Origin of the sequence: Mesorhizobium sp. BR1-1-6, assembly GCF_020165355.1 — a bacterium.
GTDB lineage: Bacteria > Pseudomonadota > Alphaproteobacteria > Rhizobiales > Rhizobiaceae > Mesorhizobium.
Window position 1 is genome coordinate 1 of the sequence record NZ_JAIUHZ010000009.1, and the last position, 55,332, is coordinate 55,332.

Consider the following 55,332-nt stretch of genomic DNA (forward strand, 5'->3'; position numbering starts at 1 on the left):
CGCGCTCGGAAATATAGCGCTGCAGGAGGCGCACGTCCTTGTAATCGATCTTGGGCGCGTTGGCGCCCGAGAACGGGCAGGTCTTGCGGCGGCGATGGAACGGGCGCCGGGTCGGGATCTGGTTGATGTCGACCATTATTCTGCACCCCCTTCAAAGCCTTCGCGCGGACGGCGCGGACCACGATCGCCACCGGCGTCGCCGCCGAAGCTGCGTGGCGGACGATCGCCGCGATCACGGTCGCCGAACGAGCGCGGACCGCGGTCGCCGCGGTCACGGTCGCCGAAGCCGCCGCGTTCCGAGCGCTCTTCGCGCTTCTGCATCATGGCGGAGGGACCTTCTTCGTGCGCATCGACCTTGATGGTCAGGAAACGCAGCACGTCCTCGGACAGGCCCATCTGGCGCTCCATTTCGTTGAGCGCTGCGGGCGGGCAGTCAAGATCCATCAGCGTGTAGTATGCCTTCCGGTTCTTGTTGACCCGGTAGGTGAGGGACTTCAGTCCCCAGTTCTCGACCCGGCCGACGGACCCGCCATTGGCGGAGATGACGCCCTTGTACTGTTCGACAAGCGCATCGACCTGCTGCTGCGAGAGGTCCTGCCGGGCAAGAAACACATGTTCGTAAAGAGCCATTATGTCTTTTCGCCTTTCTTCGTTTCTCTCCCGGTTCCCGGCGGCAAAAGCCTCTGCAACTTCTCTGACCCGCCAGGAGCGGGGAAGAAAGGAGCATGACGAGACGGTCGAGAGCGGAGACACGGGAGGCGGAAGCGCTTCTGGCTTCACGCGAAGGTTTTCGAAAACCTCCGGCCCTCCGTTCAGCCCCCAGCTGGGACCGGCAGATTGGCGGCGTCTATATAGCAATCCACGTGGAAGGCAAGAGCAGGCGGCAATCCCGGATGTCGCAGGGCCGGAAAAACCGGCATGTGCGGCAACAGGACTCCGTGGTTCCCGGAAACCAGGCCTTAACCACCATGACAGGTTGTATGGGGTTGCGGCCCCGGCATCAACCGCCGATTCATCATGTCTGGCGCAAAAAGCGGCATCCCGCTGTCAGCAACGGGCTAGGCATTTCCGGGGGTAAGGATGCTTCTCAAGAAATTCTGGCGCTCGAAAAGCGGCAACTTCGCGCTTTTGCTCGGGATCGGCTTGCCGGCCATCCTGTCGGCGGTGGCCTTCGCAGCCGATGTCTCCACCATCATGCGGGCCAAGAGCAACCTGCAGAATGCGCTCGACGCGGCAAATCTCGCCTCCTCGCATCTCGGCGATCTGGACATCACCCGCACCGACGCCTTCAACCGCTATTTCCAGGCCAACATAGCCGGACATGGCGAACTCACAAATGCGCGGGCCACGTTGACGGTCGACAGGGGCGTCAACTTCGTCAAGACGAAGGCCGTCGCCTCGGCTGACGTCGATTTGAACTTCGCCTTCCTGCTCGGTGAGAGCAGGCACATCGTGGTCGATGCCTCGGCGGTCGAATCGAACAACCAGCTCGAAGTCGTGCTGGTTCTGGACAACACCGGCTCGATGGCCGGCGCCAAAATTGCTGCCCTCAAGACAGCGACGGACAATCTGCTCAAATATCTGGAAGCGGCGCAATCACCGACGCGCAAGGTCCGCGTGGCGCTGGTACCCTTCGTCACGGCTGTCAATGTCAACGGCGACGGGTTCGACCCGTCCTGGATCGACATGGACGGCAAGTCATCCACCAATGGAATCAATTTCCCCGTCATCAACGACAAGCGTCCCAATCATATGGCGCTGTTCAGGCAGTTGATGAAAGATCCGGCCTCTGCCGCCAAATTGACGGGGTGGAAGGACGGCAAGGGGGAGGATACGGGTTGGAAAGGCTGCGTCGAGGCGCGGCCTGGTGTCCTTAATATCGCCGATACGCCGCCTGATCCACGTTACCCTGACACTCTGTTCGTGCCTTATTTCGCGCCGGACAGTCCGGGAAAGGGGACGAGACCTTCCAGCGGTTATTCAAACGATGCCTATCACTACAACAATTCCTTTATCGACGACGCCCCTGATGAGGCCAAACTTGCTCGGAATGGCGGACTGAATATTCTCGGAATAGACCTGAGCGGCTTGCTTGGAAGTGCTGCCGGGCTCCTGCAGGGTGATCTTGAAACAGTCGCCAAATATGTGGCGCCGCAGAACACCGCCATTGCCACCGCGGTCACAAACGATCCAAACGCCTTGCAATTGACGGTGGGCCCAAACCGGTCCTGTCCGTCGCCAATCGTCCCCTTGACCGAAGACTTTACAAAACTTCGCAACGAGGCCGCCAAGATGCTTGCATGGGCGGGGTCCGGCACCAATGTTTCCGAGGGCCTGGCCTGGGGCCAGCGAGTGTTGTCGCCGAGTGCGCCATATGCCGAGGGGACGCCTTGGAAGACGCCTGGGGTGAGCAAGATCGTCATGTTGCTCACCGACGGCGAGAATGTCGTCTACGGCGCCAGCAACGAGACGACCAAGTCCGACTATACGTCCTATGGTTTTCTCGCGGGCTCAGCCTATGGCGCTGCCGGTCGGCTTGGATCGGACAATCAGACGACCGCCGCGCGCAATGTCGACGGATGGACCAAAAGCGTCTGCACGCAGCTGAAGAAGCAGGGCGCCGAAATCTACACGATGGTGCTGCAATCCGATACCGCCGCCAACCGCACGCTTTATAGCGCCTGCGCCTCGGATCCCAGCGACTACTACGCCGTCAACGATCCAAACAAATTGCCGAACGTGTTCCAGCAGATCGCCAACAAATTCTCGAAATTGCAACTGACGAATTGAACGCTCGACCCCGCTGGGCGGCATCCTGGAAGGATGCCGCGAATTTCAGCTCATATGGGCGACGACCTTGTCCACCGTTTCGGGGAAGAAGTCGGGCGCCGCGTGGCGTTTGCCGAACATCATGTCGTATTGCAGCAGCCGGAAGTCGCGGATCGCCGGGTCGATCTGCTTTTGCCGCGCCCAATCGGGCGTGGCTTCTCCCGCCGGCGTCAGCAGCAGATTGCGGTCGACCACGCGGTAGCGTTCGCGCATCTCGCCCAGGAAGCCGGTATAGTAGGGGTGGGTGATGCCGGCCGTTTTCAGGATGTGATAGGGCAGGAAGGCGGGGCTGACGGCGCCCATGTCCTTGGCAGGGCCTGTGCGGTTCGACCAGATGACCAGTGGCGTCTGATGATGCTCCAGCGCCGCCTCGGCGGAAGCCTCCTTGCGCGGCGCGACATTGTCCTTCATGAACCCGGTCTCTACATAGACCGGCCCAAGCGGCGGCAGATGGTCGCCGAAGAAGGCGATGACGGTGGGGCGAGAGCGTTTCTTTGCCCATTCGATCAGGCGTTCGAGACCGCGGTCCGCGTCGGCCGAGCCCTCGGTGTAACTCAGCAGCGATTCACGCGCCCATTGGCTGATCGGCGCCTGCACGGTGTGGGTCGGGTTGTAGTAGCGGTTCGGCTCGTAAGGGCCGTGGTTCTGCAGGCTGACGGCAAAGAAGAACACCGGGGCATCGCTGGCATCGGCCTCGCTGATGATCTCGTCCGTCATCGCCGCGTCGGATGCCAGCGGCCCGCGCTTTTGCATCGGCGGCAACGTCTCTTCCGATCTGAAGTCGTCGAAGCCGAAATCTGCATAGACCGCGCCGCGGTTCCAGAACCAGTTGGTGCCCGGATGGATGGCGCGCGCCCTGTAGCCCTCCCTCTTCAGGAAGGTCGCCAGCGACGGCGTCGGCGTGCGCACATATTGCTGGTAGGGGATGCTGCCGGCCGGCAGGAAGGCGTTGGAGAAGCCGGTCAGTGCCTCGAACTCGATATTGGCGGTCATGCCGCCGAATTCGGGTGAGAACATGGAGCCCGAACGCAGCGCCCGCACGTTGGGGATCGGATCGGGCGTGATGGTGACCCCGGGCAGCTTGGTCGGATCCCAGAAGGATTCGCTCATGACGACGATGATGTCGGGCTTTTCCTGGGGCACCGAGGCGGTCACCTGCGGCCTGTCGATGGCCGCGATCGCCTTTTCCGAATAGCCTGGCGGCGCCGAGACATGCGCCATCGGCACGTTCAGCGCGAAGGCGAGCGCAAAGCCGTTGGAGGCGTAATTTTCCTTCTGGTCCCACATGATCGGGATGATCTGCAGCCGGTCCCGGGTCCAGGAGAAGGTGGCATAGTCCATGATCGAGACGAAGAAGGCGAGCAGCGGCACGGCCAGCGTCAGCCGGGCGAGACGGCCCTTGCGGCTGAGTATGGGCACCTTTCGACGCCAGACCCGCCAGCCATAGATGAGCAGCGACAGGCCGGCGACAATGCCGACAATCATGGCAAGGGCAGTCATCGGGCGGTCACGCACCAGAAGCGGCAGAAGCGCCACGATCTGGCGGGAGTAGAGGAAATCGGTCGGGTAGAGGGGATCGCCCAGGTAATGCGATTTCTGGTGACCGATGAAAGCCAGCGAGAGCGTCAGCGGCGCGACGATCATCAGGCTTTGATAGCTGCGGCCGAAAACGGCATCGAGGCCGACCAGAACCAGTGCGAACACCACGATCGTGGTCCAGCCCGGCTTGAGCGGCTGCAGGAAGAAGGAAACCGTGCCGGCGAAGTCGCCGCGCACGATCAATTCGATGGCGAACACCAGGACGGCCGCGATCAGCAGGCTGGTCAGCCCATAGCGTATGGTCGGCCACTTCCGTCCCGGCAGGTAGCCGGTGGAAGGATCGTCTTCCAGAAACTGTGGCGCGGCTTTGCCTGCGCCTTTCGAAATCCTAGCCACTTTAACTTCCCCACCCAGCGACAGACCCGTCACTCGATTGTCATGGAATTGTCACGCAAAGCTAGCGCCTGTGGCGGAAATAAGAAGAGCCAGCAAACGATTCGTGAGCGGTTTTCATCAGGAGTGATCGCCAAAAAGCCTTTTGGAACAGGCACTCGGCCGGCAAAGCTGCCAAGGGGCCGGGTCGAACCGGGCTTGACTTGGCAGGCCGCGTTGCGTCACAGGCAGGAAAATTCGTGTATCAGGCAAGCAGAACCGAGCTTTGGGAGCCCACACATGGCCGTTGCATTCACCTTTCCGGGACAAGGCAGCCAGGCTGTCGGCATGGGCAAGGACCTCGCCGATGCCTTCCCCGAGGCGCGTAGGGTTTTTAGCGAAGTCGACGACGCGCTCGGCGAAAACCTGTCGAAGCTGATCTGGGAAGGGCCGGAAGAGACGCTGACGCTCACCGCCAACGCGCAGCCGGCGCTGATGGCCGTATCGCTGGCCGCGATCAGGGCCTTGGAAGCGCGCGGCTTCTCGCTGAAGGACAAGATTACCTACGTCGCTGGCCATTCGCTGGGCGAATATTCGGCGCTTGCCGCCGCCGGCTTCGTCTCGGTTGCCGATGCCGCCAGGCTGCTGCGCATCCGCGGCAATGCCATGCAAGCGGCGGTGCCCGCCGGCGAAGGCGCCATGGCGGCGATCATCGGACTGGAGCAGGCCGATGTCGAAGCCGCCTGCGCCGAGGCTGCCAAAGGATCGGTCTGCCAGATCGCCAACGACAATGGCGGTGGCCAGCTGGTGATTTCCGGCGCCAAGGCAGCGGTCGAACTGGCTGCCAAACTGTGCACAGAAAAAGGCGCCAAGCGAGCGCTGATGCTGCAGGTCTCCGCGCCCTTCCATTCGGCGCTGATGGCGCCCGCCGCCGAGATCATGCGCGAGGCGCTGGCCGGGGTAACCAAGAACGCGCCTGTCGTGCCGCTCGTCTCCAATGTCACGGTCACTCCGACCAGCGATCCCGAAATCATTGCGCGCCGTCTGTTCGAACAGGTGATCGGCCGCGTGCGCTGGCGCGAGACGGTGGAGTGGTTCGGCGCGAACGGCGTCACCACGCTCTATGAAGTCGGCGCGGGAAAAGTGCTTTCAGGGCTGGCCCGGCGCATCAACCGCGAAATCGCCACGGCATCGGTCGGTTCCGCGGCCGAGGTCGAAACCGCACTGGCGGCGCTCGGGTGAGGCGCCGCGTGTGAATTTGATGGCGCGGCTTGTATCGCTGAAGATATTCCGTTGGTGATGGCAATCGGATACCCGCGAGACGTATACAGATAAGGTTGCTCGCTGAGCTTCCGAAACCAAAGAGGAAAACACATGTTCGAACTGACCGGCCGCAAGGCACTTGTCACCGGCGCGTCGGGAGGCATCGGCGAGGCGATCGCCAGGGTGCTGCATGCGCAAGGCGCCATCGTCGGCCTGCACGGCACGCGCGTCGAGAGACTGGAGGCGCTGGCCGCCGACCTGGGCGACCGGGTGAAGCTGTTTCCGGCCGACCTGTCGAACCGCGACGAGGTCAAGGCGCTCGGCCAGAAAGCGGAGGCCGATCTCGAGGGCGTCGACATCCTGGTCAACAATGCCGGCATCACCAAGGACGGGCTGTTCGTGCGGATGTCGGACGCCGACTGGGACAGCGTGCTCGAAGTCAATCTGACGGCCGTGTTCAGGCTGACGCGTGAGCTGACCCATCCGATGATGCGCCGTCGCCACGGCCGCATCATCAACATTACCTCGGTGGTCGGCGTCACCGGCAATCCCGGCCAGACCAACTACTGCGCCTCCAAGGCCGGCATGATCGGCTTTTCCAAATCGCTGGCGCAGGAGATCGCCACCCGCAGCATAACCGTCAACTGTGTCGCCCCGGGCTTCATCGAATCGGCGATGACCGACAAGCTCAACGACAAGCAGAAGGAGGCGATCATGGCCGCTATCCCGACGCGCCGCATGGGCACCAGCGCCGAAGTGGCGTCCGCCGTCGCTTATCTTGCCTCCAACGAGGCCGGCTACGTCACCGGCCAAACCATCCATGTGAACGGCGGCATGGCGATGATCTGATCGGGTCGGCCAAAGCATGCATTTCGGGCCGGGCCCGGGCATTCGCGGTGGCTTTGAGACGGCGACAGGCAACGCCTGGGCGGGCTGTGAAAAGCGACCATTTCGGCTTGGACGCCCACGATTTTTCGTGTAATGCGGCCCGCAACCCGGCGGTTCGGGCAAAAACCGGTCTGCGGCCATTGCGTTTCCGGCGGGACCATCTTTCAGCTTGATTAGCGGCATTCCGCCCGCTAACGAAGACAGACAACCAAAAGACGAGGATGCCCCAAATGAGTGACACCGCAGAGCGCGTCAAGAAGATTGTCATCGAGCACCTGGGCGTCGATGCCGACAAGGTGACGGAGCAGGCGAGCTTCATCGATGATCTGGGCGCCGACAGTCTCGACACGGTCGAACTCGTCATGGCGTTTGAAGAAGAATTCGGCGTCGAGATCCCCGATGACGCGGCTGAAACCATCCTGACGGTGGGCGATGCCGTGAAGTACATCGACAAGGCTTCGGCCTGACGCTTTCCGCAGTCATCACCGGGGAGGACCTGCGATGAGGCGTGTCGTCGTCACGGGCCTTGGGTTGCTGTCGCCGTTCGGCATGGGCTTCGAGCACAGCTGGAAGGAACTTCTGACCGGCCGCAGCGCCGCCAAGCGCATCACCGAGTTCGAGGTGGAGGATCTTGCCTGCAAGATCGCCCATGTCGTTCCGCGTGGTGACGGCAGCAACGCCACCTTCAATCCCGAGGCGGTGCTCGAGCCGAAGGAACTGCGCAAGATCGGCGACTTCATCCTGTACGGGATCGCAGCCGCCGACGAGGCGCTGAAGGATTCCGGCTGGCAGCCGAAGACCCATGCCGAGCAGTGCGCCACCGGCGTTCTGATCGGTTCGGGCATTGGCGGCATCGAAGGCATCGCCGAGAACGCGATGATCCTGAAGGAGCGCGGCCCGCGCCGCATCAGCCCCTTCTTCATCCCCGGCCAGATCATCAATCTCGTCTCCGGCCAGGTTTCGATCCGGCATGGGCTGAAAGGCCCCAACCATGCCGTCGTCACCGCTTGCTCGACCGGCGCGCATGCGATCGGCGACGCAGCCCGGCTGATCATCTGGGGCGATGCCGACGTCATGGTCGCCGGCGGCGCCGAAGCGCCGGTGACGCGACTGTCGATCGCTGGCTTCGCTGCCTGCCGTGCGCTCTCGACCGAGCGCAACGACGCGCCGCAAACGGCTTCGCGGCCCTATGACCGCGATCGCGACGGCTTCGTCATGGGCGAGGGCGCCGGCGTCGTCGTGCTTGAGGAACTCGAGCATGCCAAGGCGCGCGGCGCGAAGATCTATGCGGAAGTGACCGGCTACGGCCTGACCGGCGACGCCTATCACATCACCGCACCGGCTGAAGATGGCGACGGCGCATTCCGTTGCATGACGGCGGCGTTGAACCGGGCAAAGCTGACGCCCGCCGATGTCGATTACATCAACGCGCACGGCACTTCGACCATGGCCGACACGATCGAGCTCGGCGCTGTCGAGCGGCTGGTCGGCAATGCCGCATCGAAGATTTCGATGTCGTCGACCAAGTCGTCGATCGGCCATCTCCTCGGCGCGGCAGGGGCTGCCGAAGCGATCTTTTCGATCCTCGCCATCCGCGACAACATCGCGCCGGCGACCATCAACCTTGACAATCCGGAGCGTGAGACCGCGATCGACCTGGTGCCGAACAAGCCGCGTGCCCGCCAGATCGACGTGGCGTTGTCCAATTCCTTCGGCTTCGGCGGCACCAACGCTTCACTGGTCTTCCAGCGCTACAATGGCTGACCGTCCGCCTGCCGGACGGCGCTTCGGCGTGTCGTCAATTTTGCCATATTCGCCCCTACTCTGCCGCAGGGGATTCGTTGAGAGATCAAACGGTAGGGCGAAATGAACACAAATCCGGCCGGCAACGGAGAGTTCGGGCAAGGGCAGGCGACATCGGGGCCGATCGTACCGAAGACAGCCGCCGAAGCCTTGCGGCCGGAGGCCGGCACGCCGCCGCCGAAGCGCTCGCGTGCTTCGCGCAGTCAGGTCGTCGTGTTCATGAACTTCGTCATCTCCTTGGTGATGCTGATGGTTCTGGCGGCGGGTATCGCGCTTTACTTCGGCAAGCAGGAATTCACCGAGCCCGGCCCATCGGCCAATGGCGACACCTTCCTGGTCAAGCCGAACACCGGCGTCCAGGATATCGCCGACCAGCTCGAGCGGCGCGGCCTGATCAGCGACGCCCGCATATTCCGTCTTGGCGTTAGGGCCTTCGGCAATGATTCGGCGCTGAAGGCCGGCGAATACGAGATCAAGCCCCGGGCGTCCATGCGCGACATCATGGAATTGCTGAAGAGCGGCAAGTCGGTCATGTACTCGCTGACCATTCCCGAAGGGCTGACAGTCGAGCAGGCGCTGGCGCGCATCGCAGGCGAGCCCGCCTTGAGCGGCGACATGCCGGCCACCGTGCCTCCAGAGGGCAGTCTCGCCACCGATACGCTGCGCTTCACGCGCGGCGCCACGCGCCAGCAGATGATCGACAAGCTGCTGGCCGACCAGAAGAAGCTGGTCGAGGAGGTCTGGCAGCGGCGCGCCGCCGACCTGCCGCTCGCCAGCATTGACGAGTTCGTCACGCTGGCCTCGATAGTCGAGAAGGAAACAGGCAAGGGCGATGAGCGCTCGCGCGTCGCCGCGGTCTTCCTGAACCGGCTGGCCAAGGGCATGCGCCTGCAATCCGATCCGACCATCATCTACGGTCTGTTCGGCGGCAAGGGCAAACCCGCCGACCGGCCGATCTATCAGTCGGACATCCAGAAGCCGACGCCCTACAACACCTATGTGATCAACGGCCTGCCGCCGACGCCTATCGCCAATCCCGGCCGCGCGGCGCTGGAGGCGGTAGCCAATCCATCAAAGACCGACGACCTCTATTTCGTTGCCGACGGCACTGGCGGACACGTCTTCGCCGCCACGCTTAACGAGCACAATGAGAACGTTGCGCGCTATCGAGCCCAGCAGAAGAAGCAAGTCGACGACGCGGCCAAGGCTGATGCCAAGGTGGAGGGGCAGACCGACGCGCCCATTGACGGCGACGCGGGGGCGGCCCAGTAGCGGCGCACGGTTTTTCCAGCTCGTCCACGCTATCGGTTGAAGACAGGAGCGTTTGGATTTATCGGGGCGCCTCGTAAGCCGATTGGCAGGCGGGCATTTCGGCTTTCTGAAGGTGCGCGAGGCCGGATCAAGCAGTATCCGTAGTACGCGCCAGGGGGTATGCAGGCACCATGAATTTGCAGAGCATGACCGGGTTTGCGCGTGCTGTCGCCGAGCATGACGGCACCTCGATTGCCTGGGAGGTCAAATCCGTCAACGGCAAGAGCGTCGAGGTGCGGCTGCGGCTGCCGCAGGGCTTCGAGCGGCTGGAGCCGGCCATCAGGCAGACGCTTCAGAAACGTTTCGCGCGCGGCAATTTTCAGGCGACGCTGACCATCACGCGCGCCGCCGGAATGCAGTCCCAGCCCGTTGTCAACGAGGCCTTCCTCAAGGACCTGGCCGGGCTCGCCAAGCGGATCGAGGAACAATTTGGTGTTGCTCCTGCGACCGCCGACGGATTGTTGTCGCTGCGCGGCGTGCTCGATATTCCCGAGACCACCGAAACCGAGGATGTGCGCACGGCGCTCGACAACGCCGTCATGGCGGCCCTCGATGTGGCGCTGGAGGGGCTGGAGCGGTCCCGCGAGGGTGAGGGCGCGGCACTTCGCACGCTTCTGCTGGGCCACATCGACGCCATCGAGGCGCTGACGCTGGGCGCTGAAGCGGATCCGTCGCGCGAACCGGCGGCCATCCGCGAGCGCCTCGCCGAACAGGTGCGGCTCTTGATGGATGCTTCGGCCAACCTCGATGTCGGCCGCTTGCACCAGGAAGCCGCCTTCCTCGCCACCAAGGCCGATATTCGCGAGGAGATCGACCGCTTGAAGACGCATGTGACGTCCGGTCGTGCATTGCTTTCCGGCGGCGGCGCCATCGGACGCAAGCTCGATTTTCTAGCACAGGAATTTAACCGCGAATCGAATACGCTGTGCTCAAAGTCGAACGCTGCCGCGGTCACCGCCATTGGACTGGAACTGAAGGCCGTGGTCGATCAGTTCCGTGAACAGGTCCAGAATCTGGAGTAGCCGATGGTCGCCAGGGATTTAGGGTCCCGCATTCGCCGCCGGGGCCTGATGCTCGTGCTGTCGTCGCCGTCGGGCGCCGGCAAGTCGACGATTGCGCGCAACCTTCTGGAGAGCGATTCCAGCCTCGAACTGTCGGTCTCCGTCACCACCAGGCCGCGCCGCGGCTCGGAGATCGAAGGCGTTCACTATCATTTCCGCACCATGCGCGAGTTCGAGCGGCTGCGCGATTCGGACGCCCTGCTCGAATGGGCGGAGGTGCATGGCAATTGCTACGCGACACCGCGCGAACCGGCGGAACTTGCGCTCGCTCAAGGGCGCGACATGCTGTTCGACATCGATTGGCAAGGCGCCCAGCAGCTCAAGGAGAAGATGCGCGCCGACATCGTCTCGATCTTCATCCTGCCGCCGTCGATGAAGGAGTTGAAGGCAAGGCTGAAGCGCCGCGCCGAGGACCAGGAAGCGGTGATCGAGACGCGGCTGAAGAACGCGCGCAACGAGATCGAGCACTGGAAGGAGTATGATTTCGTCATCGTCAACGATGATCTCGATCGCGCCTTCGCCGAAGTGCGCGGCATCGTTGTCGCCGAGCGGTTGCGGCGCGATCGTCGGCCCGGCTTGTTCGACTTCGTCTCGGGACTTTTGGACGAGAAGACGAGCTAGCCTTTCCTTTGCCCACGAAGATGGGCCGGCGGACAAGCCGAAGGCCGGCAGCACCAAACGATGTGCCCGGGCAGGTCGCGCCTGCAAGATGCGCTTTTCGGCGCCATAAATCAGACAATTGACGAAGAGGGCAGCGCCCCTAGTTTCTCCCGCACGAACGCGTCCGCGGCGCCGGTAACGGCCGGGGCGGCAGCGTTTCAGCGTACCGCCATGAGGGAGAGCAGATCTTGAAACGCTTCTGGCTGGGCGTTCTTGCCATCATCATTGTCTGCGGCGCCGGATTTTTCGCCTATGCCTGGAAGCCGGCGATCGATCCTGTCGAGCCGCCGCAACGATCGTCGTTCGACCCGGCGTTGATCGAGAAAGGCGCTGTACTGGCCTCCGTCGGCAATTGCACCTCCTGCCACACCAGGCCCGGTGAAAAGTCCTATGCCGGCGGGCTCGCCGTGCCGACGCCGTTCGGCACCATCTATTCGACCAACATCACGCCAGATCCGCAGACCGGTATCGGCCGCTGGTCGCAGGCAGCCTTCGACCGCGCCATGCGCGAAGGCGTCGACCGCGAGGGCAGGCATCTCTACCCGGCCTTCCCGTTCGATCATTTCACGCGTGTCTCCGATGAGGACAACCGCGCGCTCTACGCCTATCTGATGACGCGCCAGCCGGTGAACAACCGGCCGCCTCCGAACGAGCTGCCTTTCCCGCTCGATATGCGCCTCGTGCTGGCCGGCTGGAAGCTGCTGTTCTTCGACAGGGGCGCCTATCAAAACGATGCGTCGCAAAGCACGCAGTGGAACCGCGGCGCCTATCTGGTCGATGGGCTCGGTCATTGCGGCGCCTGCCACACGCCGCGCAATCGACTCGGCGCGGAAGAGAAGGGGTCGCACATGGCCGGCGGCGAGGCCGAAGGCTGGACGGCCTTTGCGCTCGACGGCACTTCACCGGCGCCGATACCGTGGACGCATGACAGCCTGTTTGCCTATCTCAGGCAAGGCTGGCATGCCGACCACGGCGTCGCCAATGGCCCGATGGGCGAAGTGACGGGCAATCTCGGCCGGCTTCCCGATGCCGACATCGACGCCATGGCCACTTACGTCATGTCGCTCATGGGCGAACCATCCGCCGAACGGACGGCCGCCGCGCAGGCCATCCGCGGCCGCGCCGCGGCCGACCCGGCGTCGACCGCCGGCGTGGCGCCGACATCCGCCGATACGCCGGCGGCGCGTGGAGCCGTCATCTACCAGGCGGCATGCGCCACCTGCCACGACGGCAGCCGTCCGCCGCCTTTCGGCGGTATCAATTTCCATCTGTCGAGCGCGGTCAACGCGCCAGATCCGCAGAACGTCATCAACACGGTGCTGTTTGGCCTGCCGGCGGCGAGTGGGCGCCCGAGCGCCATCATGCCGGGATTCGCAGCGACGCTGAAGGACGACCAGGTGAATAACCTGCTGGCCTATCTGCGCGATGCCTTTGCCGGCAAGCCGGCCTGGCAGGATGCGGCCGCCAGGATCGCCGACACCAGGAGCGGAAAATACCAAGTCAGCGTCCGGCCCTCGGACGGCATCGAGCGCGGCCCGGACAATGTAGGAGCGAAGGACAGATGATCAATCTCAACGTCAACGGCATCTCCCACCACGTCGACGTCGATCCCGCGACGCCGCTGCTTTACGTGCTGCGCAACGATTTGAAGCTGAACGGCGCCAAGTTCGGCTGCGGCCTTGGCCAATGCGGCGCCTGCACGGTGATGGTGGACGGCAAGCCCGTCTTCTCCTGCCTGACGCCAGCGATGCTGGTGGAGGGCCGCGAGGTCAAGACCGTCGAGGGCTTGGGCACGATCGAGAACCCGGGTCCGATGCAGAAAGCGTTCATCGAGGAGCAGGCGGTGCAATGCGGCTATTGCATCGCCGGCATGATGATGCGGGCGCAGGCGCTGCTCGAGGCCAAACCCGATGCCGGTGACGCCGATATCAGGCAGGCGCTGGAACCTAACCTCTGCCGCTGTGGCACGCATATGCGCATCCTGCGGGCAGTGAGCCGCGCGCGCGACCTGATGAAATCGAAATCGGCCGGCTTGGCGCCGGCCGCGGCCGCGGGGAGGGCATGATGAACGCGCCGACCTTTCCCGACCTGACACGACGCGGCTTTCTCGCCGGGACCGGCGCGCTGGTCGTGTCCTTCACCATTCCCGTGCAGGCTCAGGAGGCCGCGCCCACGGCGCAGACGCCCGCGACGCCGGCGCCGGCCAAGAAACTGCCGGGCAGCCTTGCCGATACGCCCTCGCTCGACGCCTGGATCAGGTTGGATGCCGACGGTTCGATCACCGTCTTCACTGGCAAGGCCGAACTCGGTCAAGGCACCAGGACGTCGCTGCGCCAGATCGCCGCCGAAGAACTGGAGGTCGAGCCGGCGGCCATCAAGCTCATCACCGCCGATACCGCGCTGACGCCGAACGAGGGCTATACCGCCGGCAGCCAGACGATCCAGAACAGCGGCACCGCCATACGCTACGCCTCGGCGCAGGTGCGCCAGATCCTGGTCGCCAAGGCCAGCGAGAAGCTCGGTGTTCCGGCCGACCAGCTCAAGGCGGCAAGCGGCAGGATCGCCGGGCCGGACGGGAAGTCCGTGGGCTATAGCGAACTCGTGGTGGCGGATTTGCTGCATGTGGACGCATCGGCCGACACAGCGCTGAAATCGCCGGACAGCTATCACGCGATCGGCAAGCCGTTCGCCCGCGTCGATATTCCGGCAAAGGTAACGGGCGGCGAGGCCTATGTGCAGGACATGCGGCTTCCCGGCATGGTGCATGCGCGCGTCGTTCGCCCACCAAGCTATTTGGCCAAGCTCGTCAGCGTCGACGAGGCCGGCATCAAGACGATGCCGGGCGTGGTGGCGGTGATCCGCGACGGCGACTTCCTGGCCGTGGTGGCCAGGCAGGAATTCCAGGCGGTCCAGGCCATGCGCGCCATGGCCGCCAAGGCGAAGTGGCAGGAGCAGCCGGCCTTGCCGGACCAGGACAATATCCCCGCCTTCCTCGAACGCTCGGTCGCCGAGGTCGGCACCGTGACCTCCGTCGGCGCGGACACGGCAGCCGGCGCAAAGACGCTGCAGGCGCAGTTCACCCGCGCCTACCAGATGCATGGGTCGATCGGCCCCTCCGCTGCCGTTGCCCTGTCAGACAAGGGTCTCATCACGGTGTGGACGCACACTCAAGGCGTTTATCCAGACCGCAAGGCGATCGCCGAGATGCTCGGCGTCGGACCGGAAAAGGTGCGCTGCATCCACACCGAGGGATCAGGCTGCTACGGCCACAATGGCGCCGACGACGCGGCGGCCGACGCCGCGCTGATCGCGCAGGCGCTGCCCGGCACGCCGGTGCGCGTGCAGTGGATGCGCGATCAGGAGCATTTGTGGGAGCCCTATGGCCCTGGCATGCTGACGCGCGCCAGCGCAACGCTCGACGCCGGCGGCAAGATCGTCAACTGGCACTATGATCTCTGGAGCAACAGTCACGGCACGCGGCCGGGAACGGCAGGTTCGCTGATCGCCGGCCGGCTGGTGGCGAAGCATTTCCCGCCCGATCCGGCCAAGCTGCAGATCTCGCCGCTCGGCAATGGCGACCGCAACGCCATCCCGCTATACGATGTGCCGAACCAGCGGGTGAACTGGCATTTCGTCGCCGACATGCCGGTGCGCGTCTCTTCGCTGCGCGGTCTCGGTGCCTACTGCAACGTCTTCTCGATCGAAAGCTTCATGGACGAGCTGGCGCTCGCGGCCGGCGCCGACCCGGTGGAATACCGGTTGAGGCACATGACGGATCCGCGCGCCAGGAAGGTGATCGAGGTTGCGGCGCAAAAATTCGGCTGGAGCAATGATCCTATGCCGGAGGGCCGCGGCCAGGGGTTCGCTTTCGCCAAGTACAAGAACCACGCCGCCTATCTCGCAATCGCGCTTGAAGCGGAGGTCGATCGCGACAGCGGCGCCATCGCCATCTCGCATGTGGTCTCGGCGGTCGACTGCGGCGAAGCGGTGGCGCCGGATTCGATCATCAACCAGACCGAAGGCGGTATCTTGCAGTCGCTGAGCTGGACGCTTTACGAGGCCGTCCATTTCGACGACACCCGCATCCTGAGCGCGGATTGGTCGGCCTATCCGATCCTGCGCTTCAGCGCCGTTCCGGACAGCGTGGAAGTGCATGTCGTCGACAATCCCGGCACGCCCTATCTCGGCGTCGCGGAAGCAGCGCAGGGCCCGACAGCCGGCGCGATCGCCAACGCCTTCCGCAATGCGGCGGGAAAACGCATCTATGACCTGCCCTACACGCGCGAGCGCGTGAAAGCGGTGTTGGGCGTGTAGTTCGAAGCATGCGCCCGACAAGGACCGGATTGCGCCGCGCTTCCACGGCCGGCGGCATTACACCGCATTGGTCAGCCGCACGAACTCCTCGACATCGAGCGTCTCGGCGCGCCGGGTCGGGTCGATCCCGGCGCGTTCGAGCAGGGCCTCGCCGCCGAGGCTCTTAACGCTCTGCCGCAGCATCTTTCGGCGCTGGCCGAAGGCGGCTTCCGTGACGCGGCCGAGTTTTTTCACGTCGGCGCATAGCGGTGTCGCGCGCGGCTCGAGATGCACGACGGAGGAGGTCACCTTGGGCGGCGGTGTGAACGCCTGGGGCGGCACGTCGAACGCTATCCTGGCCTGCGTGCGCCACCCCGCCAGCACGCCGAGCCTGCCATAGGCCTCGCTGCCAGGCGCGGCGACGATACGCTGGGCCACCTCGCGCTGGAACATCAGGGTCATCGAGGCATAGAAGGGAGGCCACTCCGCGACGGTCAGCCAGCGGACCAGCAGTTCCGTGCCGATATTGTAGGGCAGGTTGGCCACGATCCTGATCGGCCCGCCGTCACCGGCGGTCGCGGCAAGCGTCGGGAAGTCGATCTTCAGAGCGTCGCCGGAAACGACCTCCAGCCGACCGGGATAATGGGCCGATATCTCGGCGAGGGCCGCCAGGCAGCGTTCGTCGCGCTCGATGGCGACGACCTTGCGCGCGCCGTTGAAAAGCAGGGCCCTTGTCAACCCGCCAGGGCCGGGGCCGACCTCGATTACGGTCGTCTCCGCCAGGCTGCCGGCGGCGCGCGCTATCTTGCCGGTCAGGTTGAGGTCGAACAGAAAATTCTGGCCCAGTGCCTTCTTTGCCTGCAAACCGTGGCGCTCGATGACCTCGCGCAGCGGCGGCAGCCCATCCATGCTCATGAGTTGAGCCTCATTGCGTGACAAATTTGGCGTCGGTGTCGGCCAGCTGCCGTGCAAGCCGCAGCGCCGCCATCAGGCTGTCGGGCCGGGCGATGCCCTTGCCGGCGATATCGAAGGCGGTGCCGTGGTCGGGCGACGTGCGGATGAAGGGCAGGCCGAGCGTGACGTTGACCGCTTCGTCGAAGGCCAGCGCCTTGGCCGGTATCAGCGCCTGGTCGTGATACATGCACAGCGCCACGTCGTAGCCGGCCCGGGCCCGGGCATGGAACAAGGTATCCGCGGGCAACGGCCCGAACGCGTCGATGCCTTCGGCTCGCAGGATCTCGATTGCCGGTCGGATGATGCGCTGGTCCTCCAGGCCCATGGAGCCATCCTCGCCCGCATGCGGGTTGAGGCCGGCGATGGCGAGCCGTGGGTTGGCGATGCCAAAGCGGTCCCTGAGGTCGGCGGCGGTGACCCGCGTCGTAGCGAGGATCAGGTCTGTGGTCAGCGCCTTCGGCACTTCGGCCAGCGCGATGTGAATGGTGACGGGAACGGTGCGCAGGTCGGGGCCTGCCAGCATCATCACCGGCATCGCTTCCACGCCGCTGTGGCGCGCCGCCAGATACGCCAGATATTCGGTGTGGCCGGGAAAGCGGAAGCCGGCGTCGTAGAGCGGCTTCTTGGCGATCGGGCAGGTGACGACGGCCGCGGCGTCGCCGGCGAGGCTGGCGGCCACCGCCCGATCGATCGCTTCGATGATGCCCGCCGCATTGGTCGGGTCCGGCTGGCCGGGGCTGTCGATGAAGCGGGCAGCCAGCGTAACGACCGGCAGTGCGTGGCCAAAGACCTCGGTTGCCTGCGCTGGCGTCGTTTCCTCGATAGGCAGCGAAACGCCGAGGCGGCGCGCCCGCGAGGCGATCAGCGCGGGATCGGCGAGGAGATAGAAGGGCGGAAGGGCTGCGGCTGTACGCGCCAGAAACGCGGCAATCGCGATTTCCGGCCCAATGCCGGATGGATCGCCGACGCTCAACGCCAGCGCGCGCATCGCCCTTTCCACCTCAGCGCTTGACGATGCGGGCTTTTGCCTTCAGCTCGTCGACATATTTCTTGCTGAGATCGTCGGCCGCCTTGTCGTTGGAGCCTTCGCTCTGGAACACCATCTGGGCGACCTTGTCGTCGGACACCTCGCGCGACGAACAGATGCCGATGAACTCGACACCGCGCTCCGTTTGGCGGGTAGGCGTGGCGCCGCCAACCTTGGTGGCCTTGATCTGCTCGGCCCAGTCCGGCGGCAGTTGCGGCGCCAGCACCCGGCCGAGATCGCGAACCGTGACGTCGATCAGGCCCTTGGCGAACTGGCGCGTCGTGTTGCAGCCGTTGAAGCGGGCACGCATGGCGTCGGCTTCGCGCTTGCGCTTGCCCAGCGTCGCGCTGCGTTCGGCGGCCGGCACGACGAAGATGACCTGCTGGAGCATGTATTCAGTGGCGCTCGGCTTGGAGCCGCCCTTGTCGAGCATGCGCCTGACGGCGTCCTGCTCGGTCACGCTGCCGCCCTCGCCGGAACGGTACCGCGCGCTCAAGGCCTGATTCCAGGCCATCTGGGCGCGGATGAACTCCTTGAAATGGCCCTTGCTGACTCCAGACTTTTCCATGACGCCGTCGAGCTGGCTGAGCTGCATCTTGTTGCTCGAGGCAAAGCGCTGGTACGCGGCCTCGACCTGCGCGTCGCTGATGTGAATCCCAAGCCGTCTGGCTTCGGCCATGCGCAAGGTCTGATCGATCATTTCCTGGCCGGCGTCGCCCTTCTTGCGCTGCAGCTTGAGGAAGGCGGCGCGATGCGCGATGTCGCCGCTGGTGATCGGTATGTCGTTGACGACGTACTTGATCTCGCTGGCGAAAGCCGGCGGCGTGATGACGGTCATCGACACGGATGTCGCCGCCACAAGCAGCGCCAACCCTGCTGAAAAGAGGTATTTCCTCATCGCAAACATCCCAATTCTATCCCGGTCCCGCCCAACTTCATCCTTCTTCGGGGTTTGTGAAGTCCCTGCCAGCCCTATGCGGCGAAACGATGTCGCGGGCTACTGGGTGGTATCGAAGGCGCTGCTCGACGATCCGAAATCGCCGAGGGTGCGGAACGACAGGTTGAAGCCGATGCTCTGCGTCACCTCCCTGGTGTTCAGGTCGCGCGACTGCGAGTACGTCATCAGATAGGTGAAGCAGGAATCATTGTAGGCGAAACCGACCCCGTCCTTGACCAGCAGGCTTTCCTCGAGGTCATAGGTTCCCGTCCCGAACACGCGCCAGTTCTCGGCAAGATGCGTGGACGCGCCGAGCGTGACCTCGTGGCGGTCGGTGGTGAAGCCATAGAGCGGCTGAGCCTGGATGAAGGCGTATTTGGCGCTCAGCGACACCGGTAGGCCGGAATAGGCGGCCTTTACCTCGGCGCGGCGAACCTCGAAGCTCTGCTCGTCGAAACGGCCGCTGACCGAGGCGGCGAACCCGTTCGGGCTGCTGACGCCAAACAGGCCGACATAGTCCGACTTGGTGTTTTCGAGGCCCGAATAGGCGCCGACATTGACCAGGTCCGGCGCGTCGAAGGAGTTCTCGCCGCCGATCTGGTAGGACTGGCCGAAGATGGCGTTGGTGCCCCAGCCGTTGATGTAGGAACCGGAATAGCGAAGGCCCACATTGGCGCGCGAGCCGCCTTCGATGCGGTCATAGCCGGAGAACTTGTCGCGCTCGAACAGGGTGCTCGCGTCGAAAACCATGCTCTGCGCATCTTCGTTCGGGACGGCAAGGCCGCCGACATATTGTTCGTTCGGGCGCAGGAAGACCTGCGCCATCGGCTCGAACACATGACTGGAGCCGCTGGCCATCGAAAACAGCAGCGGCCAGCTCATCTCGAGTCCGGCGGTTGCCATATAGCGGGCGAAAGACGAGCGCATGTCATCCTGCTCGCCCAAATTCGTCGCCATCTGGTTGACGGCTGCGAGTGAAGCTGATGACGCGTTGACATAGTCGACGTCGCCCTGCAGCGCCAGCAAGGGTGTCAGCACCAACCCGTCATCGGTGACAAATGACCGCTTCCATTCGGCTTGGGCGGTGAGCCGGCCGGATTCGCCCTCGATGCCGCGCACACGTTGGGTGCCTGAAGGGGGGAAGTAGGGAGTGAAATAGGTCTCGTCGAGGTCATCGCGGCGGATGACGCGCGAATTGACGTTGAACGACAGCTGGCCGCCTGCGACCGATGTATCCGGAATGTAGGCATAGTCAAGCGAGGGCAGCACCCAGGGCTGCTGGCCGCTTCGCGCAGCGATGCTGCTGTCGAGCGTGTTTTCCTGCACCTCGAAATGCATGGCGCGCAGGTCGAAATAATTACGGCCGTCGAGCCCCGTCAGGTAAACCGACGACTGGTGAACGTACCCGTTGTATTTGTCGATGGCGTAGGTATTCGAGAAGTTCTTGTCGGTCTGCAGCAGCACGTCCCAGCCGAAATTCCAGCGCGAATTGATGGCGAACTGGCCTTGTGTGCCCATCATGCCGCGGAATTTGTTGGGATCGCCAGCCTTGCCCGAATCGATATTGCGGCCGGCGGCGTCGATGAAGGCGTCGGGGTCTCGCTGCTGAATCCCCGCGATCTTCAGGCTGTATTCGCCATTGTTGAAGCGCTGGCGCCACTCGGCCTCACCGAGAAAGCCCTGCTTGGTAAAGCCGGTGCCGGTGACGGTCAGGTCGTAGGTCGGCGAGAGCGCGAAATAATAGGGGACCTTCACCCCCACGCCCAGATCGCTTTTGAAGACGATGCCGGGGATCAGGAAGCCGCTCTTGCGCTTCACCGTCGGGTCGGCGATCTCGAACGCCGGCAGGTAGGCTAGCGGGAAGCCGAAGAATTCGAAATTCGCGTTCTCGAAGCGGACCGTCTTCTTTTCGCCGTTCCAGATGATCTTCCTGGCCTTCACACGCCAGGTCGGCGCCTTGTCGGGCTTGTCCTCGCACGGTTCGCAGGCAGTGTAGACGCCATTGTGGAAGGTGGTCAGCACGCCGCCCATGCGTTCGGCGCTTTCGGCGGCGAAATAGGCCTTGTCGATGGTTTCGACGCGGAGCGCGTTGACGAAACCGTCGGCGAAGTCGTCGGTGATGTCGATATGATCCGAATTGATCTTGGTGCCGTCGCTGTTGATCACCTCGACATTGCCGCTTGCGACCATGCGCTTGGTGTTGCGGTTGTACTCGACCTTCTGCGCGACAAGTCGGTTGCCGCCATAGTCGATCTGCACGCCGCCGACGGCGGTCACGGTCTGATTGTCGTTGTTATAGACCAGCGTATCGGCCGCCAGCAGCATCTGCGAGCCGGACGGCACCTTGGTCGCCATGTCGCCGACATCCTGCGCGATCGCAGGCAGCGGAACCGCGCATGCAAACAGGCATGCCAAGGCGGTCGCCGCATAAAGGCGCGCCAAACCGGCCTGCCTGTTACTGGGCAAAAAGGCCTCCCTCACTAGCCGTCTTCCTTGTATAGCAGGAAAGTCACCCCGAAGAACATAGCTACCACGACCGGCACCCAGGCAGCTACGACAGTCGGCACGAACCCCGCCACGCCGAATGCCTTCACCAGCACCGAAACGACATAAAGCAGAAACCCGGCAACGACGCCACCCAGAATCATCGTTGCCGATTGCCCCATCCTCGCAAATCGCATTGAAACTGTTGCCGCAATTAGCGTCATGGCGACGAGCAGGAACGGCAACGCCACCAGCGAATCGAACTGCATGGCAAAGGCATTTGCCTTGAGGCCGAAGGAACGGGCAACCTCGATTTTTCCCGGCAGATCGTAGAATGGAATGGTCTCCGGGCGCGCCAGCCGCTCCTGCACGAATTCGGGCTTCAGATTGGTCGGCACGCGATCGTTTGCCGCAGGCTGGATGGTGCCGTTCCTGAAGGTCTTGACGTCCTGCAATTCCCAGTAGCCGTCCCGCAGGTAGGCGCGCGCGGCATCCTTGCGCTCGACGATATCGCCTTGCGGGTCGAGGATGAAAAAGACAGCGTCAGCCATCTCCAGGCCCTGGTTGAGGATGGCGCGCGCTCCGATGATGGTGTCTCCGGAGCTGGTTTTCTGCCGGATCCAGGGCGCGGCGTCGGCCGACACCGTATTCGACTTGCCCGAGCGCAACTGGGTTTCGATCTGTTCGGACCAGGAAAAGGCGTGCGCTGCGAGCGGGTTGATGAGACCGACCGACAGGACGCCGAACAACAGCGCTCCGATGCAGCACGGCAGAAGGAACTGCCAGGCCGAAACGCCGGCTGAGCGCGCTATGACCAGTTCATACCTGCGGTTGAGCGAGACCAGCGTCGCCATCGCCGAGAAGAGACCGACAAACGGCACGGTCTGCAGCATGATCATCGGCATCCTGAGTCCGGAAATGGCCAGCGCCGTTCCATAGGTGAAGCCGGGCAGGCCGGTCGTGCGGCCGGAAAGCTCGGTGAAATCGATCAGGAACACCAGCGCAAGCAGGCCGATGAAGAACCACACGGTGATCGTGACATAGCGGAAGAAGAAGTAGCGTCCCAGCGTCCAGCCCATCAGCTGACCCCCTGGCCCGAGGCGCTGCGCCTGGAGAGGCGCAGCTTGACGGCATTCCAGGCGTCAGCCATCCGGCTTGCGAGATTCGTCAGCCAATCTGCCCAGGCCACTGGCAGTTCCATCGTCCGGTTGGATGCGATGAACCAGATTGCCACCGCCGACGACACGATGGGCACGCCGTAGACCATATACGCATATTGCGGGACCTCGTCGGCCTTGCTGGCGGCGAAGAAGCCCAGCCAGCGCACGAACAGCGATATCGCGATGGCCGTGATCAGCGGATTGACGCGCGCCTCGCGATGCGAGCGTGCGTCTCCGGCGACCGCCAGTGCGATCAGCGCGAAGACCATGGAATAGAGCCATTCCGAGAATCGCTGGTCGACCTCCGCCCGGTATTCGTTCGGGCGCTGCTGGTAGACCTTGTCGTTGGCACTCGGGTTGAGCAGGTACTGGGTCGTCTGGTCTTTTGGCATCAGCGTCACCTCCGACGCTGCCGCCATGAAGGCCGACATGTCGAAGGCATAGGAGGTGAAGCGGATAACCGAGAGGTCGCCGGTCAGCGTCTTTCGATGGATGACACCGTCATTCATCATCAGCACCTTTTCGCCGCCGCGTTCGACGATGCTGCCGGTCTTGGCATAATAGACGAGGTTGACGCCTTCCTCGCGCGAATCCGCGACGAAGATGCCGCCCAGCCGGTTGTCGGGAAGCCGCTCGCCGATCTGCAGGAACAGCCCATCATCGATCTTGCGGAATGTGCCCTCCTGGATGATCAGCGACAGAAGATCCGCGCGTGACTCCGCCACCAGCATCCGGTTCTTCTGGCGCGCGTAAGGGTCGATGCCGTTGTCGACGGCGAAGGAAAAGACGCTGGCCGCGGCCGCGAGAATCATGATCGGCCGCACGATGGTCCAGCGCGAGGCGCCCGCTGCGTTGACGACGGCGAGCTCCGAATCCGAATTCATGACGCTGAGCGTCTGGGCAACCGCCACCACGAGCGCGAAGGGCACCACGATCGGAATGATCGAGGGAAGAATGAGGGCCGCAACCTCGAAGAAGGTCAGCGCCGACTGGCCGCTGTCGGTGACGAGGTCGATCTTGGCCAGCACCTGCGTCGTCCAGACAATGGCCAGCGTCCAGGCCAGCGCTGCAATAAAGACCACGAAAGCGCGGCGCATGATGTAGCGTTCAACGACCTTCATGAAGGCTTTTCTCAATTTTCTCGAACGGCATCATGCCACCGGATAAGGGTAGCCGTCCGGCGACGCCCGCACAACTGGCTGCGTCGGGCTCTGTCAGGCAGACGATCCGGTTCCCGTCCCACATCGCGCGCCACGTTGGGCCGGAGTGTCGGCGGGATTGGATAAGAAAGGGCGAACATCGATGGTTAACAACAGGTTGCGGCCAAAAAGCGGAGCCGTGCCGCGACGAATCGCCGTCGATTCATGTGCCATATGGGGAGCCCGTTTGGCAAAGTCTTGCCAAATGCCGGAAAACGACCAAATGTCGCGGATCGCTTCCAACCGCTTCGCGCGAGCCGCGCATTCCCCGAAAGCAGGACATGATGAACCAGAGACCCTCGATCGCCTTCGCAAAATTCGCCGCGCCGCAGACCGCCGCGAACAGAAGGGGGACGGTCTTCGTGCTGGCGGCGGATGATGGCGGCCTGAGCGAAACCGCCGCGGCGTATGATCCCGGCAAGACGCTGGAACGGGCCTTCCCTGTGGCCGAATTCACGGCCAAGTTCGCCAGCGTGGTGGAAGTGCTGACGCCACAGGCAAGCTCGCTCGACAGGCTGGTCGCGATCGGCGCCGGCAAGGTGTCGGGGCTCGACGAATACGCCTGGACGAAGCTTGGAGGCACCATCGCGGGGTCGCTACGCAAGGCGACGGACGTGGCGGTGGTGCTCGACGTGGTCGGCGCCTCGTCAAGCGGTGCGCAGGCGGCCAGCCTTGCCGCGGGTATTCTTCTGCGCAGCTATTCCTTCGACAAGTACAAGACCAGGAAAGACAAGGACGATGGCCAAGGCGACAAGGCCGAGCCGAAAAAGCCGGCCAAGATAACCATCCACACCGCCGATCCGGCGGGCGCGAAGAAGGCCTTCGCCGAGACCGAGGCGGTGATCGACGGCGTGCTTTTGGCGCGTGACCTCGTCAACGAGCCGGCGAACGTCCTGGGACCTGTCGAGTTTGCCGCCCGCGCCAAGGAACTGGAGGCCCTCGGCGTCAAGGTCGAGATCCTGGCCGAGAAGGAAATGAAGAAACTCGGCATGGGGTCGCTGCTCGGAGTCGCGCAGGGCTCGCCGCGCGGCGCCCGCATGGCCGTCATGCAGTGGAACGGCGGCAAGGCCAAGGACAGCCCCGTCGCGTTCATCGGCAAGGGCGTCACCTTCGACACCGGCGGCAATTCGATGAAACCGGCATCCGGCATGGAGGACATGAAGGGCGACATGGGCGGCGCCGCGGCGGTGACCGGACTGATGCATGCGCTCGCCGCCCGCAAGGCGAAGGCCAATGTCGTCGGCATCATCGGGCTGGTGGAAAACGCCGTCGACGGCCATGCGCAGCGTCCCGGCGACATCGTTACCTCGATGTCGGGCCAGACCATCGAGGTGCTCAACACCGATGCGGAGGGGCGCCTGGTGCTGGCCGACGCGCTCTGGTACTGCAATGACCGCTTCCAGCCGAAGTTCATGGTCAACCTGGCGACGTTGACCGGCGCGATCATGGTCGCGCTCGGCCAGCACTATGCCGGCCTGTTCTCCAACAATGACGAACTGGCGGAACGCCTGGCGACAGCCGGGCAGTCGACGCAGGAGCGGCTGTGGCGCATGCCGCTCGGTCCCGAATATGACAAGCTGATCGATTCCAAGAATGCAGACATGAAGAACATCGGCGGCCGCTATGGCGGCGCCATCATCGCCGCGCAGTTCTTGCAGCGCTTCGTCAAGGACACGCCCTGGGCGCATCTCGACATCGCAGGCACTGCCATGGGGGCGCTGTCGAACGAAATCAACCAGTCCTGGGGTTCCGGCTTTGGCGTGCGGCTGCTCGACCGGCTCGTGCGCGATCACTACGAGAGCTGATCGGGACCCATGGCCGACGTGCTGTTTTATCACCTGACCGAATCGACGCTGGAGGATGCGCTGCCCGGCCTACTTGAGCGCAGCGTCGATCGCGGCTGGCGCGCCGTGGTGCAGACAGGCACCGAGGAGCGGCGCGACGCGCTCGACCAGCATCTGTGGACGTTCCGTGACGATTCCTTCCTCGCGCACGCCACTGATCGCGAAGCCCATCCCGCTGAACAGCCGATCCTTTTGACCACCGGCGAAGGCAACCCGAACGCGGCGCAGATACGCTTCCTGGTGGACGGCGCTGCGCCGCCGGACCTTGGCGGCTACGAGCGCGCCGTGTTCCTGTTCGACGGCCACGATGCGGCCCAGGTCGAGGCCGCCCGCGGGCACTGGAAGACGATGAAAGACACCGGCCACGCGGTGACGTATTGGCAGCAGACGCCCGACCGCCGCTGGGAGCGCAAAGCCTAAGGGACGTCACCGGTGGCTGATCGCTACCCTGCTGGTATGTGGGGTCGCGATCATCGAGCCGGAAGAAACCTGTCGCTCGTACATGAGCAGCCTTATTTCTTCCCCTGCGGATGGATCGTCTCGCCGCGTTTGAGCATCTCGACAAAAGTCTCGATCTTCTTCCTGCGCCCGGCTTCGGTCTTCATGTTGTGGATACGGAAGGCGAGCGCGAAGCGGTTCTGCGCGCTGAGTTTTTCGAGCATTTGCCGAGCCTCTGGCTCGGCATCGATCGCGGCCTGCAGGTCATCGGGAATTTTCATGTCCTTGCCGCTGGCATAGGCACGCGCCCAGCGGCCATCGGCCTTGGCGGCTTCGACCTCGGCGAGCCCATGCCGCGTCATCCGGCCGTCGTCGATCAGCCGGGCGACATTGTCGATGTTGATCTGGCTCCAGATGCTTTTCTTCGTCCTCGGCGTGTAACGCTGCAGGAAGCTCTTGTCGTCGAGCCCCTTGCGCACCGCGTCGATCCAGCCCCAGCACAGCACGACCTCGATCGCCTCCTTTGCCGAGATCGACTTCAGTCCCGAGCCGGTCTTGTGGATTTTGATCCAGACCTCGGTTTCCCTGTCATGATGTTCACCGAGCCAGGTATAAAAGCTCTCGGCGTCCTCGAATTCGTGCACCTTGTCGGGGTCGACCTTGACCGGCGCCATTTGCGGCCTCGTCCATGCTTTGCGATTGCACTTTCAATGCGGCATTTCCCGCTGGATGACAATCGAAGGCGAAGATGATGGCTGTCGGATGAGGGCAGTTCTGCGGTGGCCCGCAGGCGCGGACCACCGCGGGTGTCGTTTCACTGCCCGCCCATTTCCTTCTTGAACGTGTCGAAATCGACCTGCATGCCATTGAAGATGGTGCTCCAATGGCGGGTCAGCGCCGCCATCGCCACCGCCTCCTGGATTTCCTCATCGGTAGCGCCGGCGCGCTTGGCGTTTTGCGTGTCCGACCAGATGCAGTAGTTGCACGGGATCTGCGCCGCCACTGCCAGCGAGATCAATGACTTTACCTTTGGCGGCAGCGCCGTCTTGTCGCTGAGTTCGATGGCCTTGACCTCGGCCCAGGCGCCGGGCAGACCGGCTTTGGGAAGTTGCTTCACAAAGCTCGGCACGCCGCCCATGGTCGACTGGATGTCCTTTATGGTTGCATCGTAGTCGTCGGCATAGGCAGGGGCCGCGGCGAGGACGCAGGCCACGGCGGTTAGAGCCAACGCACGATGGAGGGACGAATGCACGGATTTGGCAATGCGATGGTGTGACATGTTTTCCTCCTCTGGTCTTTGTTAGCCTTACTGTGTAAGGTGAAGTGAAAAATGAACCTTACGCTGTAAGTTGTCAAGCGCGGCCATGGACTCATCGATCAAAAAAAAGCGAGCACGCGGACGGCTGTCCCGCGAGATGATCGAGGATGCCGCTTTCGAGGTGATCGAGAAGGAGGGCCTTTCCGGTTTTTCGATGCGCAAGCTCGCCGCCGTGCTCGGCTGCGAGGCGATGAGCATTTATCATTACTTCCCCTCGCAAGCGCACCTCTATGAGGCGTTGGTCGATCGCCAGGTCAGCGGGATGGTTATCCCCGACGACAGCATGCCGTGGCGCGACAGGATTCGGATGGTCATGCATGAGTTTCGCCGTGTTGCGAGGGAGCACCCGGCCTTTGCGCCATTCCTTGTCGTCTACCGGATGAATTCGCCGCCTTGCCTTGCTATGCTGAACGGCGTCATCGGCCTGTTCGAGGCTGGCGGTTTCGGCCCGGAACTCAGCGCCAGGCTGTTTCGCACCGCCAGCTATTATCTCATGGGCGCGATCCTCGACGAGACCGCGGGCTACGCCAAGGGCCCGTCGGCGGTGACCACCGTCGACGACGAGCAACTGGCGAAGGATTTCCCCAGTGTCATGGCGGCCGGGACCTATTTCGGCACCGGCGGTTTCGACAAGACATTCGAACTCGGCCTCGACATGCTATTGGACGAAATGGAGCGCCTGCGCGACAGCGCCAATGCAGCCTAATTGTCCGGCAACGTCCGACTACAAGGTGATTCCCTGAATGCGCTTTCTGTTCCTGTTGATCCTGCTCGCCGGCATCGGCGTCGGCGCCATCTATCCATGGGCGATGACTAATTTCTCCGGTCACCAGATCGGCAGCTGGCGGGTCTATGAGGGCGGCCGCTTCAGGCAGGTCACAGTGCCGCTTGCCGCGCGCGATGCGCCGGTCAGGGTGCTGGTCGACTTGACCGCGAGGGCCGAGCGCATCGTTTCGCAGCAGCGCACGGTGCTGACGCTGACAGCCGCCTCCGGCGGCCGCACGGTGCTTGCCTCGACGCTTCAGTTCAATCATTCCGACAATCCGCGTCAGGCGAGCCCGCAACTGCCCGACAAGATCTTCCGCGATGAGGCTGGCGTGATCCGGACCGTCGGCCCCGGCCCCTATGTCTTCACCGTCGGTCCCGGCGACGCCGACGACATCCCGATACGCGCGGTCGATCTTGTCTTGCGCTCCGGTGTGGGCGAGACCGACAGCCGTGCGCGACCGGTTGGCTTCGCGCTGATGGCGATCGGCTTGATCGGCTTCCTGCTGTCCTTGCGTTCTGCCGGCGGCCGGCCGCAAAATCCGAATTCACAGCCACCGCCGCCACGTTGGGGCAGGGGTTCCACATGAACTATCGCCACGCCTATCACGCCGGAAATTTTGCCGACGTCGTCAAGCACGTCGTGCTGACGCGGCTGCTTGAATATCTGAAGCAGAAGGACAAGGCGTTCCGCGTCATCGACACTCATGCAGGCATCGGCCGCTACGATCTGTCCTCGCTCGAGGCGCAGAAGACCGGCGAATGGCAAGGCGGCATCGGCCGGCTGGTCGATGCCGCGCCCGAAGCCCAGGCCGCAATGCTGCTCGCGCCCTATCTCGACGCGGTGCGTGCGTGCAACGCAGACGGTCCATTGAAAAAATATCCGGGCTCGCCGCTGGTCGCGCGGCACCTTCTGCGTAAGCAGGACCGGCTATCGGCGATCGAGCTGCACCCGAAGGATGTCGCGAAGCTGAAGACGGAATTCGCCGGCGATTTCCAGACAAGGGTGATCGAGCTCGACGGCTGGCTGGCGCTCGGCGCACACCTGCCGCCGAAGGAAAAGCGCGGACTGGTGCTGATCGATCCGCCATTCGAGGAAGAGGGCGAGTTCGGCCGCCTCGTCGACGGGCTGGCGAAGGCGCACAAGCGCTGGCCGGGCGGCATCTATGCGCTGTGGTATCCGATCAAGGACCGCAAGGCGGTGATTGGCTTCCGCAAGGCACTGAAGGAAACCGGCGTTCCGAAATTGCTCGACATCGAATTCGAAATCCGGCCCGCGTCGCAAGAGCCCAGCCTCGACGGCAGCGGCCTGGTCGTGGCCAACCCGCCTTTCACGCTGGAAGGTGAATTGCGCATTCTCCTGCCGGCCCTGCACAAATTGCTGGTCTTGGAAAAGCCGGCGCACTGGACGCTGAACTGGCTGGCAGGGGAGTAGCAGCGGGATGCAGGCTGCGAGCGGCGTCCTTACAGATGCGCCAAGACAAACAGTTAAAGCGGGTCTGCGGCCGGCCCGGCTCCGCTCCGCTGGAATTGGTGGCCGGCTTCTGCCTCGCCATCGGCGCCGCGGTGCCCTATGCCGCCGGCGCGCTCATCCTGTTCACGGTGGCGGCGAACCTGCTCGTCCTGCCCTTCTGGCGCCATCACGGGCCGGAAAGGCAGGCGCTGAGGTCCGCCTTCCTGGTCAACATCGCCGTTATCGGCGGGCTGCTGCTGGCGGCGCGCCCCGGCTGATGGCCGGCGGCCAAAGTCGGCGGCCACGCCCTGGAAACCATTGTCAATGCAATCGCTTGACCGCCGCCCGGCGAATCCCGCACAGTGCGCGCAATCGACCTTGAGAGGCTGCCATGACTCGCTTCGCCCGCTCCGCCCTTGCCGCCCTGATCTCGCTCTGCACGCCATTTGGCACATCGCTTGGCTTCACCCAGGCGGCGCAAGCCGCCGATCTTGCCGTCTATTCTGACGAGGACAGCGGCATTTGCGGCGAAGCCTGGGTGCTGAACAAGATCACCAGCCGCTTCTCCTATCAGGTGCGGCACGTCCCGCACCTGCCGGATGTCGCGATCACCGATTTCCACCGCATCCACCAGCACCGCTACTTGCCGGCCAGCGAGGAATGGCCGATCGGCCGGCGCTATTGCGGCGCCACGGTCGCCCTGTCAGATGGCCGCGACCGCGCCATCTGGTACCTGATCGAGGAAGGCCAGGGCTTTGCCTCCATCGGCGACAATGTCGAATTCTGCGTCTCGGGCTTCGACCGCTGGATGGTCTACAACGGCCGCTGCCGCATCCTGCGGTAGCGGGCGGTTTCCAGTCTCGATTTCGTTAGAGCCTGCGGCTCAAGCCGCGGGCCTTTTCTGGGACTCGGGGTATCGGCCCTGACGAAAATATGTGCCGCGCGGCACGCGCCGACAATTTCTGCCCAATCGCAGTGCTATTTCCTGCCTCGCGTCGCCTCGGCTTCACCGATGATCTTTCGAAGAAAGGCAACGTGACCGCGAAAAGCGCGGCGCCCGATCGTCGTTGCTTTGATCCGTGTCCGCGGCCGCCGCCCGACGAAAAGCTTTTCAACATCGACGTAGCCCGCTTTGGCCAGCGTATCGAGATGCGCGCCGAGATTTCCGTCGGTGGTTTCGATCATGGCTTTCAGTTGCGTGAACTCCAGCGCCTCGCGTCTTTCCAGCGTGTTCAGGGCGGCCATGATCCTGAGCCGTGTACCCTGATGGATGATGTCGTCGGCACTCATCAATGGCTCCAATGCTGCGGACCTTGAGCTGTCACCCTACGGCTCTGCAGCCTCGGGCAGTACTAACCATTCGCCTTTGTGAAACGACATCGAACACACTTGTCAGAATACTCTGGCATACAGAGTAATCTGTCAATTCAGTGATGAAGCCAGGCTTGACAAGGTGATCTCCAGATCGGCGCATCGCATTGCACTTGTAATCCGAAGGGACCGGTCGCCTGCAAAAGATGATCATTCTCTATAAGCCGCAGCTCATGATATTCGCGGCCGAAGATCAATGCGCGAAGCTGCTTGCTGATCTTTGCAGCTTCATGGCAGGCGCGCCCACGCAGCGCATCGAGAATGTCGATGCCAAATTGCTGGCGATATCGGAAGATAACGCCATATTTTTGCGATGATGAGTGTGATCATGTGTCGATCGCAACGAAAATTTAAGCTGAGAAAATCATATCATTGCTTCGCTGGCTAGCGAGGCGCGAGTCAGATAAGCATGACACGCCGGGCCATTAACGGTCGTCGGCATAACGCAAGGGGCATCGCATGGCTAAGCAGTCATCAAAAGCGCCGGCATCCAAGGCACCGGCAAAGAAAGCACCTGTAAAAGCGGCGGCGGCGAAAGCCGCGACCGCGGTCAAGAAAGCAGCACCCGCTGCCAAGCCGAAGGCGGCAGCGCCGAAGGCAAAGGCGGCACCGGCCAAGAAGCCGGCAGCCAAGACAGCCGCGAAACCGGCGGCGAAGAAGGCAGCGCCCGCCAAGGCCAGCGCCGCATCCGCAAAGAAGGCTGCACCGGCCAAGAAGGCCGCTCCGGCAAAGAAAGCCGCTCCGGCCAGGAAGCCGGCTGCCAAGGCCGCGGCCAAGCCCGCTGCCAAGAAGGCAGCCCCTGCCAAGGCTCCGGCCAAGGCTGCCGCGGCGAAGTCTTCGGCACCGGTGAAGAAGGCGGCGCCAGCCGCCAAGAAAGCAGCGCCGGCGAAGGCCGCGAAGAAGTAGTCACGTTTCTTCGCGCCGGGGACCGTGTCGGCAGAAATGAGGGCAGGTGCCGTTGAGGCCTCGCGCCCTCTGCTCTGGCATTGGGGCGCAACGAGAGGGGCGGACGCCAGATATCTTTCGCAGCTCCCAGGACTTCGCCGCAGGGCGAAGTCCGGTGGGCTTTTGTTGCCCGCGCCATCACGCGGCGACGGGACGATCGTTGGTCTTGTCCGGCCTGTCGGAGTGTTGCCGTCATCACATGTGGCGCATCCGGATCAAGGCGTCCAAGAGACCAAGGCATGCAGGAGTGGTCGCCGGCTGCTGGCGGCTGGTTTTTCCGCTTCTGGCTGTTGCGCGGGGAAGGGCGCCCGGTCAACAGTGACGGGCTGCCAACAGGAACCCGATCATGCCGAAGCTGCTTTACGCCTCCACGTCCCCCTATAGTTCCAAGGTACGAATGGCGGCCCTTTATGCCGGCATCGCGGTCGACCTGGCGCCTGTCAAAACCGAAGACAAGCCGGCCGAACTGATCGGCGCCAATCCGCTGGGCAAGATCCCCGTGCTGGTGCTCGACGATGGCCGCTCGATCCACGACAGCCGAGCCATCACCCAGCAGCTCAACCGGATGGCGAAGAGCGCGCTGTTTCCGCGCAATCCCGACAAGCGGCTGGAAGCGGAAGTGCTGGAAGCGTTGGCGGACGGCATCTGCGACTGTGCGCTGTCGATGGTTTATGAGCGCCGCACGCGGCCCGAGGAGATGGTCTACCAGCCCTGGCTCGATCGCCAGTGGGCGAAGATCACCGCCGCGCTCGATCTACTCAACGCCAATCCGCCGAAACTGCCGAAGAAGATCACCGCCGGCCAGATGGCGCTGCGCGCCTGCCTTGGCTACCTGGCGCTGCGTTTCGCCGGGAAATGGGAAAAAGGCCGCAACCGGCTGGTCCGCTGGGCCGCGCGCTTCGATGAGAAATTCCCGGACCTGAAACCCTGCGTTCCCGCGTGAGCGGCCGACAATAAAAAAGCCGGGCGCGAGGCCCGGCTTCTTCGTGTCGTGGCTTGAACGACTTAGAACTTCATACCGACGCCGAAGGTGACGCGGTTGTCGGTGGCCTTGACCTTGCCGATGCCATCGAAGTCCTTGCTGCCGAAGTCGGTGTAGCGGTATTCGACGCGGCCGAACACATTGTCGGTCAGCTTGATGTCGGTACCAAGACCGGCGGTCCAGCCGATCATGGTGGCGCGGTCGCTGGCGCCGAGGACGCTGTCCTCCACCTTCAGGCTCCTGCCGGCGAGACCACCGGTGCCGTACAGCAGGATTTCCGGGGTCACAGCGTAGCCGAGACGGGCACGCAGCGAGCCTTCGAAGCCGGCCTTGGAATCGATGCCATTATCGTCGCCCTTGACGCCGTTGTAGCCGAGTTCGGCTTCACCGCCGTAGACGAAGTTCTCCTGCTGCCACTGATAGCCGCCGAAGACGCTGCCGATGAAGCCCTTGGTATCGGTTTCAACGTCGAAATCCTTTTCCTTGGTACGGCCGCTGAAGCCATAGCCAAGATTAAGACCGGCATAGGGGCCGGCCCAGGAAGCGACGGGCAGTTCGGCGACCGGGGCAGGCGCCGGCGGCTCTTCCTGGACCACATCGGCGGCATAGGCAGTTCCACCGAGGGCGAAGAGCCCGAGCGCTACGGCCAGCGGCCGTGCGAATTTGAGATTGGCTTGCATTGTTGTTTACTCCTTAAGCCACAGGACACAGGCTTGTTCTTACGATCGCCCATCAACCCGTCCGGGGGGTGAAACGGATCTGGCGTTCGTCGGTTCCAAATGTCGTGTCGAAATACGGCTGAAGCGAACCTGAACTTGGGTCATTCCCCGGCGCGAATGAGGCAGAAATTTGGCGTTGCATCTTCGCAACAGCGAAATGTCAGCAGATTGGCCGTGCTGCACCGCAGGTGGCTTGGTGCAAGGAGTCCAGCCTCCTATATTGTGTTGAGGCCGGCTCATTGCCGGCCGGCTCGAGATGCCGAACCGGCCGTTTCGCCACAATGTTGCCGCAGCTGCGAACGCCATTTGACGGGTGGCGGGCCATAATTTGCCGGCGCCCTCCTTCGCGCCGAAACCGAGGATTGACAACAGATGAGCAAAGCCACCGCGGCGCTGGTGACGGGCGGGGCAAAACGGATCGGTAGCGCGATTGTCGAGGATCTCGCCGCCCACGGTTTTGCCGTCGCCATTCACTGCAACCGCTCGCGCGACGACGCGGATGCGCTTGCCCAGCGGATCAACCGCGCCGGCGGCCACGCCGCCGTGGTCGCCGCCGATCTGACCGACATGGCCGAGGTCGGCGACCTGGTCGGCCGCGCCGAAGCCGCGCTCGGGCCGATCTCGCTGCTGGTCAACAACGCTTCGCTGTTCGAGGACGATTCGGTTCTTGACTTCGACTGGGAGGCCTGGGACCGCCACTTCGCTATTCATGTGAAGACCCCGGCGCTGTTGGCGCAGAACTTTGCCCGGGCCCTGCCGGACAGGCGAGAGGGGCTGATCGTCAACATGATCGACCAGCGTGTCTGGCGGCCGACGCCGCGCTACTTCTCCTATGCGCTGTCGAAGTCCGCCTTGTGGACGGCAACCCAGATGATGGCGCAGGCGCTCGGCCCGCGCATCCGCGTCAACGCCATCGGTCCCGGCCCGACCTTGAAGAACGCGCACCAGGACGACAGCGACTTTGCCGCGCAACTCGCCGGTCTCATTTTGAAACGCGGCCCGCAATTGCCGGAATTCGGCGCCACAATCCGCTATCTCTGGGAAGCCCGCTCGGTTACCGGGCAGATGATCGCGCTTGATGGCGGCCAGCATCTTGCATGGCGCACACCTGATGTGACAGGCATGACGGAATGAGTCCCGCAGAGCAGAAACACAAGATGCGTGGCGGCGCCGACGATCTGCCACCCGAAATCGACCTCGAGGACGAGGCGGCGGAGGAGATCGTCGAACCGGCCGGCCCGGACGTCGCCTTCACCGCCATCGACTGGACGCCGCATGCCGGCGATGCCGACGGCATGGTCGGCGCCGAAGTGATCCAGACGCTGGTCAAGCGGCTGCCCAATGCGCCGGGCGTCTACCGCATGATGAATGCCAATGGCGACGTGCTCTATGTCGGCAAGGCCCGCAGCCTGAAGAAGCGCGTCACCAATTACGCGCAAGGCCGCTTCCACACCAACCGCATCGGCCGCATGGTGCGCGAGACCGCGACGATGGAGTTCGTCGTCACCCGCACCGAGATCGAGGCGCTGCTGTTGGAGGCCAACCTCATCAAGCGGCTGCGGCCACGTTTCAACGTGCTGATGCGCGACGACAAGTCGTTTCCCTACATTCTCTTGACGGGCGACCATGTCTCGCCCGGCATCTACAAGCATCGCGGCGCGCGTTCGCGCAAAGGTGATTATTTCGGCCCCTTCGCTTCCGCGGGCGCGGTCGGCCGCACCATCAATTCCTTGCAGCGCGCCTTCCTCCTGAGGAGTTGCACCAACTCCTTCTACGAGAACCGCACGCGGCCTTGCCTGCTCTATCAGATCAAGCGCTGCGCCGGTCCGTGCACCGGCGAGATTTCGCATAGCGACTATGCCGAGCTGGTTGCCGAGGCGAAGGATTTTCTTTCCGGCCGCAGCCAGAAGGTGAAGACCGAGATTTCGGCCGCCATGCAGCAGGCCTCGCAAGACCTCGATTTCGAGCGCGCCGCCATCTATCGAGACCGGCTGGCGGCACTCTCGCACGTGCAGAGCCACCAGGGCATCAATCCGCAGACCGTCGACGAGGCCGATGTCTTCGCAATCCATCAGGAGGGCGGCCAGGTCTGCATCCAGGTGTTCTTCTTCCGCACCGGCCAGAACTGGGGCAACCGCGCCTATTTTCCGAAGGCCGATCCGGCGCTGGAAGGGGCCGAGGTGCTGGGCTCGTTCCTGGCGCAGTTCTATGACGACAAGCCGACGCCGCGCGCCGTTCTGCTGTCGCACGCCGTGGAGGACCAGGAACTGTTGGCCGAGGCGCTCTCGACCCGCGCCGGCCGCAAGGTGTTGATCTCGGTGCCGCAGCGCGGCGAGAAGAAGGACCTGACCGACAACGCGTTGCAAAATGCCCGCGAGGCGCTCGGCCGTCGGCTGGCCGAAACCTCGACGCAGGCCAGGTTGCTCGCCGGCTTCGCCGAGACCTTCGGGCTCGAAAAGCCGCCGGTGCGCATCGAGGTCTACGACAATTCGCACATCATGGGCACCAACGCCGTCGGCGCCATGGTCGTCGCCGGGCCGGAAGGTTTTGTGAAGAACCAGTACCGGAAATTCAATATCCGCTCGACCGAGATCACGCCCGGCGACGATTTCGGCATGATGCGCGAAGTGATGGAGCGGCGGTTTTCACGATTGCTCAAGGAGCATGGCGATGTGACACCCAATGATGCCGCGGCAGGCGAGGCGGACAGCGATGAGGGCGACATGTCGGGCGGCTTCCCTGCCTGGCCCGACGTCATCCTGATCGATGGCGGCCAGGGCCAGATGAGCGCCGTGCGCAAGATCCTCGCCGATCTCGGCATCGAGGACCGGGTCGTGGCCATCGGCATCGCCAAGGGCCAGGACCGCGACGCGGGCCGCGAGCGCTTCTTCGTCAAGGGCAGGGACTCGTTTTCGCTGCCGGTACGCGACCCGGTGCTCTATTTTGTCCAGCGCCTACGCGACGAGGTTCACCGTTTCGCCATCGGCTCGCACCGGGCCCGCCGCAAGAAGGAGATGGTCAAGAGCCCGCTCGACGAGATCAGCGGCATCGGCCCCAGCCGCAAACGGGCGCTGCTGATGCATTTCGGCACCGCCAAGGCGGTCGGTCGCGCGGCAATCGAGGACCTGGTAAAGGTCGACGGCATTTCCGAGCAGGTGGCCAGACTGGTTTACAACCATTTTCACGAGAACTGATGCATGTCGCCCGAAAGCGACCGTCGGCTCCCGGGCGAAGCAAGGAGCGGCGCGGCGTAGCCCGCGAGATGACAAGATTGGCCTATTTTTGCTGGCCAATCGATTTTGGCCTGTTGACCCCCTACATCAGCTTCTGATTTGAGTACGCAGGCAGAAAGAGTTCCCCCGGATATGGCTCAGCGCGCGTTCAACCTCCCGAACATCCTCACCTACGCCCGCATTATCGCGGTGCCGCTGGTGGTGCTGTGCTTCTTCCTCGAGGGGCATCTGAAGTCGAGCGACTTCGCCCGCTGGTCGGCGCTGATCATTTTCCTGCTGGCGTCCATCACCGACTATTTCGACGGCTATTTCGCCCGCGCCTGGAAGCAGACCTCGAACATCGGCAAGATGCTCGACCCCATTGCCGACAAGCTGCTGGTCGCGACATGCCTGCTGCTGCTTGCCGCTGACACCGACCGCCATGCCGGCATTGCCGGCTGGTCGCTGTGGGCGGCGATCATCATCCTGTGCCGCGAAATCCTGGTTTCGGGCCTGCGCGAATATCTGGCGGCGCTCAAGGTCTCCGTGCCGGTGACGCAGCTTGCCAAATGGAAGACCACGATCCAGATGGTCGCCATCGCCTTCCTGCTCGCCGGTCCGGCCGGCGACAAGATTTTTCCGCTGACCACACAGACCGGCCTGGTGCTGTTGTGGATCGCCGCCCTGGTTACGCTTTACACCGGCTATGACTATTTCCGTGCCGGCCTCAAGCACATCATGGACGAATAGGATGACGAAGCTCATCTACTTCGCCTGGGTGCGGGAGCGAATCGGCAAGCCGGACGAAGACGTGGACTTGCCGCATGGCGTCGAGACGGTCGCGGACCTCTTGCGCTGGCTGAAGTCGCGCGGCGAGGAATACGAGCATGCGCTGCAATATCCCGACGTGATCCGCGTCGCTATCAACCAGGAACATGTCGAGCACGGCGAAAAGATATCTGGCGCGCGCGAGATCGCGCTGTTTCCGCCGATGACCGGGGGCTGAGATGGCCGGCGCGGTCGTACCTGTCGTGCGCGTCGAGGCGCAGGATTTTGACGTCGCCGCCGAAATCGCCAGACTGACGCAAGGCCGCGCCGACATCGGCGCTGTGGTCACCTTCTCGGGCCTGTGCCGTGACGAGCAGGGGACGCTCTCGGCCCTTGAACTCGAGCATTATCCGGGCATGGCAGAGGCCGAAATCGCCCGCATCGCGGCCGAAGCGGTTCAGCGCTGGCCGCTGCAGGGCATCACCGCCATCCACCGTCATGGCAAGATCCGGCCAGGCGAGAACATCGTGCTGGTGGTGGCGGCCTCCGTGCATCGGCAAGCCGCGTTCGAGGCGGCGGATTTCCTCATGGATTATCTGAAGTCGCAGGCTCCCTTCTGGAAAAAGGAGCATCATGCCGACGGCTCCGAGGGCGGCTGGGTCGAGGCCAAGGAGAAAGACGAGCAGGCGGCAGGGCGCTGGAAAAGGCCACCGTCCGAATAATTTTGCATCAGCCACGCATTGACCGCAATCCTTTGGCCAATTCGTTGTTGGTCAGCCTGGGCTGTGGCCAGCCCGGGGAAGGGAGATGGTCGTGCTGGACAGGATAGCGGAGTTCTTCGTCTTCGGTTTCGTGCCTCTGGTCGTCGGTATACTGGCCGTGCCGGAACTCTCCGTGGCCGCCGAAAAAGCCCTGAAAGGCGAGGTGACCTACCGCGAGCGCATCGCTTTGCCGCCCAATGCCGTGCTCTCGGTCCAGCTTGCCGATGTCTCGTTGGCCGACGCGCCCGCCAAAATCGTCGGCGAACAGAAGCTGACGCCGGCAGGCCAGGTGCCGATCAGCTTTGCGGTCAAATTCGATCCGTCCCGGATCCAGCGGCGGATGACCTATGCGTTGCAGGCCCGCATCACCGTCGGCGACAGGCTCCTGTTCATCTCGGATGAGCGCCATCAAGTCGATCCGCTGACCGATGCGCCGCAAACAATCATGCTCAAGATGGTGACGCCAAGTTCCGAGCCCACTGCTTCCGTTCTCGATCAGCTTTGGCTTCTCGATTATGTCGACGGCGTAGCCATCACCGCATCGCAAGCGACATTCCGGGTGAGTGAAGCAGGCAAGGCCGACGGCAACGGTCCCTGCAACAGCTATTTTGCCACCGCCAACCTCGATGGCCAGAAGATCGCGATCAGCGACATCGGCTCGACCTACAAGGCCTGCGCGCCCGAGGTGATGGCGGAGGAAAAGGCGCTGTTCGAGGCTCTGGCAAAGGCGGCTTCGTATAAAGTCGATGCCGGAAAGTTGACCATCGCCGACGGGAACGGCCGCGAAATCCTGCGTTTCAGCGCCGCGAGCTGATGCCGTGAAAGGGCTGTCGGCGGAGGTCAGCCGCTCATTTTTTCGAACACGGCGCCATAGTGGTAGGGCGGCACCTCGACCAGCTCGATGAATTTGAGGCCGGCCGCCTCGACGGCCGTGATGGTCTGTTCCGGCGATATCCTCAATTCGGTCTTCGGTCCGCGGGGCTCGCCGAGCACCGTGGTTTGTTCACGCGGCTGCTGATGCCAGTTGACGACAACAAAGCGTCCGGCAGGGACGAGCGCTTCGCTAACGGCTCGCGCCAGCCGTGGCCGGTCCGGCACGCCGTGGAAGGCGTTTGCCATGAAGATGAAATCGACGGGGCGGGATATCAGGCTCGCGAGTTCATAGGCATCGCCCGCTACGAGATCGAAATTCCTCGTGCCGTTTTCATTGAGCCGGCGACGGGTGACGTCGAGCAGGTCGGTATCGATATCGATGCCGACGACATGGCGGGCGACCCTGGCGATGGGCAACGTAAACCAGCCGTCGCCACAGCAGAGGTCGGCCACCTCCATGCCCGGCTTCAGTCCCGTTGACGAAAGCACGGCACCGGGGTCGGGCCACAGCACCTCCCACCAGCCGCTCGATGGCATCTCGGTGCCCTGGAAGAAGCCGGGAATGGTGCTGGTCATGCTTCGCCGGCTCCCTGTGCCTGACCGACTTTAGCGCGGGCAAGGGTTCAACGGCAGTGCCGGATCGATCCGTTTCAATGAAAAAGGCCGGCAATCCGCCGGCCTTTTTCGGTCACAATGCCAGGGTCGGCTCAGCCGACGATCTCGGTGTCGGAGAACCAGTACTTGATCTCCTGCGCGGCGGTTTCCGGCGCGTCCGAACCGTGCACCGAATTCTCGCCGATCGACAGCGCATGCACCTTGCGGATGGTGCCTTCGGCGGCGTTGGCCGGGTTGGTGGCGCCCATCACCTCACGGTTCCTGGCAATGGCGTTCTCGCCTTCCAGCACCTGCACGATCGTCGGCGCCGACGACATGAATTCCACCAGCTCGCCGAAGAACGGACGATCCTTGTGGACGGCGTAAAAACCTTCCGCCTCACGGCGGCTCATCCAAACGCGGCGCGAAGCGATGACGCGCAGACCGGCATCTTCCAGCATCTTGGTGATAGCGCCGGTGAGATTGCGCCGCGTTGCGTCCGGCTTGATCATGGAAAAGGTGCGTTCGAGCGCCATTGGGTCGTCCTTGTCTGGTTGGATTGGGAGTGGCGGGCTCTATACAAGCCGGCCGGCCCATTGCCAAGAGGAAGTCGACAGAGGTGTCGACAGGGGAAGTCGACGCCATGCGCGTTTGCGTGCCGGGCCGATATCGGCGATGCCGCCAGCCCGAGATCGGACGGCTGCAATATTAGGCTTTGCTTGCTATAGTCACATGTCGGCGCCGCGCTGAGGTCGGCCCGGATGGAGACCATGACCATGACAGACGATCGCCAGGAGCGCATTCGCAGCCGCGCACATCATATCTGGCAGGAAGAAGGGCAACCGGCCGGACAGCATGAGCGCCATTGGCAACAGGCGACGGCCGACATCGACCAGGAGGACGCAGGGTCATCCGCGGTGAAGAAGCCAGCAAGAAAGGCGGCCGTCGCCGGCAAGGCAAAAACCGCGCCCAATGAGGCCAAGACCGCGGCCAAGCTCGGCAAGCCAAAAAAGGCGGCCAAATAAGACCTGGCCATAGCGGAGCCGATGGCTCGTCGCTGGCCCTGCCGCAAGATCAGGCGCTACGGTTCACGCGGCCGCCGCAACCGTTCGACCCAGCCCGCCATGCAGGTCGAGGCAGCGGGCGAACCACTGCGCCACGACATCGTGGTCGTCGAGCAATGGGTAGGGCGAGGCGACGCGTGCCCATTGCAGCGCGCCGAACACGATATAGTCGGCGAACAGGGGCGAATCTCCGCCGATGAATGGCTGATAGGCGAGCATCGAGCGCAGCGGCTCCAGCGAAGCCCTGAAATTGCCAAGCCCGGCGTCCCGCGCGGCCATCACCTCTTCCAGGCTCTTGCCCAGGCGCTGCTCCCGGCTCTGGCGGAAATAGGCGGCGTTCTCCGTATCCTGCATGGCATAAAGGTCCATGATCGCGGCGGTGGTCACATAGGGATGGATGGTCAGTTGCGACCAGCGCTCGATGAAGCGCGCCATGGCCTTGCCGCCTTCGCCGCCAAACAGCGACGGCCGGTCCGGATAGGTTTCGTCGAGATAAAGCGCGATGGCGAAGGAATCCGCGACGACCGTCTCGCCGTCGCGGATCACCGGCACGAGTTTCGATGCGCCGCCCTCGACGCGGGGCACTTCGAGAAAACGCGTCGGCACCGCGCTGATCTCCAGCCCCTTATGCGCCAGCGCCATCGTCGCCTTCCAGCAATGCGGGCTGAAGGGGCGGGTGGCGTCGCGTCCGACGAGATCATAAAGCAGAATGGTCATTGGCGGCGGCTTCCTTGCGGTTTAGGTATCCCGCAACGCCTCGACACAGGCCGGCGGGAGAAAAGATGAAACGGCACTTCATGATGTTTGCGGCCTATAATCAATGGGCCAATGGCCGCATCTACGATGCCGCCGCCGATCTCGACGAAGAGGAATTCAATCGCGACGTCGGCGCTTTCTTCGGCTCGATGAAGGGCACGCTCAACCATCTCCTGGCCGCCGATCGCATCTGGATGAAGCGCTTTACCGGCGAGGGCGATGCGCCGACGGCGCTGGACGCCATACTGTACCAGGCGTTGCCGGGCCTGCGCATGGCGCGCGAGGCGGAGGACCGGCGGATCGTCGACTGGGTTGGCGGTTTGAGCGACAAGGCGCTGTCGGGCCGCTTTATATACATGACGGTATCGGACATGCGCACCGTCTCGCAACGGCTGGCTCCGGCGCTCGACCACGTCTTCAACCACCAGACCCACCACCGCGGCCAGGCCCATATGATCCTGACGGTTCTGGGCCGCCCTTCCGTGCAGCTCGATCTGGCGCATTTCCAGCGCACCGAGGAAGGGCGCGCATACGCCTGATTTCGGCCGCCGGCTGCGATAGAGCAGTTTTCACCGTTTCACGGAAACTGCGAACTGAGGGCCGAAAGACGTTGGAGCGCGTTATGACCGACGACGCGTGTTTTACAGATATTGGCCTTCCAACCGGGCCGCCTAAGTCTGCCGACCCGAAAAATTAGCTTTTCTAGTTTGCACGGAGCCGATTTCCCTAAAAAATATTTGACTGCAAGTCTTGATTCGTTTTGAGATTTGCTGGTCCGTTTGGGGGACGCGGTTAAATAAATGCATCGACGAAATTCTTCTCTGGGGTAGATGATTTTGTCGCAAATAGGGTGAAAGATTTGTCAAATATCGAGGATAAGACCGTTATCGAGCTGACCGCTGACATTGTCTCGGCCTATGTCGGCAACAACCCGCTGCCGGTTTCCGGCCTGCCTGACCTGATTGCCAGCGTCAGTGCCTCGGTGCGAAAGCTCGGAGGTGCCGTTGTCGCGGAAAGCCCAAGCCTGGTTCCTGCGGTGAACCCGAAGAAGTCGGTTTTTCCCGACTACATCGTCTGCCTGGAAGACGGCAAGAAGTTCAAGTCGCTCAAGCGGCACCTCAGGACGGACTATGGGCTGAGCCCGGATGAGTATCGCACCAAATGGGGCCTGCCGCCCGACTATCCGATGGTCGCTCCGAACTACTCAGCGACACGGTCAGCGCTGGCGAAGTCGACGGGACTTGGCCGCAAGCCGGCAGCGCCGGCCCCCGTGGCCAAGGCGACAAAGCGCGGCAAAGCCAGCGCCTGAGCGCGGCCGACCGCGGCCGGAAGCCTCTGAGCTGCGATGTTGACGGCGCCATTGCGCGCGCCGTTTTCATGCCTTGCGTGGCCAACCGGCCCGCAAGGTCTTGCGAAGCGCCGGTCTCCCGTGCAAAAGCGCGGCCATGCTTATCATCAACGACCTCTCGCTGCGCATGGCGGGGCGCTTGCTTCTCGACCATGCCTCGCTGACCTTGCCGGCCGGCACCAAGGCCGGACTTGTCGGCCGCAACGGTACCGGCAAGACCACGCTGTTCAAGGCTATAACAGGCGATTTCCCTTCCGAGACGGGCTCGATCAGCCTGCCGAAGAACACGCGGATCGGCCAGGTGGCGCAAGAAGCGCCCGGAACCGAGGAGCCGCTGATCGAGATCGTGCTCAAGGCCGACCTCGAGCGCACGGCGCTGCTCGAGGAGGAAAAGACGGCGACCGATCCGCACCGTATTGCCGACATCCATATGCGGCTGGCCGATATCGACGCGCATTCGGCCGAGTCGCGCGCCGCCACCATCCTGGCCGGTCTCGGCTTCGACGACGCCGCGCAGCGCCGTCCGGCCTCCTCGTTTTCCGGCGGCTGGCGCATGCGCGTGGCACTCGCTGCCGTGCTGTTTTCCGAACCCGATCTTCTGCTGCTCGACGAGCCGACCAACTATCTCGATCTCGAAGGCACGCTGTGGCTTGAGAACTATGTTTCCAAATATCCGCACACGGTGCTGCTGATCTCGCACGATCGCGACCTGCTTAACCGCGCCGTCAATTCGATCGTCCATCTCGACCAGAAGAAGCTGACCTTCTGGCGCGGCGGCTACGATCAGTTCGAACGCCAGTACACCGAGCAGAAAGAACAGCAGGAAAAGGGCCGTATCAAGCAGGAAGCCGCCCGCAAGCATATGGAATCCTTCGTCGAGCGTTTTCGCGCAAAGGCATCCAAGGCAAGACAGGCTCAGTCCCGCATCAAGGCGCTTGAAAAGATGAAGCCGATCACGGCCATCGTGAACGACACGGTGCGGCCATTTTCTTTCCCGGAGCCGGTGAAGACGGTGGCCTCGCCAATCGTCGCGCTGAACAATGTCAATGTCGGCTATACCCCCGGTGAGCCGATTCTGAAGAAAATGACCTTGCGCATCGATGCCGACGACCGAATCGCGCTGCTTGGCGCGAATGGCAACGGCAAATCGACCTTCGCCAAGCTTCTGTCCGGTCGCCTGAAGCAGGAGACCGGCACCATGACCGTGGCGCCCGGGCTGAAGGTGGCGATCTTTGCACAGCACCAGCTCGACGATCTCAGGCCTGAGGAAAACGCCTACGAGCATGTTCGCAGGCTGATGCCCGAAGCGCCGGAATCGAAAGTGCGCGGCCGTGTCGCCCAGTTTGGGCTCACCACCGAAAAGATGAACACGGCGGCGAAAGACCTGTCCGGCGGCGAGAAGGCGCGGCTGTTGATGGGGCTGTCGGCCTTCGAGGGGCCGAACCTGTTCATCCTTGACGAGCCGACCAATCATCTCGACATCGACAGCCGCGAATCCTTGATCCATGCGCTGAACGAGTTCCCCGGCGCCGTCATCCTAATCTCGCACGACCGCCATCTCCTGGAAGCGACGGCGGACCGGCTGTGGCTGGTCAAGGATGGCGCGGTCAATCCCTATGACGGCGACCTCGAAGATTACAAGACGCTGGTCACCGGCGTGTCCGGCGACCGGCGCGAGCGGCGCGAGGCGGAAAAAGCCTCGAAGGCCGACCGCCGCCGCGAGGCGGCCCAGCGCCGCGCCGCCTTTGAGCCGCTGGCCAAGGAAATTCGCGCCACCGAAGCGCTGATGGACCGCATCCGCAAGCGCATCGACGGCATCGAGGACGAACTGGCCAACCCAGCAATCTACGAAAAGGATCCCTCGACGGCGACAAGGCTGGCCAAGGAGCGATCGCAACTCGCCCAGACGCTCGCCGGCCACGAGGAAAAATGGCTGACCATGTCGGCCGAGTATGAGGAAGGCACGGCGGAGTAGTTACCCTCCCCCTTGTGGGGAGGGTCGATCCGCGAAGCGGAGCGGGGTGGGGGTCTGCGCCACAACCCACCCCGGCGCTACGCGCTGACCCTCTCCTTCAAGGGGACGGTCAGATCTGGCCCTACACGCCTTGTTCGAAAACGGCTAAACACGTGCCATGAACCAGCACGCCAGCCTTCGCATCGGCCATTCGGCCTGTCCGCATGATTGCCCGTCGACCTGCGCGCTCGAGGTCGAGTTGCTTGACGGCAACCGCATCGGCCGCGTCCATGGCGCCAAGTCCAACAGCTATACGGCCGGCGTTGTCTGCGCCAAGGTTGCTCGTTACGCAGACCGCGTCCACCATCCCGACCGCTTGCTGAAGCCGCTGGTGCGCAAAGGCGCCAAGGGCGAGGGCGCCTGGCAGGAAACAAGTTGGGAGGCGGCGCTGGATCTCGTCGCCGAAAAATTCATCGCGGCCGAGGAAAAATACGGCTCGGAGACGGTCTGGCCCTATTTCTATGCCGGCACGATGGGGCTGGTGCAGCGCGACGGTATCGAGCGGCTGCGGCATGCGAAGAAATATTCGGGCTTCTTTGGCTCGATCTGCACCAACCTGGCCTGGACCGGCTGGATGATGGGGGCGGGCGCGCTGCGCGGTCCCGACCCGCGCGAAATGGCCAAGTCCGATTGCGTGGTGATCTGGGGCACCAATGCCGTGGTGACCCAGGTCAACGTCATGACCCACGCCATCAAGGCACGCAAGGAGCGCGGTGCCAGGATCGTGGTCATCGACGTCTATGAGAACGCCACGATGAAGCAGGCCGATATGGGCCTTGTCCTGAAGCCTGGCACCGATGGCGCGCTGGCTTGCGCGGTCATGCATGTGCTGTTCAGGGAAGGCTTGGCCGACCGCGCCTATCTCGAGAAATACACCGATGACCCGAAAGGTCTGGAAGCGCATCTGCGCACGCGCTCACCCGAATGGGCGGCCGCGATCACTGGACTGACTGTGGCCGAGATCGAGAACTTTGCCCGTCTCGTCGGCATGACCAGGAAAACCTATTTCCGCCTCGGCTACGGCTTTGCCCGCCAGCGCAACGGCGCGGTCAACATGCATGCCGCCTCCTGCATCGCCGCCGTCACCGGCGCCTGGCAATATGAGGGTGGCGGCGCCTTCCACTCCAATTCCGGCATCTTCAAGCTCAACCAAGAGGTGCTGGAGGGCACGCGCATGCGCAATCCCTCGATCCGCTATCTCGATCATTCGCGCATCGGCCCGGTGCTGACGGGAGCGCCGGATGCGCTCTATGGCGGGCCGCCGGTGACGGCGCTGCTCATCCAGAACACCAACCCGGCCAATGTCGCGCCCGAGCAGCGACTGGTGAAGCAGGGTTTCTTGCGTGAGGATCTGTTCACCTGCGTGCACGAGCAGTTCATGACCGACACGGCCAAGCTCGCCGACGTCGTGCTGCCGGCAACGATGTTCGTCGAGCATGACGACATCTACAAGGGCGGCGGAAACCAGCACATCACGCTCGGCCCGAAGCTGATCGAGCCGCCGGAAGGGCCGCGCACCAACCATTTCGTCATCGAGCAATTGGCTGAGCGCCTCGGAGTCGCCGACAGGCCGGGCTTCGGCCTCACCGAACAGCAGCATATCGATATCATTCTGGGCAAGCGCGGGCTGGGCAGCTTTGCCAGCCTGAAGGAGCAGAAATGGGTCGACTTGCAGCCGGATTTCGAAACCGCGCATTTCACCAAGGGCTTCGGCCATGCGGACGGCAAATTCCGCTTCCGCGCCGATTGGACCGGACAAGCCGCCCCCAACCGGCCGCCGAAAAGCATGGGCCTGTTCGGCCCGGTGGAGCAGTTGCCGCAATTTCCCGATCATGTCGACCTGATCGAGGTTGCCGACGAGGCGCATCCGTTCCGGCTGGCTACGTCGCCGGCGCGCAACTTCCTCAACTCGACCTTTTCCGAAACGCCGGTGTCGAAGGCCAAGGAGGGCCGGCCGGAATTGCTCTTGCATCCCGACGATGCCGCCGCACACGGTTTGGCAGAGGGCGATCGTGTCGAACTCGGCAATGCGCGCGGCGAGGTGGTGCTGCATGCGAGGCTGTTCGACGGCATCAAGCGCGGCGTGGTGATCGCCGAAGGCATCTGGCCGAACAGCGCGCATGAGCGCGGCGAGGGCATCAACGTGCTGACTGGCGCCGATGCGCCCGCACCCTATGGCGGCGCGGCATTCCACGACAACAAGGTGTGGCTGCGCAAGGCAAGCTGAGCGGCCTCAGCTCATACCGGCAGGGTTTCGGCCGTCCTTTTTCTGTTCTGCCGGAGACGAATGTCGTCGGCGATCGCCTGGGCTTCGATTCCGATTTCGCGCAGCAGGCCGGTGACCGAATTGTGGAAGCCGACGAGATAAAGACCGAGTTCCGAAGCGCGCGCATTGACGCCGCTGGCGCCAGGCTCGACGCCGGGCTGGAGGAATTTGGCATAGGCTGGGCGGTAGCCGGTGGCGAAGATGATCGCGTCGAAGTCGCTGTGCCGACCATCGACGAAACGGGCGCCGCCTTCTGATATCTCGGCAATGTCGGGCGCGACCTTGATCGCGCCTTCGCGGATCTTGCCGATGGTGCCGACATCGATCACCGGGATGCGCGACGCCAGGGATATCTGCTCCAGCAATCCCTGCTTGGGCCGTTTGAGCCCATATTTCTCCAGCCTGCCCAACACCAGATCGAGGATGATAGGGAAGACGGCGTCATTGACGCGTCGCGGCCCCAGGCGCGTCGCCATGCTGACGACCTGGATGGGCACCCCGAGCAGTTCGCGCGGCACGATATGGACGCCGCCGCGCACGGAGATCGTCGGATGCGCGCCGCCTTCCGCCAGGTCGAGCGCGATCTCGGCGCCGGTGTTGCCCATGCCGATGACCAGCACCGACTGGCCGGCAAACGGCGTGCTGTTGCGGTAATCCGCGCTGTGCAGACTTTTGCCCTTGAAACTGCCGGCGCCGGCGAATGCCGGCATCAGCGGCTCGGCATTGTATCCCGAGGCAATCACCACATGGGAAGCGCGCACGGTGCCTGATGTCGCTTCGACGCCCCAGCTTCTGCCCTGCCGGCGGATCGCACGCACCGCTTCTCCAAAGCGGGGCCGCAGATCGAAGCGTTGCGCATAGGTATCGAGGTATTTGACGAACAGATCACGTGGCACATAGCGCGGATAATGCCTGGGGAAGGGCACGAAGGGCAGGGATGAATAGCGCTTGGTCGTGTGCAGGTGGACGCGCTCGTAGTGGCGCCGCCAGGCGGGAGCGGGCTGCTGCTCTTTTTCAAGCAAGATGAAGTCGACCCCGGCCTGCCGCAGGCACGCGGCAACGGCCAGGCCCGCCGGCCCGGCACCGATAATCGCAACCGGGGTGGTGTCGTGCAAGCGCGCCTCCCGCCGCTAATTCGCGATGCGGAGAATGGCGAAAGCATGCCAGACATGCAACCTGATCGCTCATCCCGGCAGCGGCACCGTCAGGCCGACCTTGACGCGGTCCATGGCCACGAAGGTGCGGAATTTGCGGACATTGTTGCTGTTGAAGAACAGGCGCCGCGTCAGCGCCTCATAGGCGCTCATGTCGGCCACCGTGATGGCCAGGATGAAGTCGGCCTCGCCTGTCACATAGTAGCACTGCTGGACTTCCGGCGCCGCCAGGAATTGCCGCTTGGCCGCGTCGATCAGTTCGGTGCGTTCGCTTTCGAGTTCGACCTCGACGAAGATGGTGATGGGCTGGCCGACCGCCGCCGGTTCGATGACCGCGACATTGGCCGCGATGACGCCGGTCTGTTGCATGCGCTTGATACGGCGCTGCACCGCCGGCGCCGACAGGTTCACGGCCTCGCCGATCAGTCGCTGCGGCGTCGTGTTGTCCTTCTGCAGCACGGCGAGAATGGCGAGGTCGAAACTGTCGAGCGAGGCTGGCAAAGCGGGCAATGGCATGTCCTGAAGAAACAAACTTGCATTTCGGCACCTTGAATACAGCGCTTTTTGCGCCTGCCTTGCAATATAGTCTCGTCGTCAGCCAAGGAGGCCTTGATGTTCCTGCTCAACCGCAATGCCTTGCACGGCAGCCCACTCGATCCGGTCGACGCCGAAACGCTCGGGGTTGCGGGGGCCGACGCGGCCGAGCGTTTCCTGTCCCATCGCGACAATCATCAGGAGACGCCGCTGCATGCGCTGCCGGCGCTGGCCTCCGAACTGGGCATTGGCGCCATCCACCTCAAGGATGAGGGTTTTCGCCTCGGCCTCGGTAGCTTCAAGGCGCTTGGGGGCGCTTATGCCGTCGTTCATCTGGTGCTGGAGGAAGCCGGCCGCCGGCTTGGCAGGCCGCTCGGCATCGCCGATCTCGATCAGCCCGATGTCAGGGCGGTCGCCGCCACCATGACGATGGCTTGCGCGACCGACGGCAATCACGGCCGCTCGGTGGCACAGGGCGCGCGGCTTGTCGGCGCGAGGGCGGCGATCTTCGTCCATGCCGGCGTCAGCGACGAGCGCATCACGGCTATCGCCCGCTACGGCGCCGAGATGATCCGCGTCGACGGCAACTACGATGATTCGGTCAGGCAAGCCGCACGCGTCGCGGCGGACAAGGGCTGGACCGTCGTGTCCGATACGTCGTGGCCGGGCTATGAGCGCATTCCAGGCCTCGTCATGCAAGGCTACACCGCGATCATGCGCGAGGCGCTGCGCCAGCTCGGCGAACCGCCCACCCACGTCTTCGTCCAGGCCGGGGTCGGCGGCATTGCCGCTGCCGTGGCTGGCCATCTCGCCATCGTGCTCGGTGATGCCAGGCCGGTCTTCACCGTGGTCGAGCCCGCACGTGCCGCTTGTATCTTGGGCGCCGCCAGGGCTGGCCATCCTGTCAAGATCGCGCATGGCGAAGCGACTGTCATGGCGATGCTCGAATGCTACGAGGCGTCGCCTGTCGCCTGGCGCGTGCTGGCGCGTGCCGCCGATGCCTTCATGACCGTCGACGAGGAGGATGCGGTCGCTGTGATGCGGAGGCTTGCGCGGCCGGCCGGCGGCGATCCGGCCATCGTTGCCGGCGAAAGCGGCGGGGTCGGCCTGGCCGGACTGATCCGGGCGCTGGCCGACAACAAGGCCGAACTCGGCCTCGACCGGCTCTCGCGGGTGCTGGTCGTCAACACCGAAGGCGCAACCGATCCCAGGCGTTATGCCGAACTCGTCGGCGTGGCCGCCGCGGACGTGCTTGCGGGCAAGGTACTTTCTGGAGCAACGCCATGATCTCGGTCGACGCGCGGCGGCTGCTTGGCCGTATTCGGGACCTCGGCGCCATCGGCCGCGACGGCGAGGGCCGGCTGGTGCGGCTTGCCGCCTCGGACGCCGACCGGCAGGGCCGCGACCGCTTCGTCGGCTGGTTGCGCGAGGCGGGGCTCGAAGTCGCCATCGACCGCATGGGCAATATCTTCGGCATCTGGCGGACGCCTGGGAATGCCGGGCAGGCGCCGATCCTGATAGGCTCGCATATCGATACGGTCATAGATGCCGGCATTTATGACGGCTGCTACGGCGTGCTGGCTGGGCTGGAGGCAATCGAGACACTGAAGGCGTCAGGCTTTGTCCTGTCGCGCCCGTTGGCCGTCGCCGCCTTCACCAATGAGGAAGGCGTGCGCTATTCCCCCGACATGATGGGCTCGCTGGTTCATGCCGGCGGTGTTGCGATCGACGAGGCGCTGGCGGCCGTGGGGACCGACGGCAGCGTGCTCGGGCAGGAACTGGCGCGCATCGGCTATGCCGGCGACGAGCAGCCGGGCTTCCTCAAGCCGCATACCTATCTCGAACTGCATATCGAGCAGGGCCCGGTGCTGGAGCGCGAAGGCGTGCCGATCGGCGCGGTGGAAAACCTGCAAGGCATCTCCTGGCAGCGCATCACCATCGACGGGGTCGCCAACCATGCCGGCACCACGCCGATGTCGATGCGCAGCGACGCCGGCCATGCGGCCGCCCGTGTCGTCGCCTTCCTGCACGATCGTGCCAAGGCTTCGAACACGCCGACCGTCGCCACCGTCGGCACGATGCTTTTCGAGCCCAACGCCATCAACGTCATTCCCTCGCGAGCGGTCTTCACCATCGACCTGCGCGATCCTTTCGAGCACCGGCTGCAGGCGGAGGAAGCAGCACTCGCCGCTCACCTCGAAGAACTCGCCGCCGCCGAAGGCGTGACGATCTCGGTCGAGCGGCTGGCGCGCTTCGAGCCGGTGATCTTCGACAGCCGCATCGTGGAGCTGATCGAGGCCGCTGCCATCAGTCGCGGGCTGGTTTCGAAGCGCATGACGTCCGGCGCCGGCCATGATGCGCAGATGATGGCGCGTATCGCACCTGCCGCGATGATCTTCGTGCCGAGCGCCGGCGGCATCAGCCATAATCCGCGCGAATACACCGAGGATACCGAGCTCGTCGCCGGCGCCAACATTCTGCTCGATGTCGTCACCCGACTTGCAACCTAGTTTGAGAGGGGCGGAGAAATGGCCAAAATCGATCTCGATGCCTTGAAGCAGGAGATGACCGGCTGGCGGCGCGATCTGCATGCCCATCCGGAATTCGGGTTCGAGGAAAAGCGCACCGCGGCCTTCGTCGCTGCCAAACTGCGCGAATTCGGCCTCGACGATGTGACCGAGGGCGTCGGCGGCACCGGCGTCGTCGGCACGCTGAAGCGCGGCAGCGGCAACAGGGCGATCGCGCTCAGGGCCGATATGGATGCCCTGCGCATCACCGAGCAATCGGCTGTGGCCTATGGCTCGCAAAATCCCGGAATCATGCACGCCTGCGGCCATGACGGCCACACCACCATGCTGCTCGGCGCGGCGAAGCTGCTGGCCGGGGAGGGCGGGTTCAACGGCACGGTGCGCTTCATCTTTCAGCCGGCCGAGGAGTGGGGCAGGGGCGCGCTGGCCATGCTCGACGATGGGTTGATGCGCCGCTTTCCCTTCGATGAGATTTTCGGCCTGCACAATCTGCCCGGATTGCCGATTGGCCGTTTCGAAACCCGCCCCGGCCCGATGATGTCGGCCGAGGATATCTTCGAGATTGTTCTGAGAGGCCGCGGCGGCCACGCTGCCGGGCCGCAGGACGGCCGGGAGACACTGGTCGCCGCTTGCGCGCTGGTCACCAATCTGCAAACCATCGTCTCGCGCCGGCTGAGCCCGGCCGACATATCGGTGGTCTCGGTAACCGAGCTGATCACCGACGGCACCCGCAACGCGCTGCCCGGCCTTGCCCGTATCCTGGGAGACGCCCGCAGCTTTCGCCCCGAGGTCAGCGCCGAGATCGAGAAGCAGATGCGCACCATCGCCGCCGGCACCGCCGCCGCCTACAACGTCACCGCCGAGGTCGCCTACAGCAGGGAATTCGTGCCGCTGCACAACGACGCCGAATTGGTCGACGAGGCCTTTGCAGCCGCCGGAAACGTGTTCGCGCCCGAAGGCGTCGCCGTCGCCCGCGAGCCGATGACCGGCTCTGAGGATTTTGCCCGTTTCCTCGCTCACGTGCCCGGTTGCTTCGTCTTCCTCGGCAATGGCGACACGGCGCCGCTGCACAATCCGAGCTACGACTTCAACGATGACGGCCTGCTGTTCGGCACGAATTTCCATGCCGCGGTCGTCAGACGGCGATTGGGAGCATGAACGGCGCGGTCGTTCCGGAATTTGGCGGGAAGCCAAAGGGGTGGAATCCCCATGACGCTACGGCAAGACTCAGCTAACATCCATATTGCGGCGGACCTGATATCCGCCTGGCCGGCGCTATCAGGCACCTCCCAAGCGGCGCCGGCCGTCCTTTCCAGGCTGTGCTTTGTGCTGTCCCGCCGTGGTCCGCGGCGTTGCTGCACGCATGTCAACTCATTTGCCGGTCTTATCGGCTACAGGATTGCCGTCGGCGTGCGGGTTTTCCGCTGCCGGAGCCTTGGTTGGCGGGACGTTGTTGTCGCAGGCCGACACGGCCAGAACGATCAGCAGAAGGCCTAGGGAGAGCTTCTTCATCGCTACCTCCTCTCGTCTGACAACGAGACGACTTCCGTTTGGTTGCGACGATCAAGCCGAGGAACAAAAGCTCATGTCTCCGGTTGGATCAGGCAAAGGAGGACTGCTGGATGATCCGTCTGCTCTTGGCCTGCACCATCGCCTTCGTCACTTACCGCCTCGCGCGCAAGCTGATCGAGGACGTACCCGACACCGTAGATCCCCTGTTGCTGCCAGTCCCGAAGAATGATCGGGAGACATTGCGCAGGCAGTCGGCAGCGATGGGTGTCGATCCGGAACGCTGACCTGTCGACCCTGAGCTCGCCGCGCCGCTTCCTTGTTGCGAACAAAGCGGAAACGATGCTTGATGGGCGATGAACCTTGCCGCTCATGATTCGACATTTCGGGAACCGACCGACCAGCCCGCTTACCTCGCAAGGCTGAATGATGCCCAGCGCCAGGCCGTCGAGCATGGCGACGGCAGGATCGCCGGACCGCTGCTGGTCATTGCCGGCGCCGGCTCGGGCAAGACCAACACGCTGGCGCATCGCGTCGCCCATCTCATCGTCAAGGGGGCTGATCCGCGCCGCATCCTGCTGATGACGTTTTCACGCCGCGCCGCCTCCGAAATGGCCCGGCGCGTCGAGCGCATCGCCGGCGAGGTGCTCGGCCGTGACGCCTCGATCGTCACTGACGCGCTGACCTGGGCCGGCACCTTCCATGGCATCGGTGCACGGCTGCTGCGCGATTACGCGCAGGAGATCGGCCTCGATCCGGCGTTCACCATCCACGATCGCGAGGATTCGGCCGACCTGATGAACCTGGTGCGCCACGAACTCGGCTTCTCGAAGACGGAAGCGCGCTTTCCCACCAAGGGCACCTGCCTTGCCATCTATTCGCGCGCCGTCAACGCGCAGGCGCCGCTCGGCGAGGTGCTGGGCTCCGCCTTTCCGTGGTGCGCCGGATGGGGCGAACAGCTGAAGCAGCTGTTCGCTGGCTATGTCGAGGCCAAGCAGGCGCAGAACGTGCTCGATTACGATGACCTGCTGCTCTACTGGGCGCAGATGACGGCCGAACCGGAGATAGCGATGCATCTGGGCGGGCGCTTCGACCATGTGCTGGTCGACGAATACCAGGATACCAACCGGCTGCAGGCCTCGATCCTCATGGCGCTCAAACCCGATGGCGCCGGGCTGACGGTGGTCGGCGACGATGCGCAATCGATCTATTCGTTCCGCGCCGCCGAGGTGCGCAATATCCTGGACTTCCCAAACCAATTCGCGCAGGCCGCCGATGTGGTGATGCTGGAGCGCAACTACCGCTCGACCGAAACCATTTTGGCCGCCGCCAATGCGGTGATCGGCGAGGCCTCGGAACGCTTCACCAAAAACCTGTGGTCGGAACGCAAATCCGCCGCCAAGCCGAGGCTGGTGACTGTACGCGACGAGGTCGAACAGGCCAATTTCGTCTGCGAGGCCATCCTGGCCGAGCGCGAGGCCGGCACGGCGCTGAAATCGCAGGCGGTGCTGTTTCGCGCCTCGCACCACAGCGGGCCGCTGGAAATCGAGCTGACGCGGCGCAACATTCCCTTCGTCAAGTTCGGTGGGCTGAAATTCCTCGATGCCGCTCATGTCAAGGATGTGCTGGCGGTGCTGCGCTTTGCCGAAAACCCGCGCGACCGCGTCGCCGGATTTCGCGTGCTGCAGCTTTTGCCGGGCATCGGCCCCTCGGCCGCGGCGCAGGTCGTGGAGACGATGACATCGGCGCTGGACGAGGCGATGGGCCTTGCCGGCTGGCGGCCGCCGCAGCGCGCGGCGGATGACTGGCCGGGCTTCGTCTCGCTCTACTCCGGCCTGCGTGCCGGCGCCAAATGGCCGGCCGATCTCGAACAGGTCAGGCTCTGGTACGAGCCGCATCTCGAGCGCATCCACGAGGACGCAACCACGCGCCGGGCCGACCTTCTGCAGCTCGAGCAGATCGGATCCGGCTACGCTTCGCGCGAACGGTTCCTGACCGAGCTGACGCTCGATCCGCCGGACGCGACCAGCGACCAGGCCGGGCCGCCGCACCGCGACGAGGATTATTTGATCCTGTCGACCATCCACTCGGCCAAGGGCCAGGAGTGGAAGAACGTGTTTGTGCTCAACACCGTCGATGGCTGCATTCCGGCCGATCTCGGCGTTGGTACCAGGGAAGATATCGAGGAGGAGCGCCGGCTGCTTTACGTGGCGATGACAAGGGCCAAGGACAGCCTCAACCTGGTCATGCCGCAGCGCTTCTTTGCGCATGGCCAGGCGGCGCGCGGCGACCGCCATGTCTATGCCTCGCGCACGCGCTTCATCCCGGCCTCCCTC

55 protein-coding genes and 1 pseudogene (1 of these 56 only partly in view) are annotated in these 55,332 nt (G+C 63.7%); 37 read left to right on the top strand and 19 right to left on the bottom strand.

Translation table 11 applies throughout. The features are described 5' to 3' along the window. Positions 1–136: pseudogene (locus LB545_RS18225) on the bottom strand (30S ribosomal protein S18); the annotation flags it as partial. Further along, positions 136–630 carry a 30S ribosomal protein S6 gene (gene rpsF, locus LB545_RS18230; RefSeq protein WP_140494463.1) on the bottom strand — a complete coding sequence of 165 codons (495 nt, stop codon included), beginning with the start codon at positions 628–630 and terminating at the stop codon, positions 136–138. The pseudogene LB545_RS18225 and the gene rpsF, both read right to left, overlap by 1 nt. Positions 631–1,080: 450 nt before the next feature. Here rpsF and LB545_RS18235 point away from each other — a divergent pair, with 450 nt between their 5' ends. Further along, entirely contained in the window at positions 1,081–2,790 is a 1,710-nt protein-coding gene (locus LB545_RS18235) for a pilus assembly protein (protein ID WP_224705590.1), read from the top strand. Between the two features lie 45 nt (positions 2,791–2,835). Here the strand turns inward: LB545_RS18235 and LB545_RS18240 are convergent, their stop codons facing one another. After that, entirely contained in the window at positions 2,836–4,764 is a 1,929-nt protein-coding gene (locus LB545_RS18240) for an LTA synthase family protein (RefSeq protein WP_224646406.1), read from the bottom strand. A gap of 276 nt (positions 4,765–5,040) precedes the next feature. On the opposite strand from LB545_RS18240, the gene fabD reads away from it, so the two are divergent. From fabD to LB545_RS18290, 10 genes are all read left to right on the top strand, one after another. Then, complete coding sequence (fabD, locus tag LB545_RS18245; RefSeq protein WP_140517846.1) at positions 5,041–5,982, top strand: ACP S-malonyltransferase; 942 nt, start codon at positions 5,041–5,043, stop codon at positions 5,980–5,982. Positions 5,983–6,114: 132 nt separating this feature from the next. Then, on the top strand, positions 6,115–6,852 hold the full coding sequence (fabG, locus tag LB545_RS18250; RefSeq protein WP_140494457.1) for a 3-oxoacyl-[acyl-carrier-protein] reductase: 738 nt from the start codon (positions 6,115–6,117) through the stop codon (positions 6,850–6,852). 269 nt (positions 6,853–7,121) lie between these two features. After that, on the top strand, positions 7,122–7,358 hold the full coding sequence (locus tag LB545_RS18255) for an acyl carrier protein (RefSeq protein ID WP_006203723.1): 237 nt from the start codon (positions 7,122–7,124) through the stop codon (positions 7,356–7,358). Positions 7,359–7,392: 34 nt separating this feature from the next. After that, positions 7,393–8,655: a beta-ketoacyl-ACP synthase II gene (fabF, locus tag LB545_RS18260; protein WP_140494455.1), complete on the top strand. Its 1,263-nt coding sequence runs from the start codon at positions 7,393–7,395 to the stop codon at positions 8,653–8,655. A gap of 102 nt (positions 8,656–8,757) precedes the next feature. Next, positions 8,758–9,966 carry an endolytic transglycosylase MltG gene (gene mltG / locus LB545_RS18265; protein WP_140494453.1) on the top strand — a complete coding sequence of 403 codons (1,209 nt, stop codon included), beginning with the start codon at positions 8,758–8,760 and terminating at the stop codon, positions 9,964–9,966. Positions 9,967–10,136: 170 nt separating this feature from the next. Beyond that, entirely contained in the window at positions 10,137–11,027 is an 891-nt protein-coding gene (locus LB545_RS18270; protein ID WP_140555752.1) for a YicC/YloC family endoribonuclease, read from the top strand. 3 nt (positions 11,028–11,030) lie between these two features. Further along, positions 11,031–11,687 carry a guanylate kinase gene (gmk, locus tag LB545_RS18275; protein WP_140494448.1) on the top strand — a complete coding sequence of 219 codons (657 nt, stop codon included), beginning with the start codon at positions 11,031–11,033 and terminating at the stop codon, positions 11,685–11,687. A 227-nt stretch (positions 11,688–11,914) separates the two neighbouring features. After that, positions 11,915–13,291, top strand: a complete 1,377-nt coding sequence (locus LB545_RS18280) for a c-type cytochrome (RefSeq protein WP_224705592.1) — start codon at positions 11,915–11,917, stop codon at positions 13,289–13,291. Further along, positions 13,288–13,791 (top strand): (2Fe-2S)-binding protein, encoded by a 504-nt coding sequence (locus LB545_RS18285; RefSeq protein WP_224705594.1) that lies wholly within the window; start codon positions 13,288–13,290, stop codon positions 13,789–13,791. The genes LB545_RS18280 and LB545_RS18285 overlap by 4 nt, the downstream gene beginning before the upstream one ends. Beyond that, on the top strand, positions 13,791–16,040 hold the full coding sequence (locus LB545_RS18290) for a xanthine dehydrogenase family protein molybdopterin-binding subunit (protein WP_224705596.1): 2,250 nt from the start codon (positions 13,791–13,793) through the stop codon (positions 16,038–16,040). Before LB545_RS18285 ends, LB545_RS18290 begins: the two co-directional genes overlap by 1 nt. Before the next feature lie 57 nt (positions 16,041–16,097). Here the strand turns inward: LB545_RS18290 and rsmA are convergent, their stop codons facing one another. The 6 genes from rsmA to lptF all read right to left on the bottom strand — a co-directional run bounded on the left by rsmA (position 16,098) and on the right by lptF (position 23,702). Next, positions 16,098–16,934 (bottom strand): 16S rRNA (adenine(1518)-N(6)/adenine(1519)-N(6))-dimethyltransferase RsmA, encoded by an 837-nt coding sequence (rsmA, locus tag LB545_RS18295; RefSeq protein WP_140657919.1) that lies wholly within the window; start codon positions 16,932–16,934, stop codon positions 16,098–16,100. Positions 16,935–16,944: 10 nt separating this feature from the next. After that, a complete protein-coding gene (gene pdxA, locus LB545_RS18300; RefSeq protein ID WP_181171803.1) occupies positions 16,945–17,961 on the bottom strand; it encodes a 4-hydroxythreonine-4-phosphate dehydrogenase PdxA in 1,017 nt (338 codons plus the stop codon). 13 nt (positions 17,962–17,974) lie between these two features. Further along, the gene (locus LB545_RS18305) at positions 17,975–18,907 is read right to left on the bottom strand and encodes a SurA N-terminal domain-containing protein (RefSeq protein WP_181167198.1); all 933 of its coding nucleotides are present in this window, start codon (positions 18,905–18,907) and stop codon (positions 17,975–17,977) included. Between the two features lie 90 nt (positions 18,908–18,997). Then, the gene (locus LB545_RS18310; protein ID WP_181172056.1) at positions 18,998–21,418 is read right to left on the bottom strand and encodes an LPS-assembly protein LptD; all 2,421 of its coding nucleotides are present in this window, start codon (positions 21,416–21,418) and stop codon (positions 18,998–19,000) included. Then, positions 21,418–22,503 (bottom strand): LPS export ABC transporter permease LptG, encoded by a 1,086-nt coding sequence (gene lptG, locus LB545_RS18315; RefSeq protein ID WP_181165175.1) that lies wholly within the window; start codon positions 22,501–22,503, stop codon positions 21,418–21,420. The genes LB545_RS18310 and lptG overlap by 1 nt, the downstream gene beginning before the upstream one ends. Next, a complete protein-coding gene (lptF, locus tag LB545_RS18320) occupies positions 22,500–23,702 on the bottom strand; it encodes an LPS export ABC transporter permease LptF (protein WP_140494430.1) in 1,203 nt (400 codons plus the stop codon). The genes lptG and lptF overlap by 4 nt, the downstream gene beginning before the upstream one ends. 362 nt (positions 23,703–24,064) lie before the next feature. Here lptF and LB545_RS18325 point away from each other — a divergent pair, with 362 nt between their 5' ends. Together LB545_RS18325 and LB545_RS18330 are read left to right on the top strand one after the other, a co-directional pair. After that, positions 24,065–25,585 carry a leucyl aminopeptidase gene (locus LB545_RS18325; protein ID WP_140520639.1) on the top strand — a complete coding sequence of 507 codons (1,521 nt, stop codon included), beginning with the start codon at positions 24,065–24,067 and terminating at the stop codon, positions 25,583–25,585. A gap of 9 nt (positions 25,586–25,594) precedes the next feature. Further along, positions 25,595–26,044 (top strand): DNA polymerase III subunit chi, encoded by a 450-nt coding sequence (locus LB545_RS18330; RefSeq protein ID WP_224705598.1) that lies wholly within the window; start codon positions 25,595–25,597, stop codon positions 26,042–26,044. 92 nt (positions 26,045–26,136) lie between these two features. Here LB545_RS18330 and LB545_RS18335 read toward each other — a convergent pair whose 3' ends face one another. Together LB545_RS18335 and LB545_RS18340 are read right to left on the bottom strand one after the other, a co-directional pair. Beyond that, complete coding sequence (locus LB545_RS18335) at positions 26,137–26,736, bottom strand: YdeI/OmpD-associated family protein (RefSeq protein ID WP_140520638.1); 600 nt, start codon at positions 26,734–26,736, stop codon at positions 26,137–26,139. 140 nt (positions 26,737–26,876) lie between these two features. Further along, positions 26,877–27,341 (bottom strand): carboxymuconolactone decarboxylase family protein, encoded by a 465-nt coding sequence (locus LB545_RS18340; protein ID WP_140494422.1) that lies wholly within the window; start codon positions 27,339–27,341, stop codon positions 26,877–26,879. A gap of 85 nt (positions 27,342–27,426) precedes the next feature. Between LB545_RS18340 and LB545_RS18345 the strand changes: the two genes are divergently transcribed. The 5 genes from LB545_RS18345 to LB545_RS18365 all read left to right on the top strand — a co-directional run bounded on the left by LB545_RS18345 (position 27,427) and on the right by LB545_RS18365 (position 30,442). Then, the gene (locus LB545_RS18345) at positions 27,427–28,086 is read left to right on the top strand and encodes a TetR/AcrR family transcriptional regulator (RefSeq protein WP_224705600.1); all 660 of its coding nucleotides are present in this window, start codon (positions 27,427–27,429) and stop codon (positions 28,084–28,086) included. Between the two features lie 37 nt (positions 28,087–28,123). Continuing rightward, entirely contained in the window at positions 28,124–28,735 is a 612-nt protein-coding gene (locus LB545_RS18350) for a hypothetical protein (protein WP_140555734.1), read from the top strand. Beyond that, positions 28,732–29,580 (top strand): 23S rRNA (adenine(2030)-N(6))-methyltransferase RlmJ, encoded by an 849-nt coding sequence (locus tag LB545_RS18355; RefSeq protein ID WP_140494416.1) that lies wholly within the window; start codon positions 28,732–28,734, stop codon positions 29,578–29,580. Before LB545_RS18350 ends, LB545_RS18355 begins: the two co-directional genes overlap by 4 nt. 35 nt (positions 29,581–29,615) lie before the next feature. Beyond that, a complete protein-coding gene (locus LB545_RS18360) occupies positions 29,616–29,876 on the top strand; it encodes a DoxX family protein (RefSeq protein WP_181165134.1) in 261 nt (86 codons plus the stop codon). 113 nt (positions 29,877–29,989) lie between these two features. Then, positions 29,990–30,442, top strand: a complete 453-nt coding sequence (locus LB545_RS18365; protein ID WP_140494414.1) for a hypothetical protein — start codon at positions 29,990–29,992, stop codon at positions 30,440–30,442. A 134-nt stretch (positions 30,443–30,576) separates the two neighbouring features. Here the strand turns inward: LB545_RS18365 and LB545_RS18370 are convergent, their stop codons facing one another. Continuing rightward, positions 30,577–30,888, bottom strand: a complete 312-nt coding sequence (locus LB545_RS18370) for a transcriptional regulator (protein ID WP_140494412.1) — start codon at positions 30,886–30,888, stop codon at positions 30,577–30,579. A gap of 227 nt (positions 30,889–31,115) precedes the next feature. Here LB545_RS18370 and LB545_RS18375 point away from each other — a divergent pair, with 227 nt between their 5' ends. The 3 genes from LB545_RS18375 (at position 31,116) to LB545_RS18385 (ending at position 32,857) form a co-directional block, all read left to right on the top strand. Then, positions 31,116–31,286, top strand: coding sequence for a hypothetical protein (locus tag LB545_RS18375; protein WP_181167200.1), 171 nt, complete (start codon positions 31,116–31,118; stop codon positions 31,284–31,286). Positions 31,287–31,428: 142 nt separating this feature from the next. Next, positions 31,429–31,875 carry a histone gene (locus LB545_RS18380; protein ID WP_140494410.1) on the top strand — a complete coding sequence of 149 codons (447 nt, stop codon included), beginning with the start codon at positions 31,429–31,431 and terminating at the stop codon, positions 31,873–31,875. Positions 31,876–32,260: 385 nt separating this feature from the next. Next, positions 32,261–32,857, top strand: a complete 597-nt coding sequence (locus LB545_RS18385) for a glutathione S-transferase family protein (protein ID WP_224705603.1) — start codon at positions 32,261–32,263, stop codon at positions 32,855–32,857. A 62-nt stretch (positions 32,858–32,919) separates the two neighbouring features. Here LB545_RS18385 and LB545_RS18390 read toward each other — a convergent pair whose 3' ends face one another. After that, positions 32,920–33,576: an outer membrane protein gene (locus LB545_RS18390; protein ID WP_140494406.1), complete on the bottom strand. Its 657-nt coding sequence runs from the start codon at positions 33,574–33,576 to the stop codon at positions 32,920–32,922. A gap of 411 nt (positions 33,577–33,987) precedes the next feature. Here LB545_RS18390 and LB545_RS18395 point away from each other — a divergent pair, with 411 nt between their 5' ends. The 6 genes from LB545_RS18395 to LB545_RS18420 all read left to right on the top strand — a co-directional run bounded on the left by LB545_RS18395 (position 33,988) and on the right by LB545_RS18420 (position 39,170). Continuing rightward, positions 33,988–34,749: an SDR family oxidoreductase gene (locus tag LB545_RS18395; RefSeq protein ID WP_140494404.1), complete on the top strand. Its 762-nt coding sequence runs from the start codon at positions 33,988–33,990 to the stop codon at positions 34,747–34,749. Next, positions 34,746–36,809, top strand: coding sequence for an excinuclease ABC subunit UvrC (uvrC, locus tag LB545_RS18400; RefSeq protein WP_224705604.1), 2,064 nt, complete (start codon positions 34,746–34,748; stop codon positions 36,807–36,809). Before LB545_RS18395 ends, uvrC begins: the two co-directional genes overlap by 4 nt. 171 nt (positions 36,810–36,980) lie before the next feature. Further along, positions 36,981–37,577, top strand: coding sequence for a CDP-diacylglycerol--glycerol-3-phosphate 3-phosphatidyltransferase (gene pgsA / locus LB545_RS18405; RefSeq protein WP_140494400.1), 597 nt, complete (start codon positions 36,981–36,983; stop codon positions 37,575–37,577). A gap of 1 nt (position 37,578) precedes the next feature. Beyond that, a complete protein-coding gene (gene moaD, locus LB545_RS18410; protein ID WP_140517864.1) occupies positions 37,579–37,833 on the top strand; it encodes a molybdopterin converting factor subunit 1 in 255 nt (84 codons plus the stop codon). Between the two features lies 1 nt (position 37,834). Continuing rightward, positions 37,835–38,317, top strand: a complete 483-nt coding sequence (locus LB545_RS18415; protein WP_224705605.1) for a molybdenum cofactor biosynthesis protein MoaE — start codon at positions 37,835–37,837, stop codon at positions 38,315–38,317. A gap of 85 nt (positions 38,318–38,402) precedes the next feature. Next, positions 38,403–39,170: a YbaY family lipoprotein gene (locus LB545_RS18420; RefSeq protein WP_224705606.1), complete on the top strand. Its 768-nt coding sequence runs from the start codon at positions 38,403–38,405 to the stop codon at positions 39,168–39,170. Positions 39,171–39,196: 26 nt separating this feature from the next. Here the strand turns inward: LB545_RS18420 and LB545_RS18425 are convergent, their stop codons facing one another. Both LB545_RS18425 and ndk read right to left on the bottom strand, forming a co-directional pair. Then, complete coding sequence (locus LB545_RS18425; protein ID WP_140520628.1) at positions 39,197–39,805, bottom strand: class I SAM-dependent methyltransferase; 609 nt, start codon at positions 39,803–39,805, stop codon at positions 39,197–39,199. Positions 39,806–39,936: 131 nt separating this feature from the next. Continuing rightward, a complete protein-coding gene (ndk, locus tag LB545_RS18430) occupies positions 39,937–40,359 on the bottom strand; it encodes a nucleoside-diphosphate kinase (RefSeq protein ID WP_010915217.1) in 423 nt (140 codons plus the stop codon). Between the two features lie 240 nt (positions 40,360–40,599). Between ndk and LB545_RS18435 the strand changes: the two genes are divergently transcribed. Then, positions 40,600–40,848: a DUF2934 domain-containing protein gene (locus tag LB545_RS18435; protein WP_224646404.1), complete on the top strand. Its 249-nt coding sequence runs from the start codon at positions 40,600–40,602 to the stop codon at positions 40,846–40,848. 63 nt (positions 40,849–40,911) lie between these two features. Here LB545_RS18435 and LB545_RS18440 read toward each other — a convergent pair whose 3' ends face one another. Next, positions 40,912–41,604 (bottom strand): glutathione S-transferase family protein, encoded by a 693-nt coding sequence (locus LB545_RS18440; protein WP_140494385.1) that lies wholly within the window; start codon positions 41,602–41,604, stop codon positions 40,912–40,914. A gap of 65 nt (positions 41,605–41,669) precedes the next feature. Here LB545_RS18440 and LB545_RS18445 point away from each other — a divergent pair, with 65 nt between their 5' ends. The 4 genes from LB545_RS18445 (at position 41,670) to LB545_RS18460 (ending at position 47,232) form a co-directional block, all read left to right on the top strand. Beyond that, positions 41,670–42,182, top strand: coding sequence for a DinB family protein (locus LB545_RS18445; RefSeq protein ID WP_140494383.1), 513 nt, complete (start codon positions 41,670–41,672; stop codon positions 42,180–42,182). 320 nt (positions 42,183–42,502) lie between these two features. Next, a complete protein-coding gene (locus LB545_RS18450) occupies positions 42,503–42,952 on the top strand; it encodes a MucR family transcriptional regulator (protein ID WP_140494381.1) in 450 nt (149 codons plus the stop codon). A 136-nt stretch (positions 42,953–43,088) separates the two neighbouring features. Next, positions 43,089–44,966, top strand: a complete 1,878-nt coding sequence (locus LB545_RS18455) for an ABC-F family ATP-binding cassette domain-containing protein (RefSeq protein ID WP_140494379.1) — start codon at positions 43,089–43,091, stop codon at positions 44,964–44,966. 157 nt (positions 44,967–45,123) lie between these two features. Continuing rightward, the gene (locus LB545_RS18460) at positions 45,124–47,232 is read left to right on the top strand and encodes a molybdopterin-dependent oxidoreductase (RefSeq protein ID WP_140880777.1); all 2,109 of its coding nucleotides are present in this window, start codon (positions 45,124–45,126) and stop codon (positions 47,230–47,232) included. Positions 47,233–47,243: 11 nt separating this feature from the next. On the opposite strand, the gene LB545_RS18465 is transcribed toward LB545_RS18460, so the two are convergent. Further along, entirely contained in the window at positions 47,244–48,386 is a 1,143-nt protein-coding gene (locus LB545_RS18465; protein ID WP_140520624.1) for a flavin-containing monooxygenase, read from the bottom strand. A gap of 69 nt (positions 48,387–48,455) precedes the next feature. Then, a complete protein-coding gene (locus tag LB545_RS18470) occupies positions 48,456–48,935 on the bottom strand; it encodes an Lrp/AsnC family transcriptional regulator (protein ID WP_140494372.1) in 480 nt (159 codons plus the stop codon). Between the two features lie 102 nt (positions 48,936–49,037). On the opposite strand from LB545_RS18470, the gene LB545_RS18475 reads away from it, so the two are divergent. The 3 genes from LB545_RS18475 to LB545_RS18485 are packed head-to-tail and all read left to right on the top strand — an operon-like array spanning position 49,038 to position 52,645. After that, entirely contained in the window at positions 49,038–50,246 is a 1,209-nt protein-coding gene (locus LB545_RS18475) for a diaminopropionate ammonia-lyase (protein ID WP_140515473.1), read from the top strand. Next, on the top strand, positions 50,243–51,469 hold the full coding sequence (locus LB545_RS18480; RefSeq protein ID WP_140656267.1) for a Zn-dependent hydrolase: 1,227 nt from the start codon (positions 50,243–50,245) through the stop codon (positions 51,467–51,469). Before LB545_RS18475 ends, LB545_RS18480 begins: the two co-directional genes overlap by 4 nt. Before the next feature lie 18 nt (positions 51,470–51,487). Then, on the top strand, positions 51,488–52,645 hold the full coding sequence (locus LB545_RS18485; RefSeq protein ID WP_224705607.1) for a M20 aminoacylase family protein: 1,158 nt from the start codon (positions 51,488–51,490) through the stop codon (positions 52,643–52,645). A 213-nt stretch (positions 52,646–52,858) separates the two neighbouring features. Here LB545_RS18485 and LB545_RS18490 read toward each other — a convergent pair whose 3' ends face one another. Then, positions 52,859–52,999: a hypothetical protein gene (locus tag LB545_RS18490; protein ID WP_181165131.1), complete on the bottom strand. Its 141-nt coding sequence runs from the start codon at positions 52,997–52,999 to the stop codon at positions 52,859–52,861. Between the two features lie 110 nt (positions 53,000–53,109). Here LB545_RS18490 and LB545_RS18495 point away from each other — a divergent pair, with 110 nt between their 5' ends. Together LB545_RS18495 and LB545_RS18500 are read left to right on the top strand one after the other, a co-directional pair. After that, entirely contained in the window at positions 53,110–53,283 is a 174-nt protein-coding gene (locus tag LB545_RS18495) for a hypothetical protein (RefSeq protein ID WP_181165130.1), read from the top strand. 69 nt (positions 53,284–53,352) lie between these two features. Beyond that, positions 53,353–55,332: the 5' portion of an ATP-dependent helicase gene (locus LB545_RS18500; RefSeq protein ID WP_224705608.1), read on the top strand. It continues 114 nt past the right edge of the window; 1,980 of the gene's 2,094 nt are visible here — the first part of the coding sequence; the start codon lies at positions 53,353–53,355; its stop codon lies beyond the right edge, outside the window.

What these genes read in the sequence shown, in the direction of transcription:
- LB545_RS18235 (WP_224705590.1), top strand. Translation starts at nt 1,081, where the DNA reads ATGCTTCTCAAGAAATTCTGGCGCTCGAAAAGCGGCAACTTCGCGCTT.
- LB545_RS18420 (WP_224705606.1), top strand. Translation starts at nt 38,403, where the DNA reads ATGGTCGTGCTGGACAGGATAGCGGAGTTCTTCGTCTTCGGTTTCGTG.
- LB545_RS18460 (WP_140880777.1), top strand. Translation starts at nt 45,124, where the DNA reads ATGAACCAGCACGCCAGCCTTCGCATCGGCCATTCGGCCTGTCCGCAT.
- fabG (WP_140494457.1), top strand. Translation starts at nt 6,115, where the DNA reads ATGTTCGAACTGACCGGCCGCAAGGCACTTGTCACCGGCGCGTCGGGA.
- LB545_RS18355 (WP_140494416.1), top strand. Translation starts at nt 28,732, where the DNA reads ATGAACTATCGCCACGCCTATCACGCCGGAAATTTTGCCGACGTCGTC.
- LB545_RS18455 (WP_140494379.1), top strand. Translation starts at nt 43,089, where the DNA reads ATGCTTATCATCAACGACCTCTCGCTGCGCATGGCGGGGCGCTTGCTT.
- pdxA (WP_181171803.1), bottom strand. Translation starts at nt 17,961, where the DNA reads ATGCGCGCGCTGGCGTTGAGCGTCGGCGATCCATCCGGCATTGGGCCG.
- LB545_RS18340 (WP_140494422.1), bottom strand. Translation starts at nt 27,341, where the DNA reads ATGTCACACCATCGCATTGCCAAATCCGTGCATTCGTCCCTCCATCGT.
- LB545_RS18365 (WP_140494414.1), top strand. Translation starts at nt 29,990, where the DNA reads ATGACTCGCTTCGCCCGCTCCGCCCTTGCCGCCCTGATCTCGCTCTGC.
- LB545_RS18385 (WP_224705603.1), top strand. Translation starts at nt 32,261, where the DNA reads ATGCCGAAGCTGCTTTACGCCTCCACGTCCCCCTATAGTTCCAAGGTA.
- LB545_RS18285 (WP_224705594.1), top strand. Translation starts at nt 13,288, where the DNA reads ATGATCAATCTCAACGTCAACGGCATCTCCCACCACGTCGACGTCGAT.
- LB545_RS18335 (WP_140520638.1), bottom strand. Translation starts at nt 26,736, where the DNA reads ATGGCGCCGGTCAAGGTCGACCCCGACAAGGTGCACGAATTCGAGGAC.
- LB545_RS18305 (WP_181167198.1), bottom strand. Translation starts at nt 18,907, where the DNA reads ATGTTTGCGATGAGGAAATACCTCTTTTCAGCAGGGTTGGCGCTGCTT.
- uvrC (WP_224705604.1), top strand. Translation starts at nt 34,746, where the DNA reads ATGAGTCCCGCAGAGCAGAAACACAAGATGCGTGGCGGCGCCGACGAT.
- rpsF (WP_140494463.1), bottom strand. Translation starts at nt 630, where the DNA reads ATGGCTCTTTACGAACATGTGTTTCTTGCCCGGCAGGACCTCTCGCAG.
- mltG (WP_140494453.1), top strand. Translation starts at nt 8,758, where the DNA reads ATGAACACAAATCCGGCCGGCAACGGAGAGTTCGGGCAAGGGCAGGCG.
- LB545_RS18330 (WP_224705598.1), top strand. Translation starts at nt 25,595, where the DNA reads ATGGCCGACGTGCTGTTTTATCACCTGACCGAATCGACGCTGGAGGAT.
- LB545_RS18375 (WP_181167200.1), top strand. Translation starts at nt 31,116, where the DNA reads ATGATCATTCTCTATAAGCCGCAGCTCATGATATTCGCGGCCGAAGAT.
- LB545_RS18370 (WP_140494412.1), bottom strand. Translation starts at nt 30,888, where the DNA reads ATGAGTGCCGACGACATCATCCATCAGGGTACACGGCTCAGGATCATG.
- LB545_RS18425 (WP_140520628.1), bottom strand. Translation starts at nt 39,805, where the DNA reads ATGACCAGCACCATTCCCGGCTTCTTCCAGGGCACCGAGATGCCATCG.
- LB545_RS18395 (WP_140494404.1), top strand. Translation starts at nt 33,988, where the DNA reads ATGAGCAAAGCCACCGCGGCGCTGGTGACGGGCGGGGCAAAACGGATC.
- LB545_RS18435 (WP_224646404.1), top strand. Translation starts at nt 40,600, where the DNA reads ATGACAGACGATCGCCAGGAGCGCATTCGCAGCCGCGCACATCATATC.
- LB545_RS18480 (WP_140656267.1), top strand. Translation starts at nt 50,243, where the DNA reads ATGATCTCGGTCGACGCGCGGCGGCTGCTTGGCCGTATTCGGGACCTC.
- lptF (WP_140494430.1), bottom strand. Translation starts at nt 23,702, where the DNA reads ATGAAGGTCGTTGAACGCTACATCATGCGCCGCGCTTTCGTGGTCTTT.
- LB545_RS18495 (WP_181165130.1), top strand. Translation starts at nt 53,110, where the DNA reads ATGATCCGTCTGCTCTTGGCCTGCACCATCGCCTTCGTCACTTACCGC.
- pgsA (WP_140494400.1), top strand. Translation starts at nt 36,981, where the DNA reads ATGGCTCAGCGCGCGTTCAACCTCCCGAACATCCTCACCTACGCCCGC.
- moaD (WP_140517864.1), top strand. Translation starts at nt 37,579, where the DNA reads ATGACGAAGCTCATCTACTTCGCCTGGGTGCGGGAGCGAATCGGCAAG.
- LB545_RS18270 (WP_140555752.1), top strand. Translation starts at nt 10,137, where the DNA reads ATGAATTTGCAGAGCATGACCGGGTTTGCGCGTGCTGTCGCCGAGCAT.
- LB545_RS18255 (WP_006203723.1), top strand. Translation starts at nt 7,122, where the DNA reads ATGAGTGACACCGCAGAGCGCGTCAAGAAGATTGTCATCGAGCACCTG.
- LB545_RS18325 (WP_140520639.1), top strand. Translation starts at nt 24,065, where the DNA reads ATGAACCAGAGACCCTCGATCGCCTTCGCAAAATTCGCCGCGCCGCAG.
- LB545_RS18345 (WP_224705600.1), top strand. Translation starts at nt 27,427, where the DNA reads ATGGACTCATCGATCAAAAAAAAGCGAGCACGCGGACGGCTGTCCCGC.
- fabD (WP_140517846.1), top strand. Translation starts at nt 5,041, where the DNA reads ATGGCCGTTGCATTCACCTTTCCGGGACAAGGCAGCCAGGCTGTCGGC.
- ndk (WP_010915217.1), bottom strand. Translation starts at nt 40,359, where the DNA reads ATGGCGCTCGAACGCACCTTTTCCATGATCAAGCCGGACGCAACGCGG.
- LB545_RS18440 (WP_140494385.1), bottom strand. Translation starts at nt 41,604, where the DNA reads ATGACCATTCTGCTTTATGATCTCGTCGGACGCGACGCCACCCGCCCC.
- gmk (WP_140494448.1), top strand. Translation starts at nt 11,031, where the DNA reads ATGGTCGCCAGGGATTTAGGGTCCCGCATTCGCCGCCGGGGCCTGATG.
- LB545_RS18490 (WP_181165131.1), bottom strand. Translation starts at nt 52,999, where the DNA reads ATGAAGAAGCTCTCCCTAGGCCTTCTGCTGATCGTTCTGGCCGTGTCG.
- LB545_RS18380 (WP_140494410.1), top strand. Translation starts at nt 31,429, where the DNA reads ATGGCTAAGCAGTCATCAAAAGCGCCGGCATCCAAGGCACCGGCAAAG.
- LB545_RS18445 (WP_140494383.1), top strand. Translation starts at nt 41,670, where the DNA reads ATGAAACGGCACTTCATGATGTTTGCGGCCTATAATCAATGGGCCAAT.
- LB545_RS18350 (WP_140555734.1), top strand. Translation starts at nt 28,124, where the DNA reads ATGCGCTTTCTGTTCCTGTTGATCCTGCTCGCCGGCATCGGCGTCGGC.
- LB545_RS18290 (WP_224705596.1), top strand. Translation starts at nt 13,791, where the DNA reads ATGAACGCGCCGACCTTTCCCGACCTGACACGACGCGGCTTTCTCGCC.
- LB545_RS18475 (WP_140515473.1), top strand. Translation starts at nt 49,038, where the DNA reads ATGTTCCTGCTCAACCGCAATGCCTTGCACGGCAGCCCACTCGATCCG.
- LB545_RS18485 (WP_224705607.1), top strand. Translation starts at nt 51,488, where the DNA reads ATGGCCAAAATCGATCTCGATGCCTTGAAGCAGGAGATGACCGGCTGG.
- rsmA (WP_140657919.1), bottom strand. Translation starts at nt 16,934, where the DNA reads ATGAGCATGGATGGGCTGCCGCCGCTGCGCGAGGTCATCGAGCGCCAC.
- fabF (WP_140494455.1), top strand. Translation starts at nt 7,393, where the DNA reads ATGAGGCGTGTCGTCGTCACGGGCCTTGGGTTGCTGTCGCCGTTCGGC.
- LB545_RS18390 (WP_140494406.1), bottom strand. Translation starts at nt 33,576, where the DNA reads ATGCAAGCCAATCTCAAATTCGCACGGCCGCTGGCCGTAGCGCTCGGG.
- LB545_RS18360 (WP_181165134.1), top strand. Translation starts at nt 29,616, where the DNA reads ATGCGCCAAGACAAACAGTTAAAGCGGGTCTGCGGCCGGCCCGGCTCC.
- LB545_RS18415 (WP_224705605.1), top strand. Translation starts at nt 37,835, where the DNA reads ATGGCCGGCGCGGTCGTACCTGTCGTGCGCGTCGAGGCGCAGGATTTT.